A 57,671-nucleotide genomic window follows, 5' to 3' on the forward strand; every position below is an offset into this window, starting at 1 on the left:
GGATCAAATGCAATTTAGAAAAACCGGTGCCAGTTAATGCCTTCTATTTAGATAAAAAGCCTATGTCTCCAGAAGTGCCACTTCTACTGGAGACTAAAACTTAAACCGGACAGTAGTGCGCGCAGGCGGGCAACCATTTCGCATTCGACACTGAAGTAAGTTGAAATAGCTCGCTGACCTGCAATTTTGGTTACACAAGGAAGACTTAGCTGAAAGATTCACCCAAAGGTATTATGTTCATCATTTGGATTATTATGAAATTCACGTTGATGTTTATGAAGCTATAACCAAAGAAAACGTATCAAGAGGTGGAACCGTCAATGGAAAATTAATCTCATTAGGCAAAACAATCCTCAGTGTCTTAACCTTAGTGGAAAATTATAAGGGTCAGGACTTGAATTGTGAATTTATTGATATTCAAAATTCAAGTCCTGACCCCTTCTTGCAAACAGAACCTAGGGATTAAGCCCCCCCTTATGAGTCCTGGCAACAAGCATAGGAAAGAGCCAGCCCAATGAAACGTGAGTTCATGCAAGGGTCTAAACGTCTACCGATAGATCGCTTGAAACAAAGCATTGAATCAAGCATGTCGATAAGTCACTTAAATGAGGCCACTCAACAAAGTTTGATCATGTGAAGAATTTTGACCATACTCAATGGATAAGTCATTGAAAAAACATATTTAATTTCAAATATTCACTTAAATAACTCTTGCCTAATCCGGATTTCAAAAATAAAATAAAAATAGCCTACCGGATAGAAGATCTGGTTTAGAAATTCGCAAACAAGCCAAAAGTCACTTGAAAAAAGCTTCGCTGAAAGCACAATCGGCACTATACCTATAGGTGTTTATTAAACTTCTTTAGAAACTCACTGATGCAACTTAAGGAACAGATGAATGCAACAACACCACAGAATCACGCTAATAAAATTATTTTTGCTGTTATCCTTGCTTACTGAGGCAACAGCACAGGCAGCAGCCCCATTATGGACCTTAACCCCTGCTCCTGGCTCCAATCCTACCCAGGAAGTGCCCCAAAACAGCACCGCCACCGTGAGCTATGTGGTTCAAAACCAATCAAGACAATCCAAGAATGTGATACTTTTACCCATAACAGGGATTCAACAAACCACTCCCTGTCGCATGGCACCAAACGGTCAACCTGGCAGCAGCTGCACGCTCAACCTGCTGATTACCAGCAATGACTTACCGCAAGGCGGAATCCATGGTGGCCCTGTAGTATGTCAGGCAAACGCCGATGGCAGTCCTAATCGCAATCAGTGTTATCAACCCTCAAAACAGGAAGAACAATTAAAGGTAAGTCAATCCACTACCCCTGAACAGGCCGCACTATCCTTTAATCCGACCAATCTCAGTTTTATAGCAACGACAATAAGCAGCGCCATTACCCTTACCAATACCTCCACCTTGGTCACCGCAACAGGCCTTGTTCTTACACCCTCAACTAATTTAATGTTGGTCAATAATGCGTGCGGCAACACTTTATTGCCTCAGGAATCCTGTACTTTTGCATTGACCTCTTCGGTCGCGAGTACCGGCAATACGCTAACCGCCAAGGGAACTAACACACCCAGCATACAGCTCACCGCCTCTGTCACTCCCGTTTTACCCTTAGCCGCAGTGGGATATTATTACAATGGAAGTCAGAATGTTCCCTTAAGTTATACCTCCAATGATAACGGGACAACCTGGAGTCTCTCTGCTACCCTGCCCCCAACACAAGGAAACGGTACTAATCAGCTTAAAGGTATATCCTGCACCAATACAGGCCACTGTATAGCTGTTGGCTATTATCGCAATGGCAGCAATCCTTATTACCCCTTAACTTATACTTCCACTGATAATGGCGCAACCTGGATTCTTTCCGCTACCCTGCCCCCAGTGCAAGGCAGTGGCGATAACGCCCTTTTCAGTGTTTCCTGCGACACTCTCGGTCGCTGTGCCGCTGTAGGAAACTATGTTCTTGCAGGAAAAGCTCTTCCCTTAAGTTATACTTCCACTGATAATGGAAACAATTGGATTCTCTCTGCGACCCTCCCCCCACCCCTGGGAGCCACCAATAATGGTCTTTCTGGAGTGTCCTGCGACCAAGCGGGCCATTGTGCGGCTGTAGGAATTTATTATACCACTCGCTTTGTTCCTATGAGTTTTATCTCCAGTGATCATGGTGCAAACTGGAGCGTGTCCTCTACTCAGCCTCCAGCACAAGGAAGTATCCAGGATGTTCTTAATGGAGTTTCCTGCAACAGCAGCGGGCACTGTGCTGCAGTAGGATTGTATACGATTGGAAGTAAGATTGTTCCCCTTAGTTATACCTCAACTGATCACGGAACAACCTGGAGCGTGTCCACTACTCTGCCCCCGCCACAAGGAAATATAAGCGATTTTCTTACTAGTGTTTCGTGCGACAATGCTGACCATTGCGCTGCCGTAGGAGCATACAATAATGGAAGCCGTAATGTTCCCTTAAGTTATATTTCCAGCGATAACGGCGTAACCTGGCTCCTGTCCTCTACTCTCCCCCCCCCTCAGGGAAGCGGCGCTAATCGACTAGAAAGCGTTGTCTGCGACGACACCGGACATTGTGCGGCTGTTGGATATTATACCAATGGAGGTCAGACAGCTCCTTTAAGTTATACCTCCATTGATCATGGAGCAACCTGGATGCTCTCCACTACCTTGCCCCCGCCCAAGGAAAACCAGAGTTTTCTTTCTGGTGTTAGCGGTAACGGGTTTTAGTGAGAAATGACCTGGTTGTGTGCCAATGCACACAACCAGTAAAAAGCTAGAGAGCTAGAGGGTCAAAAAATTATAAGGGTCAGGACTTGAATTGTGAATATCAATAAATTCACAATTCAAGTCCTGCCCCCTTCTTGCCCCCCCCTTAATTTTCCTTTTATAAAAATAATTTATTATTAGATATTCGTTTCCGCCCCAAAATTCTTGAATAAATGTATATATATTGTATAATTATACGATGTATATACATATTTGGAGTTGCCATGTCTACTGTTACTTTAACGAAATGGGGAAACTCAATCGGAATTCGAATTCCCTCAGTTATCATTAAAGAAGCTCATTTACATCTTGGAGAGGAATTGGAAATTAGAGCCGACGAAAAGGGCGTGCTTACATTAATCCCAATCAAAAATCAGCAGGAAGGATGGTTAGAGCAATTCAATGCTGTTATAGATGATAATAGCAATGAGGCTCATTTAAAACTAAGCAATGATTTCGATATGGATGAATGGACATGGTAAAAATAAAAAGGTTTGATGTTTTTTTAGTAAACCTCGATCCCACAATTGGTTCTGAAATAAAAAAAACACGTCCAGCAGTGATTATATCACCAGACTCAATGAATTTAAGTAGGCTAAAAACAGTTATAATTGCACCGATGACAAGTACAATCAAAGACAATTTTCCAACAAGAATATTGATAGAATTTAAAGATAAAAAGGGGCAGATTGTGCTAGATCAACTAAGATCAATTGATCGAACTCGTATTGTAAAAAAATTAGGCGCAATTGAAAGGGAAGCCCAAATTAAAGTGTTAGATCTTTTATCCATAATATTTCAAAAATAGTTTTCATTTAGGAAAAGGTAGTGCAGTATTTCATGTACCCAACAAGAACACTAAAGTCTGATTAATCCCATGGTCAGGACTAACCTATTGATTTTTAATATTATTTAATTTAATTGCTTTTAAATCAAATTAAAAAATTCTAAACCAACCCAACTTTCATTCAAAGTGAATACATTGAAAAATATTGGTATTGATGACAGAAGCTTAACTACAAACTTTGGTGATATGGATACAAATCATATCGAATTGTATAATACGAATCATTTAAACACCTTAAGGTGGAAAAGCCCATGATGACCAAAACTGAAATACAAGTCGAGCTTAAACGTACCGGTTGGACTTTTATTGGTCAGGGAAGTTGCTGATTATCTGGTCCAAGCCGGTTCAGATCTTGCACTCAAATCGACCAAGGACGCAACCCCACCACGTAAGAATGCCTGGTTGACTGCTTTGTACCATAACGCCACAGAGGTCATACGCTCTTGTCTGGAGCACGCTATTGATCAGTTAAAAAGACTTGACCCTACTGAAGCAATTTGGCAAGCAGCAAGGCATGGTTTGCTGGATTCCGTTAAACGTCTTGTTGCCTCTGAACCCAGGCTGATTAACTGTACTGATCAGCATAACCGCACGCCGCTGTCCTATGCAATTGTCAATGGGCATATTGATATTGTTCAATTTTTGATAGAAAGCGGAGCCCAACTGGATATTTGCCTTGATATTTCTGATGATGAATATATCCCCGAAACACCTTTTAATAAATGTTCATCACTGGAATTAGCACAAAGATTAGGCAATCCCGAAATGATAGCGTTATTGGAGAACGCACAAACCCGACCCCGAAAGACTACAATTTACAGCACCTCATTCAGTCTTTTTTTTGCTGATTCGTCGTTGGCATCCAGCTCAAACGAATCAATGACCCGTGAGGCGTATGGCAAGCGTTGATGCCATACCCTGCATCATGATGCTTTCATGAAAACTCGCTATCCCGGGATTTTATTCCTACCAAGCTATTATATCGCCATTAAAACTGTGTAAAACATCCGCATGACTTTTAGATATATTTTTGTCAACTTGCTCCAGCATACCTGAAACACTTGCTTGCACTTCAACCAAGCCATTAGGCCCACCCATATCAGTTTTAACCCACCCCGGGTGAATCAACATCACATGAACCCCTGTAGATTCAACATCAATAGCAAAGCTACGCATTGCACAATTCAAGGCTGCCTTACTCGAGCGATAAGCATAAGAACTACCTTGTTCATTATCAGAAATGCTACCCATTTTTGAACTAATGACTAATATATTTTTTTGCTCACTACTCTGAATATTAGGTAACAAGGCATCACAAATTGTCACAACACTAATGCAATTGACATTAACTACATTAATGAAATTTTCACGGTTCACGTTCCCAACAGTTACACCTTGCTCACCGCTAGTACCCGCATTATTGACAAGTAAATCAATTGGGCGATTATTAAGTGTCTTTACCATCGAAGTAATATCATTATCATTTGTTACATCTAACTTAATCATCTCATCGGCTATCTGCTTGAGAGTATCAGCCTGTTCGGGATGACGACAGCATCCAATAACATAATAACCTTTGGCTTTAAGTTGACGGCTAAATTCCAGGCCAATCCCTCTGTTAGCACCAGTAATAAGCGCTGTTTTCATATTATTATCCTAAATTTAATGAAATATTAATTATAGACTACTTTGGTTTGTCAAATTTCAAACGATGCTAAATGATTGATGTAGCAGCAAGTATTTTTATGAAAAAATGAATCACTTTTTCTTGTAAGAGCATTAATAATCTTTGCGGTGACTGTTTATCAAGTCCGTTTAGTAGCTCATCTAATATGATAAAATCGGATTGACCGATTAAAGCGGTGCTTAATCTAATCATTCTCAATCTGGAATAATGTTCATTTGTTCTTCGAGATAGACTCTACTTAAAGAGTATCAATTTCCTCGATTACATATCAGAAACCAATTGCACCTCAAAACTAAACTCGCGATAATAGATCAATAATACTCACTGATTGGCAACCAATGCTGAACATCCAGGAAAATATAGATTTAACTCCTTTAAATACATTACATTTAAGATCAACAGCAACTCACTATGTTGTCTTAAATAATATTGAACAACTGGCTGAAATTAGAGAACTTATTTCTAAAGTTCCAAAGTTCTTTGTCTTGGGAGGTGGGAGTAATTTAATTGTACCGGCTCGATATCAAGGTTTAGTTATTCATAATGAGTTGCGTGGCATTACTATTACAGAGGATGGCCAAGAGCGAATTGTTACAGCTATGGCTGGTGAGAACTGGGATGAATTTGTAGCTTATTGTACCAATCATGGTGCCTTTGGATTAGAAAATTTAAGCTTAATCCCAGGCACAGTGGGCGCATCGCCGATTCAAAATATTGGCGCGTATGGAGCCGAAGTTAAAGATTTTATCAAAAATGTATTGGTATATGATCTTCACACCGCTCAATTGGTTTACCTTAGCAACAGTGAATGTCAATTTAGTTATCGGAACAGTATTTTAAAAAATAATTCACGCTTTATCGTTATTAGTGTCACGTTTACTTTATCAGCGGAAGCTCATATTAATGTGAATTACGGTGATGTTGCGCAAAAAATTTCATCTTTAACTCATCCAACACCCCATGATTTGCGTCATATCATTATAAACATTCGTCAAAGTAAATTACCGGACCCCAAAGAGCTAGGTAATGCAGGTAGCTTTTTTCATAATCCCGTTATATCAAAGAAAATGGCGCAAAATTTATCGAATCAACACCCAACTTTACCGATGTACCCTACACTCGATCCCGAGAAGCTTAAAGTATCAGCTGGATGGCTTATTGATAATTTGGGCCTGAAAGGATCCCAAAGAGGCAATGTTGGCATTTACAAGCAGCATGCGTTGATTATGGTAAATTATGGTGGTGCTCATCAAGCTGAATTATTGGAATTCGCTGATTGGATTCAAACACAAATTAAAGAACATTATGATATACAACTAAATATTGAACCAATTATTTTAGACTAAAGGCCTCAATATTTTTGTATTATAAGTAAAGCTAACTCATATACCATATATTATTATGTTGCATGTGTGTAGCTTATTCACGCGAGAACATGCACATTGAAACAGAACAAAAAAACTCAGCAAATTGGTTAACCTGGACAGGATTGGTTTAATGTCCCATTACCAGTATGTTAGCAGCGAGCAGATGATTAATAAGTTCAGCAGAATCAGAAGTTCCATAAGCAGAGACAACATCAACACCACTTAACACGATTGTTTCTGGGGAGGCATTAAACTGTGCATTGCCAGTGAGATCGGTTTTAATTACAGTATCGGTTTGATTCGTTGACTCATTATGTACGGTGCTAATTTGCAACAAAGCATCCAAAGAATCAGAACTCAGAGTGCTATCCTTAAACAGATCGCTTAAGTCCAACGTACTTTTATCTCCACCAACATCCCCGTCTGTACCCAATTTAAAATCCGTAATAGTATCAATTACAGGTTCATCGCCAATATCTGCTTTTTCAAAAACAAAAATATCGTTTCCACCACCTCCAGTCATGTGATCGTTGCCCATAACTCCATAAATCACATCATTTCCTAAACCACCTACTATTGTATCGTCACCTTGTCCACCATAAAGATGGTCATCCCCTTCACCACCAAAAATCAAATCATTGCCTTCTGTACCATAAATTGACTCACTTCCAGATCTGCCGTGCAATTCAACGCCTCCCATTGATGGTGAAGGCGTAGACGTGTTTTCTTGAGTATTCGCATCATAAAAAAGTACGTAATCATCCACTAAACCTAAATCCGATAAAGTATAGATTTGATACTCTTGCGAAGAAGAAACAGTAATATCATGGGTAGTCATGAACGTATTGATTAGAGACTCAGCGTCATGGATAAAATCATAGCTGTAATGGTCCGATGAACCATTTGTGGAACTTCCTGAAGAGTAATTTATCTCGTTATTAACCATAGTATTAAACTGATCATTAAAGTCCTTCAACTCCTCATAAGTAATGATTGAGCTGCTGAATGCATTTATAATAACGCTGATGTCACTTAACAGATAAGCAGGCAGATAGCCGTTCATATAGTGTTGAAGAATCTGAGCATAACTTCCTTGAGTTAAATATTGCACTTCACTGATTGCAGCAAGAGCGCTCTCTCCAGGAACTAATGCATCCATACTGACCTGTAATGCCTGTTGACTCGCAGCCATAAACTCAATAACCTCAGGGCTGACTAAATCACCCAAATCAAGGCGCAAGGCAATATCCTGCAAAAAGGCTTTATCACTAAAATCAGCAATAGCCCCCTCAGGCAGCTCCAACAATGCCTTACTGATAGCGTCAAAAACAGAAAAGGAAACATGCCCTTCATCAGTAGAATAATGAACGGCAGCAAGTTCCGCAAATTGTACAGCAGCAGTCATCACTGAAGCATTTTGAGCTAAAATTTCATTTGAGCCTAGAATCGGGTTAAGATTGATCAACTCTGTACCTTCAGGTAAACCCAAACGAGCTACAATATTGGTATTCGCGGTTTGATAATCAAAACCTGATTCCAACTGAGCCTGCAGCAAACTGGTTAAGGGTGAAATAATCGCTGAGCCAACAGGACCGAACAAATTGATTTCATAACTCAACCCTGTATCTACGTCAAAGCCGCCTGTTTGCACGGCTCGAGCTTCACCCAAAACGTATTGACCATCACCATTTACGTCCAATTTGGCAAGATCCAACACCCACTCAACATGACCGTATTGATCTGTTATACCCAGACGCTCACCCTCATCTTCCTGATTATTTCCATTGATATCCAGATAGAGAATTGCTCCTACAATCGTTCCATCAATTGTTGCCGTTCCACCACTAATAACTACCCCAGTTAATTGATTATCTCCTGAATCATTCAACACAGCGCCATTCGACAAGGTCACTTTGAAGTACTCAGTAGCTGCTCCGCCTGAATAGTTTACGGTAATTGTGTATGTGTTAGACGTTGGAGTAGAAACCGATACTCCAATGATATTCGAACCTTTTATCACTATTGTATCGGTGCTGACTGTAAAATCAGTAATCGTATCAATTGGAGCAGCACCTGCCGTGGCACCGCCTTGGCCTTTCAATAAAACAATTTGATCGCTGCCTGCACCTGTCGTGATGGTATCATTTCCCAATCCACCAATAATAACGTCATTTCCTCCACCGGCACTAAGAACATCATTACCTGAATCACCGTTTATCCATTCACCAGAGGCAGTTCCAGAAATAGTTTCTGCTGGAGTGTTTCCAAGAATTTCAAGAATAACTGGCGTAGTTTGAGTACTTGTGCTGCCACTGGATGTTTCTGTAGCCGTTACAGCAGCAGTAATGGCGTTAATTTGCACCTCAGTCAAAGCTGTTGTTGTCGTTAAGCGAATGTCATTACCTGAGATAACAGTAGCACTGCCACCGGTCACCGTAACTGCTGTATTAGTCACTGTATCAAATAATGTGACACCATCTGGAATAGAGGTCAAAGTGATATTACTGAGCGTTTCACTGCCGTCTGTGTCAGTAAGATAAGCCTCTGTGTGCAAAATGTATTCAAAACCGGAGGCTTGTGAGATAAAAAGATTATCCCATCGCACCTGGCTATCGTTATCAAAAGTATAAAATCCTATTGAATTTAACGCAGGAGCTGTCGATGCCCCGCCACTGATACTGCCATAAACAAATTCAAGGTTTGCAGTAGCACTAGAATTGGTGGCATCAACAGCTGAAACAGATATTCCATTTGCACTGACATTAATAGTAACATTGAACCAATCATCACCATTAAAAGTGGTCCGTGCCAAATCTACAGGAATTCCCGAAACGACCTGAACCAAACTGAGCTCAAGATACTGGCCTGGAAGAAATTGAAATGCACTGCCCCCTGGAGCGTAATCTGTACCTTGATTTTCCCATCTTAGTAAAAAATAATTAGACGTATTTTGATAACCAAAAACAATACCCACTCCATTGGCTTGAGCCGAACTGGCATCCGCATACATATCCGCAGAAATCACATAATTTGTCAGAGCTCGTTCTCCAGCGGTCATCCGATCACTGTTTAACAAAAGAACACCTTGGGCATCATCAACGTTATTATTGTTATAAATTACAGTGCCGCTTGACTTATTCCACCTACTACTAAAAACGCTTTCTTCTGTGGCGTTTGTCCCAGTCTGTCCAGCCCAAGCAATACTGTTGAATAAAGAAGCTTCTGTAGACGATTTTCCGCTGCCCCCCTGTATTTCAGCAAAAGTATTACTGAACAATGCCACACTGGTCCAGTTGATCAAATTATTATCGCCAGTATCATTGCTAAAATTTGCAGCCACAACTGCTGTACCTGCGGTGACTGTTGGTAAACCCAAGTGAGCATAAATAACAGGTGCATCGGCAACTTCAGGCAAATTAAACGTGAATGTATTAGGGGATTGATCCAGATTTACACCTCCATCAGTAGTTCCGCCAGTATCCCTAACCTGGAAAGTAAAACTGGTTGAACCACTAAAATTAGAATCAGGTGTAAATACCAAGAGACCAGCATCAATATCAGAAGGAGCAATATTTTGAGCTACAGTTACAGCAACACCATTTAATGTTAGCGTTCCATTAGTCGGCAAAGTAGTGATTCTCACTCTGAAAAGAGAGTTGGCAGGACTATCATTTACATCAGTCATACTAAAATAGGCTGTAGATAATACGACCGGACTGGTATCACTTAGATTAATCAGGTAATCTGCGCCCTGTGGCGCATCATTGACTGAGTTCACTGTTACGTTCACTGTGGCTGTTTCCGTTACACCACCGGATGTAACCGTGTAAGTAAAGCTGCTATTGCCGTTATAATTTGCTACTGGCGTAAATGTCAAAGTATCATTAGCATTCAAAAGTACGGTTCCGTTAGATACGTTCACAGTGCCGCCAGAAACAATTGCTATACCGTCAATTGCAGTGATAGTTCGTCCGGAATTTTCAAAACTGTCGTTAGCAAAAACATCAATGACTACTGCGTTATCTTCATTAGTTGTGGCAGTGTCATCCATGATGTCAGCTACTGATGTAATAAAAAGGGTCATTAAGTCTGTGTCAGTTGACGTGCCGTCTGTGGTGGTCATCGTAAGTGTGTCTGTAAGATCAAAGTCAGCAGTTGGTCGATACACTAATCCCTCTAAAGCGAGAGTGATTTTATCAGGAGCGCCTACCAGAGTGATACTGCTGGTCCCATTATTCGTAAGAGTAACCCCCTGTTCAATTGCAACAGAACTGGATGCCGTCAAGGTACCGTGCAGTACAGTAAATGTAGTAGTCACAGTTGAGCTATCAACATCTGTTACGGAAAATGCATTATTGTTTGCAATTCTAAATGGTCTTGCAACGTCCTCATTCATTGTTTGACTTACACGAAGACCATTTATCGGAGTGTCATCGACTGGTGTCACATCTATGCTCAAGGTAGAAGTATCAGTGCTGCTACCATCGCTCATGGTGTAGGTGGTCACTGGAGCCGCACCGTTATAATTCGCTGTAGGGATAAAACTGAACGCCCCATTGGCATCAATACGTAACGTACCAATTCCCGCAATAGTCGCCGTGTCGCCTGCATTATAAGTTGCGGGATCGCCTGCTACAGTAAACTGAGTGATACTCACCGCACCGTCCACACTGCTCGTTCCGGCCAGCACATTACCATTTAATGTGGTGTCTTCTGCCGTACTTAAGACTTCATCCGCATCGCTAAAGGCATCATCCACAGGGGTAACGTCCAGACTCAAGGTTGAGGTGTCATTGCTGCTGCCATCGGTCAGGGTGTAGGTCACCACAGGAACCGCACCGTTGTAATTGGCTGTTGGAACAAAGCTAAACGCTCCATTAGCACTAATCTGTAGGGTACCAACTCCGGCAATAGTCGCCGTGTCGCCTGCATTATAAGTAGCCGGATCGCCTGCCACGCTAAACTCCGTGACACTCACCGCACCGTCCACACTAGTCGTTCCAGTCAGCACGTTGCCGTTCAATGTGGTGTCTTCTGCGGTACTTAAGACTTCATCCGCATCGCTAAACGCATCATCGACAGGGGTAACGTCCAGACTCAAAGTCGAGGTATCATTGCTGCTGCCATCGGTCAAGGTGTAGGTCACTACCGGAACCGCACCGTTGTAATTCGCTGCTGGAATAAAACTGAAGGCTCCATTGCCATTAATTTGTAGGGTACCAATTCCGGCAATAGTCGCCGTGTCGCCTGCGTTATAAGTGGCCGGATCACCTGCTATAGTAAACTCCGTGACACTCACCGCACCGTCGACACTGTTCGTTCCGGTCAGCACATTACCATTTAATGTGGTGTCTTCTGCGGTACTTAATACTTCATTGGCATCACTAAAGGCATCATCGACTGGAGTCACGTCGATACTCAAGGTTGAAGTATCAGTACTGCTGCCATCGGTCAGGGTGTAGGTCACCACAGGAACCGCACCGTTGTAATTGGCTGTTGGAACAAAGCTAAACGCACCATTGGCATTAATTTGTAGGGTACCAACTCCGGCAATAGTCGCCGTGTCACCTGCATTATAAGTAGCCGGATCGCCTGCTACGCTAAACTCCGTGACACTCACCGCACCGTCCACACTGCTCGTTCCGGTCAGCACGTTGCCATTTAATGTGGTGTCTTCTGCGGTACTTAATACTTCATTGGCATCACTAAAGGCATCATCGACTGGAGTCACGTCGATACTCAAGGTTGAAGTATCAGTACTGCTGCCATCGGTCAGGGTGTAGGTCACCACAGGAACCGCACCGTTGTAATTGGCTGTTGGAACAAAGCTAAACGCACCATTGGCATTAATTTGTAGGGTACCAACTCCGGCAATAGTCGCCGTGTCACCTGCATTATAAGTAGCCGGATCGCCTGCTACGCTAAACTCCGTGACACTCACCGCACCGTCCACACTGCTCGTTCCGGTCAGCACGTTGCCATTTAATGTGGTGTCTTCTGCCGTACTCAAGACTTCATCCGCATCACTAAAGGCATCATCCACAGGAGTCACGTCGATACTCAAAGTCGAGGTATCAGTACTGCTGCCGTCACTCATGGTGTAAGTCACCACAGGAACCACACCGTTGTAATTGGCTGTTGGAACAAAGCTAAACGCTCCATTAGCACTAATCTGTAGGGTACCAACTCCGGCAATAGTCGCCGTGTCGCCTGCATTATAGGTTGCCGGATCACCTGCTACAGTAAACTCCGTGACACTCACCGCACCGTCCACGCTGCTCGTTCCGGTCAGCACGTTGCCATTCAAGGTAGTGTCTTCTGCAGTACTCGAGACTTCATCCGCATCACTAAAGGCATCATCCACAGGAGTCACGTCGATACTCAAAGTCGAGGTATCAGTACTGCTGCCGTCACTCATGGTGTAAGTCACCACAGGAACCGCACCGTTGTAATTGGCTGTTGGAACAAAACTAAACGCTCCATTGGCATTAATTAGTAGGGTACCAACTCCGGCAATAGTCGCCGTGTCGCCTGCGTTATAAGTGGCCGGATCGCCTGCTACACTAAATTCAGTAACACTCACCGCACCGTCCACACTAGTCGTTCCAGTCAGCACGTTGCCATTTAATGTGGTGTCTTCTGCCGTACTCAAGACTTCATTGGCGTCGCTAAAGGCATCATCCACAGGGGTAACATCGAGGCTTAAAGTCGAGGTGTCATTGCTGCTGCCATCGGTCAGGGTGTAGGTCACTACAGGAACCACACCGTTGTAATTGGCTGTTGGAACAAAACTGAACGCCCCATTAGCATTAATTTGCAGAGTACCAATTCCGGCAATAGTCGCCGTGTCGCCTGCATTATAAGTAGCCGGATCGCCTGCTACGCTAAACTCCGTGACACTCACCGCACCGTCCACACTGCTCGTTCCGGTCAGCACATTACCATTTAGGGTGGTGTCTTCTGCAGTACTTAAGACTTCATCCGCATCACTAAAGACATCATCCACAGGAGTCACGTCGATACTCAAAGTCGAGGTGTCACTGCTGCTGCCGTCACTCATGGTGTAAGTCACCACAGGAACCGCACCGTTGTAATTGGCTGTTGGAACAAAGCTAAACGCCCCATTAGCATTAATCTGTAGGGTACCAATTCCCGCAATGGTTGCCGTGTCGCCTGCATTATAAGTAGCCGGATCGCCTGCCACGCTAAACTCCGTGACACTCACCGCACCGTCCACACTGCTCGTTCCGGTCAGCACATTACCATTTAGGGTGGTGTCTTCTGCAGTACTCAAGACTTCATTGGCATCACTAAAGGCATCATCCACAGGAGTCACGTCGATACTCAAAGTCGAGGTATCAGTACTGCTGCCGTCACTCATGGTGTAAGTCACCACAGGAACCGCACCGTTGTAATTGGCTGTTGGAACAAAGCTAAACGCCCCATTAGCATTAATCTGTAGGGTACCAATTCCCGCAATAGTCGCCGTGTCGCCTGCATTATAAGTGGCCGGATCGCCTGCTATAGTATACTCCGTGACACTCACCGCACCGTCGACACTGCTCGTTCCGGTCAACACGTTGCCATTTAATGTGGTGTCTTCTGCCGTACTTAAGACTTCATCCACATCACTAAAGGCATCATCCACAGGAGTCACGTCGAGGCTCAAGGTTGAGATATCGCTGCTGCTGCCATCGGTCAGGGTGTAGGTCACTACAGGAACCACACCGTTGTAATTGGCTGTTGGAACAAAGCTAAACGCTCCATTAGCATTAATTTGTAGGGTACCAATTCCCGCAATAGTTGCCGTGTCGCCTGCATTATAAGTGGCCGGATCGCCTGCTATAGTATACTCCGTGACACTCACCGCACCGTCGACACTGCTCGTTCCGGTCAACACGTTGCCGACCAGTGTGGTGTCTTCTGCCGTACTTAAGACTTCATCCACATCGCTAAAGGCATCATCGACAGGAGTCACGTCGAGACTCAAAGTCGAGGTATCATTGCTGCTGCCATCGGTCATAGTGTAGGTCACTACAGGAACCGCACCGTTATAATTGGCTGCAGGGATAAAACTGAACGCACCATTGGCATTAATCTGTAGGGTACCAACTCCGGCAATAGTCGCTGTGTCACCTGCATTATAAGTGGCCGGATCGCCTGCTACACTAAATTCAGTAACACTCACCGCACCGTCCACACTGCTCGTTCCGGTCAGCACATTACCATTTAATGTGGTGTCTTCTGCAGTACTTAAGACTTCATTGGCATCACTAAAGGCATCATCCACAGGAGTCACGTCGAGGCTTAAAGTCGAGGTGTCACTGCTGCTGCCATCGGTCAGGGTGTAGGTCACCACGGGAACCACACCGTTGTAATTGGCCACAGGAACAAAACTGAATGCTCCATTGCCATTAATTTGTAGGGTACCAATTCCCGCAATAGTCGCCGTGTCGCCTGCATTATAAGTGGCCGGATCGCCTGCCACACTAAATTCAGTAACACTCACCGCACCGTCCACGCTGCTCGTCCCGGTCAGCACGTTGCCATTTAATGTGGTGTCTTCTGCTGTACTTAAGACTTCATCCGCATCACTAAAGACATCATCCACAGGAGTCACGTCGATACTCAAAGTCGAGGTGTCACTACTGCTGCCGTCACTCATGGTGTAAGTCACCACAGGAACCGCACCGTTGTAATTGGCTGTTGGAACAAAGCTAAACGCTCCATTAGCATTAATTTGTAGGGTACCAATTCCCGCAATGGTTGCCGTGTCGCCTGCATTATAAGTAGCCGGATCCCCAGCTACGCTAAACTCCGTGACACTCACCGCACCGTCCACACTGCTCGTTCCGGTCAGCACATTACCATTTAGGGTGGTGTCTTCTGCAGTACTCAAGACTTCATCCGCATCACTAAAGGCATCATCCACAGGAGTCACGTCGATACTCAAAGTCGAGGTATCAGTACTGCTGCCGTCACTCATGGTGTAAGTCACCACGGGAACCACACCGTTGTAATTGGCTGTTGGAACAAAGCTAAACGCCCCATTGGCATTAATTTGTAGGGTACCAATTCCCGCAATAGTCGCCGTGTCGCCTGCATTATAAGTGGCCGGATCGCCTGCCACACTAAATTCAGTAACACTCACCGCACCGTCCACGCTGCTCGTCCCGGTCAGCACGTTGCCATTTAATGTGGTGTCTTCTGCTGTACTTAAGACTTCATCCGCATCACTAAAGACATCATCCACAGGAGTCACGTCGATACTCAAAGTCGAGGTGTCACTGCTGCTGCCGTCACTCATGGTGTAAGTCACCACAGGAACCGCACCGTTGTAATTGGCTGTTGGAACAAAGCTAAACGCCCCATTAGCATTAATCTGTAGGGTACCAATTCCCGCAATGGTTGCCGTGTCGCCTGCATTATAAGTAGCCGGATCGCCTGCTACGCTAAACTCCGTGACACTCACTGCACCGTCCACACTGCTCGTTCCGGTCAGCACATTACCATTTAATGTGGTGTCTTCTGCAGTACTTAAGACTTCATTGGCATCACTAAAGGCATCATCAACAGGGGTAACATCGAGGCTTAAAGTCGAGGTGTCACTGCTGCTGCCATCGGTCAGGGTGTAGGTCACCACGGGAACCACACCGTTGTAATTGGCCACAGGAACAAAACTGAATGCTCCATTAGCATTAATTTGTAGGGTACCAATTCCCGCAATAGTCGCCGTGTCGCCTGCATTATAAGTAGCCGGATCGCCTGCTACGCTAAACTCCGTGACACTCACCGCACCGTCCACGCTGCTCGTTCCGGTCAGCACGTTTCCATTCAAGGTAGTGTCTTCTGCCGTACTTAAGACTTCATCCACATCACTAAAGGCATCATCCACAGGGGTAACATCGAGGCTCAAGGTTGAGATATCGTTGCTGCTGCCATCGGTCAGGGTGTAGGTCACTACAGGAACCACACCGTTGTAATTGGCTGTTGGAACAAAACTGAACGCCCCATTAGCATTAATCTGTAGGCTACCAATTCCCGCAATGGTTGCCGTGTCGCCTGCATTATAAGTGGCCGGATCGCCTGCTATAGTATACTCCGTGACACTCACCGCACCGTCGACACTGCTCGTTCCGGTCAACACGTTGCCATTCAAAGTCGTGTCTTCTTCAGTACTTAAGACTTCATCCACATCACTAAAGGCATCATCAACAGGGGTAACATCGAGGCTTAAAGTCGAGGTGTCACTGCTGCTGCCATCGGTCAGGGTGTAGGTCACCACGGGAACCACACCGTTGTAATTGGCCACAGGAACAAAACTGAATGCTCCATTGGCATTAATTTGTAGGCTACCAATTCCCGCAATGGTTGCCGTGTCGCCTGCATTATAAGTAGCCGGATCGCCTGCTACGCTAAACTCCGTGACACTCACCGCACCGTCGACACTGCTCGTTCCGGTCAGCACGCTGCCGTTCAATGTGGTGTCTTCTGCCGTACTTAAGACTTCATTGGCATCACTAAAGGCATCATCAACAGGGGTAACATCGAAGCTTAAAGTTGAGGTGTCACTGCTGCTGCCATCGGTCATAGTGTAGGTCACCACAGGAACCGCACCGTTGTAATTGGCTGCAGGAACAAAGCTAAACGCTCCATTAGCATTAATCTGTAGGGTACCAACTCCGGCAATAGTCGCCGTGTCGCCTGCGTTATAGGTTGCCGGATCGCCTGTCACGCTAAACTCCGTGACGCTCACCGCACCGTCCACGCTGCTCGTCCCGGTCAACACGTTGCCGTTCAGTGTGGTGTCTTCTGCCGTACTTAAGACTTCATTGGCATCACTAAAGGCATCATCCACAGGGGTAACATCGAGGCTTAAAGTTGAGGTGTCACTGCTGCTGCCATCAGTCAGGGTGTAGGTCACCACAGGAACCGCACCGTTGTAATTGGCTGTTGGAACAAAGCTAAACGCCCCATTAGCATTAATCTGTAGGGTACCAATTCCCGCAATAGTCGCCGTGTCGCCTGCATTATAAGTGGCCGGATCGCCTGCTATAGTATACTCCGTGACACTCACCGCACCGTCGACACTGCTCGTTCCGGTCAACACGTTGCCATTCAAAGTCGTGTCTTCTGCCGTACTTAAGACTTCATCCACATCACTAAAGGCATCATCAACAGGGGTAACATCGAGGCTTAAAGTTGAGGTGTCGCTGCTGCTGCCATCGGTCAGGGTGTAGGTCACCACGGGAACCACACCGTTGTAATTGGCCACAGGAACAAAACTGAATGCTCCATTGGCATTAATTTGTAGGGTACCAACTCCGGCAATAGTCGCCGTGTCGCCTGCATTATAAGTAGCAGGATCGCCTGTCACGCTAAACTCCGTGACACTCACCGCACCGTCCACACTGCTCGTTCCGGTCAGCACATTACCATTTAGGGTGGTGTCTTCTGCAATACTCAAGACTTCATTGGCATCACTAAAGGCATCATCCACAGGAGTCACGTCGATACTCAAAGTCGAGGTATCAGTACTGCTGCCGTCACTCATGGTGTAAGTCACCACAGGAACCGCACCGTTGTAATTGGCTGTTGGAACAAAACTAAACGCTCCATTGGCATTAATTAGTAGGGTACCAACTCCGGCAATAGTCGCCGTGTCGCCTGCGTTATAGGTTGCCGGATCGCCTGCTACACTAAATTCAGTAACACTCACCGCACCGTCCACACTAGTCGTTCCAGTCAGCACGTTGCCATTTAATGTGGTGTCTTCTGCCGTACTCAAGACTTCATTGGCGTCGCTAAAGGCATCATCCACAGGGGTAACATCGAGGCTTAAAGTCGAGGTGTCATTGCTGCTGCCATCGGTCAGGGTGTAGGTCACTACAGGAACCGCACCGTTGTAATTAGCTGCAGGAACAAAACTGAAAGCACCATTGGCGTCAATGCGCAGAGTGCCTACGCCGTCAATGGTAGCGGTATTGCCAGCGTTATAAACCGTAACATCACCTGCCACAGTAAACTGGGTCACAGTGACCGCACCGTCCACACTGCTCGTTCCGGTCAGCACGTTGCCGTTCAGTGTGGTGTCTTCTGTCGTACTCAAGACTTCATCCGCATCGCTAAACGCATCATCGACTGGAGTGACATCGATGCTCAAGGTCGAGGTGTCATTGCTGCTGCCATCGGTCATGGTGTAAGTCACTACAGGAACCGCACCGTTGTAATTCGCTGCCGGGATAAAACTAAAGTCACCATTCGCATCAATGCGCAAAGTTCCTATTCCGGTGATGCTGGCTGTATCTCCAGCTGTGTAGAGTACCGGATCACCTGCCACACTAAATTGAGTAACACTAATCGGACCATCCACACTACTCGTTCCGGTCAGCACGCTTCCATTTAAAGTGGTGTCTTCGGCCGTACTCAATACCTCATTCGCATCGCTAAAGGCATCATCCACAGGCGTGACGTTTATACTCAAAGTGGAGACATTACCACTGCTGCCATCGCTTAAGGTATATGTAACGACTGGAACCACACCATTGTAATTGGCTGCTGGAATAAAATTAAAATCGCCATTGGCATCAATATGCAAACTACCAATTCCAGCAATAGTGGCCGTGTCTCCAGCGACGTAGGTTGCGAAATCACCCAAAATGGTAAACTCTGTAACAGTCACTGTTCCGCCATCACTGCTCGTACCTATCAATACATTACCATTCAAAATAGTGTCTTCAGCGGTACTCAATACTTCATCTGCATCGCTAAAGGGATCAGCCACTGGAGTGACATCGATGCTCAAGGTCGAGGTATCGCTGCTGCTTCCGTCGCTCAGCATGTAGGTAACTAAAGGAACGACACCATTGTAGTCAGGGGCAGGTATAAAACTGAAATGACCATTGGCATCAATGCGTAAAGTACCTACTCCAGCAATACTAGCCGTATCGCCTGCATTATAGACAGTCAGATCACCTGCCACACTAAATTGAGTCACACTCACCGCACCATCTACACTGCTAGTACCCGTCAGCACATTGCCGTTTAAATTGGTATCTTCAGCGGTACTCAATATTTCATTAGCATCACTAAAGGCATCATCTACAGGAGTGATGTCTATACGCAATGTATTAGAGGTTGGGTCGAGATCAATACCTCCATTTAAAGTTCCGCCGTTATCCTGAACCTGAAATGTAAATTGAACGCTGCCATTGCTATTTGCTAGAGGAACATAAACAAGAGTATTGGCATTTATTGCTGCACTACTGATAATTTGCCCGGGAGTGACCATCACTCCATTCAAATACAGAGCACCTTCAACTGGAAGCGTATTAATTTTAACCGCAAGCAAAGTGTTAGCAGTGGAATCATCCGGATCAGTAAAACCAAAATCAGTTGCATTAATAACAATTGGAGTATCTTCAAGAGTGGATATGTTTTTGTTTGTGCCCTCAGGGGCATCATTAACCAAGCCGACAGATAAAGATAAAATATTATTATTTTCTGTAGTTCCATCTGAAATGGTATAGGTCGTATTTGGAATTGAACCACTGTAATTATGCAGGGGATTAAATATGTAGTTTCCATTAGCAAGAATGGTTAACTGACCTCTGCCAAGAATACTTGCTGTCTGTCCTGCTTGATATAATGTGGAATCACCATCAATTCTAAACTTGGTAACATATAAAACATCCCCTTCTGGGTCCTTATCATTAACTAACACATTGCCCATAAGGACGCTGTCTTCAAGCGCTACGCCATTATCAGGCAGTACGTAAGGAGAGTCATTTGTGCCATGAATATTTACCGTTAGCTTTTGTATAGTGCCATCTTTCGCTACAGCGTCAAAGGTCACAACCCGCACTTCACCTGCTTTAAGCGAATCAACTAAGAGACTGTTATGATTCAATTCATAAGTCCATTTACCAGAAGCATCCAGGGTAAATGTACCCAGCGCCCCTGAAAGATTTCCAGGAATAAAACCATTAATACTAGAAATTTGGGCTTCAAACTTTAGTGTTCCAGGAAGGGAATTATTTACACCACCAGACTCCGTTACATCACCTTTAAAAATTCCACTAATTATCGAATGAGGTATAGAAATGTTGGGTATTACCAAAGCCTTATCTGAATCGTTTATCTCTGATACTGGCTTGAATATTATGGCTTGTGGATTTATTGTTGATTTGAAATCATCAAAATCCTCGAATAACAAAGGTGGAGGGATGAATCCAGAAGATACTAATCTGTTACTGAAGAGCACTTCCAAATAAAAAGGTTCTTTGACCGACTCTGTTTTGTCAAAGTATGCTCCAGAAGCAATCAGTTTATTTACAAAAACAGAGATATGGTTGTATTCACCGAATGAACCTTGAATAACTGATTGGTTCGAATTTAATATACCAGGCTTTAAAGCATGCGAAATTCCATCTAGCGAGAATGGTTTGTTTAAAGCCAATTCTTTGGGTGGATCATGGATGATTTGTATGTATGCCTCACCGCTTAATAAGGTAAGAACATCACCGTGATAAAGAGCAGCACCAGATTTAACGATACGAGCGTCTCCATCTGCGTTGACCTTTTCAAGTACGCCGTTAAGGACTCTTACAACACCAATAGCGACTTGTGATAACATGCCATATCCCTATATAAGCTGGTGTGCTTCCTTTAATAATAGACCAAAAAACAATCAACATGTAAAATTGGAAACACAAGCCACTGATAATTAGTGCGATTTTTGAGCTATTCAGGTTGCCTCAAAAAGTACATCCATCAGCTTCACCTGAGTTCAATCTAAACTATTTGATCATAAGATTAAAAAATCTTGTTATAGCCTCTCAAAGAGGCATTGATTCATTTTGGGAGTAATCATGTGCCCCTTTCATTTATTTAACCGAAGAATAAGCTCTGCTTGAATCAGGCCTGACGTAAGGTTCAGATAAAAACCCGACTCGCTCATCTGGATTAAAAAAACTGGATGAAAACAGAGAAGCAGAAGATGAAGTCTCGTGGAGATGAGGCACCAGTTTCAGGCTTACTATTGCATCCTGTACCTCCTCTGGCAGTTCCTTTGTTAGATAAGCTAATTGATGATTCGCTAACTTCATATCAAAGGAACTGATTTTTTCATCAAGGAAGCCATACCGCAACCCTGTAAAATTAACACCAAGTGCCTTTGCTGCATCGGACATACGCTCTAAATGTCTTTTTTTATCATCTAACATTACAAGATGCGCAGGTTTTTTTGGACATTTTTTCATGAATTCTTGCCAAACTATTCCTTTATTTTTCCCATTACAAAAAATAATTCCTTGCTCATAAGAGTCATCGCTCACATCAATACAGTTTCTGGAGAAATCAATTCCAATAGCCTCCAGTTGAAGAACCGTAGATTGTTTTATCGTGATGTCGCGTGCCGTCAGTGCCAATACAGGTATCCCTATATCTTGAAGCGCCTTAATGATCCGGATCATTCCAGGTTCTACTGCCCTTGTGACAGTGTGAGCTTGAACAGCAGAATATATCAAGAGCGTTAATCGCATAGCTTCTAGTGGTTCAGGAAGAGCCTTAAGGGCATAATCAGCCAAGTGAGTAAACCATTGATCACTTCCTAATTCCAGAGTTGATTCCATAACCGTATTATCCAGGTCAAGGACAAACCAGGTATCATAGCTGATAGTCCTTAAAGCCGATTTAATCGTTTGAACTTCCTGGATATCTTGCTTGTGTTTTTTTGGAGGACTTGAGAAAAAGGGATTCAATCCTCGAGGAAATGCTGATTTTAAAAAATCAGCTCTGATTAATAACTCAACTCGCTCCAGCAGTTCGATATTTTCTTCATAAGCCTCCAACACACCTTTGATTAAATCAGTTTGATGAGAAGAACCTGTGGGATCTGAGGAATAGGTCCTTGCTTCCTTCAATTGATATTTAAAATCAGACAAAGTACCCCAACAGCCTTGTTCATAAAATACACGTCCGAAATTTCGCCTGATTTTATTTTCAACTTTTACTGTATCACTTAAAACAATACCATCAAGAGAGTCTAATGCAGCAACCCAAAAACTTTGCGCGTTCGCGCCTCGTTTTCCTGAGAGACTTTGGACGGGTAATTGTATTAACCGATTTAATAGATGATGATCTCGCCCCTCTTCCTTGCGCAAATCAACACCATGCTCCTCACGTGTTTCATGAAGAGCCGTGACCAAAGGATTTTCAGCATAAACTTCAAATTGGTGTTCAATTAAGCGATTGATGATGTCTTGATAAATTGTGTCTCTAAACAGTTTTCCAACAAATTCTTCTAAAAAGTCATACTCCAAATCAGGGAATGGTTTCCCCACCTCCAAAGAAAAACGTCGATCATCTTTGATGGCATGAATGTCTTGAGTTCCCGCAGGTAATGTAATAGTAACAGGTCCTACACGATTTGATTTGACGCATCCCCAAATAATATCATTCCCTTGGCGTATGTAGGGTAAAATGCCGCAACGCATGGTTGGAACCGGGTATAAACCATGCTCATTTTTTTCCAGGCGAAGAAGTGGATAATGACGGGGATGCTTAAGCTCGATAGTTCTTGGCATTTTGGATCTTCCTATTCTTAATATTAAGTTTTAGAAAGCAACATCCCTATCACCAGCATTCTTTCAATGGTTATTGTTTAGGATAAAACAGTTTCAGACTAAACGCCCCAGGTTCAGGAACACTCCTAAACGCGCCTTCATCATGTTCTTTGTGGATAGGCTATGGGCAGGCAGATTATACCTTCTGCTTTATAATCTGTTAATACATTATTCATGAGGAACCCACTCATGTAATGATAATTCATTAGATACCTAAAGCGAACGAGGCTCGTTGAAGGCGACTACCATTGTCCGTGGTCGTTTGCAATTTAAAGAATTATTTGCTGGCTGAAACAGTCCATAGGAAGATACAGCAGAAGACGACGATGAAGATGAGGAGGAAGATGCTTCTGTCCCTTGCGCGCTAGCTGGTATATCGTGCTTTATTCGTTTAACTGATTCCTGGCTCAATCTGTTGTCAATATAAGAACGCTTGGCACTGCTATTATTCTGAAGTGTTGGATTAGCTTTTTTGAATTTTTTTGCAAACATCATTAGATCTCTAAAAGTTGGACGAGGGGTCAATTCTTTTTCAGCTGCCAAGTGTTGATTTTTTTTAAATGCCGCAGTTAAATCATATGCCGTTTGATTGCCATAACCTTTTTGTTCCAGAATAAATTGAATTTCTTCAGCCGGATAATCAGATAAGGTCAGCGTGATCATTCGTCGGGAAAGAGCATTACCAAGGGTCCTTCGTCCTGCCATAGTATTTGGATTTTGTGTCCCAATAAGCATAAAACCAGGACGTGTTGGACGATTCCCATTTAAATCACTACCCATCAATAATGAATTTAATAATCGTTCCAGCATGGGGGAACTATTGATTTCATCAATTACAACAATCGCACCTTGATTAAATGCTTTGAGAAGCAAAGATTCCTTTTCTGCAACGTCCATGCTGACCGGTATTTTGAAAAAAACAGCTTCTCCTTCTTGGTATTCTATATCCGCCTCTGCTTCTCTAAATCCTTGCTCAATTAATGTTTCAAAAACCAGTTCTGATTTACCAAGACCCGGCTCACCCTCAAAAATTATACCACCCAGTCCCCCATAGCGTTGCTCATCATTTACCGCTTGAGTTTTCCGGAATTCATGCAAAGACAACAAATCAGTCAAAAGTTGATGTGCAGGATATCTGGATGGGGTTATTTGAAATTTGACCTTTCGCGAGCCTCCATCATATTGTTGATGTGATGCCCTAATTATCAAAGGTGTTATCGGCTTAAACCTCTCGTTAAACTCTGCTTGATGCTGTTCAGGAACTAATGGTTCTCCAAGGGTATAAGCATAATGTGCAGCAACTTGTTCCGGATCAACCTCTGGGTTATTCCTGAGATAATTAAACGTGAGTAACGCCATCATTTGCAGCTCGCGAGGAGAAATCAGTATATCGGTGCTGGAGCATTCAACCAGAAATCGATACAGCTCAAGAAATTGTTTGCTCAATTGTTCAATCTGAGGCATTGAATAATGATAAGCTGCAAAAACAGGTTTAAGAATTTTTTCATAGAGTACGGCTGTCGGAAGAGGATCAAAAACCAGTGCATTACCGTGACGCATAAAAAATGCTGGCACTCTCCGCTCACCACCATAGCTCAAAGGATTCGCGGCGCATATCAGTTTATGTCGGGAAGAAAGCACCTTGATTTCGCCATCAATTAACAATGCAGGGGGTTCATTAAACAAGCCCTCAAACACGCTCAATTGACTTCCCTCAAGATTCACTTCATCAAGAAACAAATACCTATAATCATCGGTCTCATTATCATTTATCCAGTTTTTTATTTGATCAAAGCCAACATACAGTTTTTCACCATTTCGAACCAATTCATTCAGAACAAATGTTGTTTTCCCTGCACCAGAAAATCCTGTTAACAGAACATAAGGAAAATGGCATAACAAGGCTCTGATTTTTTGTTGACGTTCATCATCATACCTCATAACCTCTTTGGCTGAGGTTAAGGGATTAAGTTCCTTTAATTTTAAAGACTGTGGTTCCAAATTATTGATACCAGCCCAGGCTTGCTTGCTGTCCATTTCTGGAAATGCAAGCCGATATCGTCTTCTTGCCCGCAAAGTGATGAATGTATCTGAAATGCCATCATGTGGCAGAGAACCAAAGTAGGCTCTTAAATCGTCTACACTGACTTTGTGAGTTGTTCTGGGCATAAATTGAAAAGAGTTCTCATTTTGAGTCAGCAGAATTAATTGTCCAGGAGCTGACTCCAATAATTGGCGCTGCATTAATAATGATGCGAGTTGTTGTTCCAATTCTTGAGAACAGGTTCCTTTTAACAAAATACGTTTGTCGCTTTTTAGTGTATCTTCCAAAAAAGAGGGCTGACGACTGAATTGAAACTCAAGCGTGTCCTTGTTGAGCGAACCACTCAATCTCTCCAATAAATCAACAGAAGTTAATTCAGATACATCAAGTACCAACCAATCAGGTTGAAAACTCAATATCAGTGTCTGAGTATAATCAGGGTCGTTACTGACAATAATCTCGGTATGCACTTCTTGACGCTCAACCCATGGAGTAGTTACTGAACTAAGCGTCTCTACAGACACGTGAAACTCATCAGGAAGAACAACTCCTGGAGAAATACTGACATACAAATGGACTTGATAGCATTCACATTCAGTCAATAATCGAGCCCATTCATCTACAGAAATTGTATGGGTTAAATATATAGACAGCGCTCCACCCTGATTAGTCTCTATCAAACCCGGCTTTAAAACCAGACTCTGGTGTTCATCACTGAACTGATAATGATTGAAATATTTATAGAGATTATATGAGTTCAAAATAGTAAGGTCTGAATGTTCAACTGAAGAATCATCACTCACTTGAGAAGATAAACTGGTGTTTGTAATGGAACATCGATGCATGACCCCGGACAAATCGTATCCATTACTTTCAATCAACTGAAGATTATCAGGAATGGGTAAATTACTTCCTGGAAAGTGAGTTGCCCCAGGATAACAGGCTGCTTGCCAAAACAGTTTAAATTCATCATGATTCCATGGGGCGTTGCGCAATTCAATAATATTTCCCTCAAGATGAGCCAATGCACCCTCTTTAAAGCGCAGACGAGTTCCCTCTAAAACCCATGATCCCAGTAGCAACTGTTTCCAGTCACTACTATTGAATAAATTAATAACATGGGCAGATGCTTGCTGTTCAACAAAATGAATTCGATTTATCGATTCAGCCAGGCTGTCCTCCGACAATGGGTTTTTTTCAACTCGGTTAAATCGTGAATAAAAATCAGAGCCTTGATAACAATCTGGTTTATTGATATTAATAAGACCAAAAATCAATGTTGATTCAGGAACCGCAACTCCATCTGCACATCGTTTTTTATCCAAAAGACCATTAAATCGGACTAAATCTTCAACTGAAAACGTGTCGTAGTTCACAATCAAAATTGAAGGAAGACTGTTGTTATGACTTTTGATCAAAAAGTCGTAAAACGCGCCTCCAGGACCTCTTTGTAATGTACCTTGATGTCCATTGCGTTGAATAAAAGGAGCGGAGCAGATTAAATCCTGTGGAGAATGAGCATAATAAACCGAATAATTCCTGTTTTTTACGAGTAGTTCCAAGGCAAGCCGAAACGCATGAAGCGACTGAGTTGAACCAAATTCAATCAGTGTATTTTTAATCCTGTCTCCTTGAATCAAGTACTCGCAGTAATCCTGTGTTGACTGCATTTGCACAACTGGCCTATACCATGTTTTCAGTTCGTTCTTAAAATAATGTTTATTACCGGCTCCCCTCAAAACATCGTGCAATACATCGTATAAACTGTGTTCAATTCCTCGTACCTGACAACCCAGTACAGGGGGAGAATCAATAGGAGCATTTAAGGCCGCGTTGATTGGCAATTGACTTGTCAGAAGCTGAATGCATTCGCTTTTTTGTTGCGGGGTCAATAACTTCACACTCTTGGTTAATAATCGCCGGTAATCAACAGGATGCTTTTGGATGAATTGTGCCAGTAATTGATATGTTAATGTTGCAGCTCTTGATGAAAATAATCCTTGATACCAGGCTGGAACACCCTTCATAGTTCTCAGTAAAATTCCCTGAAGAGCTACAGGGCTGTATGCTTGGTCGGGGCCTAACAGTTGCAAAATATCTTGATAATTTGATGATTTACATAAACTCAGAAGTCCACCTTTTTGGATAAAAGCATCAGAATTTTCAATTTGGGGCACTAATAGTTCATTGACGGTTTCTATCGACACCAGTGTTCCCAATGACCGTTTAATGTATTTTGCTAAATTATGACGGGGTACTGTTTGAGCACCTTCGATTGAATTGGGATCATAAAATTGCCATTGATCTTTATCGATTCGTTTTATAGCGATAGCATGCCAGGGATTAAAAAGCCTGCATCCTGATTTAAGAAATGAATTAAAAGAATCTATTTTTTTCTTTCGCTCCAGATTCTTGTTGCTGAATAACGAATGACTCACTGCATCTTCTGATCTAAGTGGCTCCAGGATAAAGTCCACCCAGTTATCACCATCCAGTTCATGGGTAGGAACAGAGGGTACACTTTGGTTCTCTATTTGCTCTAAATTAGCTCCAATAAACGTTAAGGGTATGGCAGAACAGATCCCAGACAGATGATCTTTTACCAACTCCCATAGCAATTCAAATTGTTCAATTAAAACTTGATTCAACGAGGATAAAGTACCATCCCATTGCAAGATCCTCGCTTCAAGCTGTTTAAATTCTGAAAAATGTAACTGAGTAAATAACTGGGTTAAGGGCGTACATATTCCATCCATTATTTTAGGAATAAAAACAACATCCTTTTGTTTTAATGTAAGGTATTGCGCTAATTGTTGAACGATCATGGACTGGCTTAATGAACCGTTCGGTTTAGTGTATTGAAAAATATAGTCTTTAGCTGTTGGAGTGTGATTTAAATAGGACCGATAATTATGAAAAGAAATTGACTGTTGATAGAGAGTCCGTTCTGGTTCAGAAGATTGAAACGTTTTCCTTTTACTGGTAAGAAATTTTATAGAAACCCCCATCCTGTTCATTTGCTCAATGTATACCAGAGGGCTGCAAGGATCCTCTTTCAATGTAATGGTCTTTAACTGGCTTAGAAAAGGAACAAGATGAATAAGATTTTTTTCTATTGTCCGTGAAGTTGCTTCGGCGAGCGTGAGCGAATGCAATCGGGAGAGGTTTTTAAATTTGGAGTGATTTTGAAAAAAAAGATTTTGTTTACCATCTGTTATTAAAGAAAGCACTAAATCTTGAATATTAGGAGCGCAAGCAAACACGTTATTCAATTCATCCTCATTCAGAACACAAGATCCCAAATACAACAATTCCAGTTGGCTTAAAACAGGTAGATCGTCCGTACAGCCTGATAATGATAATAACTTAAGAGACATGCTCTTGAGGTTGGGATTGGTTAAAATCAAATGTTTTAATTCATCTGTTTTAAATCGTATATTTCTCAGATGTATCTCATTGAGGTTTGATAGATTCCATTTCTTGATTTCATCATGGCTCCCCTCTGCAGGATTAAAGTAGATAAAGATTTTCATTTCAGGGCAGCAAAGAATAAGCTCATTCAATATGCTCTTGGGCATAGTAACATCCTGTAAACTAAGCAGATTAATGCTCAAATTCTTTGGAGTGGAACCATCAAAAAGAGTACCCCCTTCTATTACTGATGATCTTAACTGGAGTATTTTTAGCTTTGGAAAAGAAACAATGATTTGTTTATATTGCTGGGTAGTGATTCTGGAATTTATGATCTCAATTGAAGTCAGGTTTTTATTAAAGGATTCAAACAGTTCCTCCTGATTTAGATTATCTATTGAAACGTTCTCCAAATTCGGAGCAGCCGCCATTAAATGACTAATGCTCTCGCTACTGGCTATTCTCCTTATTGCAAATACCATTAATTCTGGCATTACGGGAAGAGGAGCAGTTATTGGTTTTATTCTATCATCACAGGCTAAGAAAGTGATAGAAGGTGCCAAACGTTGATAGTCTGGATTATGAAAACTAATACGTATCGGCTTCATGTTAATGCTGAGATCGGGAAACCTCTTGAGAATCTCCTGAACTAGCAGGTCATTTTGCACATTAGGGTTATAAACAATCAATTGTTGTAACAAAGGTTGCGTATTCCTGATAAAAGAAAAGAAGGGGTCGTGCAAGTGTAAAGGAAGACGACGAAAATAATTAATATCTAAACGACGTATCGACGGCACCGCATCCTGCTCAATAAGACACGAAATCCAGTGTTCATCCAGTACAAACAATTCATCGATAGAACACCCCAGAATGATGCTTGATTCATTAAGAATCTTATTTACATGAGTAAAGCTTTGCTTTGTATTGTGTCGTTCATCCAAAAAATGACCAAGATTAGATTGAGTTACTCCTTGTAACGAATCTTTATGCCGAAAATATAAAGTAAATCCTTGGTCGAGGAGCTCATTGAATGCTTCTTTCACGATCCGGGTTTTTCTCTCAGTCCAATATAAAATGGTCCAATCCTGGACAATGAGTTTTTTCTGTTTTTTAACCTGTTTGATTGGCTTTATCCAATAAGCGTCCTGGCATTCAATCAAACGCATAACAGACAAATTTCCAGTAGGTGTTCGTGTATACTCCGGACTTTGCTGGGTTTGAGTATAATAGAACTCATTCGGTATCAATTTCTTAATGTTCAACTCCGCAATACAATATGTGAGCACAATGAGCTCAATTTTATCCGATGCAACAAAACAAGTCAAAACGACATTAATTTAATCATTATTTTGCCCGTCATTGATGCTTGTATGTACCAATAAACGGCTCAATAGCTCTTTTTTTTTTAAAAAAAGCCGCACAACTGATTATATTTTATACAGACAATTGGTATAATAAATCAACTATTCTAATTAACGAGTTAAAAATGCTTTTTATTCAGTACAGCAAAACCAAGGGTAACCTTCAAAACATTAAATCAGGTAAATCCTGATTCATTTGGGCCTTGTTTATAATTGGTCACCAAATGGTTTACACAGGAGTGGGGTTACATTCATGACAAAGTTGGCGGCACAGATAAAGAACTCGAACAAGCCATTGAAGATCGTATGCAATTCCTGACAGAAAATGCGGATCGAATCCATTTGGCGTTTTATGACGAACTTGTTGTTGGCGCATTTCGAATCGAGAATAAAACTGTAATGTACACTCAGATTCAGAGGAATATAAATTAAATGTAATTAAATAGCGTTAATCCTTGAATTCGGACGAAACTTTGTTGTGCAATCTGTAAATTCAGGACTTGAATGTTAAATTGTGTTGCTACTTCTATAGGATCGATTTCCCGAAGCAATTTTAAAGCCGCTTCACTGGTATCGAGCAAGGTTTTATTCGCATTATCAGCACTGTCTAATTGATTAAGACGAGCACCCAAGTCGGCTTGAATTTCAGAAATATTAGAGAATGCTGCATCTAACTGAGCCAATAATTGATTGTTTTCAGTTTTAGTCGCTGCTTTTTCAACCGGTGTTTTATAGGGTTGATTTAAATTCGCTATCATCCGTTGAACGGTGGAAAACATGGATTCATTCTGGGACGGAGCAATTTCGAAAGCATCACCAGCCTGTGGAGTACCGGTTACCGTCATATCCATACCATTAAAGGAAATTACAGATCCCTCCTTATATAAAGGAGCATCATCAGGTAACCCTGTTGGCGGAATGACATCCCCGCTTGCAGTACCACTAACCATAACGACTAAATTACCTTGAGTGTTAAGAGCAAAACTCATGGTATAAGTATCGGGTACGTAAGCAAGCGGATCAACGACTGAACCTGTGCTGACTACCCCCGTGCCCGTATTGGGAGTAGCAGTCTGTTTTACTGTAAACGTTCCATTACCATTGGGTATACGCATAAACACATTATCACCAGTGTCGTTCATGGCTACTTGCAGGCTATGAGTCACTGCCTGAAATCGCTGAGTACTGTCGCCATTGTATACAAACTGTCCTGAGGAGTTTATAGAAATGGGCTGGACAAACGACTTTCCTCCACTGAACATGTAATTACCATTAGAATCCTTTGTATTGGCATAATCCTGGAGCTGACCCAAAAGGTTTTTTGTTTCAACTGATAGTGCTTTTCTATCCTCTTCAGACAGTGCATCATTACCTGCCTGAATTTGAATTTCTCTCAAACGATTCAAGGAATGAATGGCATCAGTTAATATTCCTTCTTCCAAGCTAAGAGCACTTTCCGCAGACTGCCTATTTTTTTGCAATAATTCTGTAGCGCCTATACGATGATTCATTAATTCAATTTGAGATGAAGCTACAGGATCATCAGATGGTGATTGAACTTTTAGGCCACTGGATTGCTGGCCTTGCAATTTCATGACTCTTGATTGCAAATCCAATAAATTATTTAACCCGGTTTGATACATTTGATTGGTAGAAATTCTCATTTATCACCTCACCATATCGAACAACATGCTCATCATTTGATTGGATATTTCCAAAAGCTTCCCAGCTGCTTCATAGGCCTGTTTAAATTTAAGGAGATTCACTCCTTCCTCATCCTGATTCACGCCGCTTTTGCTTTGCCAAAAATCCAGCGCTTGTTTATGTAATACATCGGCCGATTCTGAACTTAGTTGAGCTTGTTTGGTTTGTCCGCCAACTTCTGCCAATAAATTGGCATATCGGTCAAAAAGACTTTCAGTCCCATTGGATAAAAATTTGTCCTGCTGGATACTCGATAAACTTAAACCGTTGCGGTTATCACCCACTGCGCCTGAATTATAATCAGCAGTAAATTGATCGCCTGATTTAGGAATACCCGATACCACCACAGAATAGGATGGAGTCACACTATCAGGTATCTGAATCGTATTATTAGTATTCGGTACAAAAGCAACAGGGCCTGTTGTGATACTGTCTGTTACATTGACCAGGTTGTATTGTGTGTCCGATATAAATTCAATTCGGTACTGTTTATTAACTGCCGTAGTATTGTATATCGTTCCCAAAGCAATTTGTCCCTGTCCTGTATTATTCAGTGAAGCTTGGGTACTAACGGTTGAAGCCATGGCAATTTCACGTGGATCATTAATTTGTAATGACAAATCTCGCCCAGCTCCACGGGTAGGAATTAACGTAAAGCGATCGTTATCAGCAAGGTTTGTCGTATCATCAACTGTAATCGTCATGCCCTCAAAAACCAGTTGACCTGCTGGTGGAGCAGGGGGTGTATTTGTCCAGTTTAAGAGCGTTGAACTTCCATCGGATTTACGAGTTACTCGTACCTCATTCGTAAAGGCATCGGTGACAACCAAATCGTAATCACTCAGTTTTGTTTGTGAAATATCCGATATGGCTACTGATAAGATTCCCGTGCCCGTATTTGTAGCTGGAGCGACAACCCTGTTTTTTTGTTGTGCAGAACTATTGTAATCGGTAAAAAAATCTTTACCGATTAGATTATTCAAATCCATGCCCAATTTATGTTGAGCATTAAACGTTTGAGCCAATCCTATAGCCATTTGTCCAATCATTTGACTGGCTTGGCCAACCACTTCACTCTCATAATCCATTAATCCGCCAAGCATACCTGAAGTTAATCTGGAAGTAATATCAATTTGACCGGTTCCATTATCCAAATAAACCTTTGTTCCCGAAACAGTTGAATTCCCCGCTCCGACAACCAAATCCCTTTGTTCTGTCCCTGAAACCAACATATCACCAGTTGCAATTCCCACACTGATTGTGCCATCACCTTGATCAAAAATAGACAAATTTGTGTATTGAGACAGTTCTTTAAGTAATTCATCCCTTCTATCAAGTAACTCTGGTGTATCAGGGGTGCTCATCAACTGTTTATTGATAGCGGCTATGTCTCTCGTCAGTTGATTGATTTGCCGAACTGCACCTGAAATTTGAGCTGTTGAATTCTGTTGATATTCATCCAGTTTGTTTTGCATGGAATTAAACTGTTGCACTAATAATTGGCTTTGTTTTATTGCCACACTTCTTGAGGAAATACTGTCAGGAGCGCTGTTTAGTTGGCCTAAAGCATCAAAAAACGACTGTAAGGACGTAGAAATGCTCGTCCCATCCTGAGACAATAATTTATCTATTTGAATAGCTTGATTATAGAATGTGTCAAATTGCGATTTAAGGCTTAAGGTAGTTCTGACCTGCGAATTAGTAAATTGATCAACATTTCGGTCGATTGACGCAACAAACACCCCGCTACCGATGTATGAACCAGCAAATCGTTGGGAAGGCCCAGGAGTAAATTGAATAGTCTGTCGAGTATAACCCTTAGTAGTCGCATTGGTTATATTATTTCCAGCGACCTGGAATGCACGTTGGAATGCACTTAAGCCAGTATAAGCAATATTCAGTATGGACATCTTCGTTCACTCCCTAGACTTATGCATACAATTGTTCCAAGCGTTACACCTGATCTGCGAATCCACATCGCTGTATTGCCTGATTCAATTCGTCGCCATGATAAATAGACAATATTTTACTTCCATAATTTGGATCCGTTGCATATCCGGCCTTATGAAGCTCCTGGACATAGGCCTCTGGATCTCCTGCATTTGCCAGTGCATTCTGGTATCGCTCACTGCCTTTTATTAATGAAACATAATCATTAAAACTCTGTTCAACAGAAGGATATTTGCGAAACGACGCACTCATATTAATAGGTGTATCGGCAATATACTCCGTTGTTTTAATTTTAACCGATTCAAAACCTTTACTCGATCCGGTTTTTACATTAAATAAATTATTACTGCTGGAGCCGTCTGCATCCTTTGCAACAAATTTTCCCCAACCAGTTTCAAGAGCAGCTTGAGCGATCAACACTTTAGGATCCAGTCCCATTAACGAGGCTGCCTGCTTGGCCATTGGCCAAATCGATTTAACAAAGTCATCAATGACGGGGGTTTCTGTGCCCTTCTGTACTTTAGAATCTAACACTCCGCTCAGTGGACGTAACGAATCAGTACTTCCTGTTTTCATGGTATCGGCTTGATTTCTGCCAACCGTACCTTCTAATTGTCTGGACAGCATGGCGGCTAAACCTACTCCCCCTGAATCTGCTATATTTTTAGCATATTGCCCATCCAGCATCTCCTGAAAGGTAGCTTCATTCTTGCCGCTAAAAGGACTGGACTCATCAAGAAAATGTTGTCCCATACGCATACTTTTCAGCATGGATTGCAAAAATATGCCCTCAAATTGCCTGGCAACTTCAGGTAATGCCTTTTTTTCATCCTGATTAGCCTGGACTTTCAATTCATTTAAACTTTGAAAATCACTGACAGCTATTCGATCTATTTTCATTTCCATCACCTGTTCTATACATCTTTAAATTACGATTAATGTTGCATTCAATGCGCCAGCTTGCTGTAAGGCTTCAAGAATGGCGATAACGTCCGCCGGGGTTGCTCCTACAGCATTGATTCCTCGAACAATATCCTTCAATGTCGTTCCTTTAGGAAGAACGAAGGCACGATTACTCTTTTGCTGTATATTGACCTGAGATTGTTGTGTTGAAACCGTTCTTCCCCCAGCAAAGGCATTGGGCTGGCTTATAACTGGGGTCTCGGTGATACTGACCACGAGATTTCCATGAGATACAGCCGCCGATTTAACAATCACGTTACTGGAAATAACAACCGTACCGGTCCTTGAGTTAATAATAATTTTCGCAACGGGTTCTCCCGGAGTGAACTCTATATTCTCCAAAACAGAAACATAGTCTACCCGTTGTGATAGTTTTTTCGGGGCAGTTACTGTAACCGAAGTAGCATCAAGAGGCCTTGCAGTTCCTGGCCCCATCATTTCATTGATGGCGTCACTCATTCGTTTTGCAGTAGTAAAATCAGGGGCATGCAAATTATAGGTTAAGGTTTTTGAGAAATAAAAAGGATTAGGAATGTCTGCTTCAACGGTAGCACCATTCGGAATTCGTCCTCCGCTGGGAACGTTTACGGTGACACTGGAGCCATCAGAACCCGCGGCGCTTACCCCAGAAACGATAACGTTACCCTGTGACATAGCATATACACGTCCATCCGCTCCTTTTAATGGGGTAAGTAATAATGTTCCCCCAAGCAGACTTTTAGAATCACCTATGGATGAGATATTCACATCCAGTGTTTGCCCCTTTTTCATAAACGTAGAAAGACTGGCCGTAACCATCACCGCAGCAATGTTTTTAGAATTAAGTCTGATGCCAGGAGGAACATTAATACCCAACTGTGTTAACATATTGGCGAACGTGTCTTCGGTATATTTAGTTCCTGTTTTATCACCAGTACCATTTAAACCCACAACCAATCCATAGCCAACCAACTGGTTGGTTCGGACTCCAGACAAAGTGGCAATGTCTTTGATCCGTTCGGCAAAAGCTGAACTCATGATCAAATTCATTGCTATAAACCATGTAATAACCAGCAGTCGCCGCATTACAGTTCCTTGTTAATTGCCTCTAAAAATTAAGTTGGGAATAACGGACTCCATAGGAATCGAGCAAACCAACCCTGGGCATTCGCATTATTAACTTGTCCAGTTCCCCCATAAGATATCCGGGCATTCGCTACTCTATCTGAAGTAATCGAATTGTCCGCTTTGATATCTTGAGGACGAACTATACCAGAAAGTTGCACGTATTCATTACCTTGGTTAATTTTAACCCATTTTTCACCTTGTACTACCATATTTCCATTAGCCAGGACTTTGGCGACCGTAACCGAAATACTACCAGCCAAACGATTGTTTTGAATAGACTGCCCCTCTCCTGTAAATTTCCGTTGGTTACTCAGATCAAAGTCCATACTGTATCCACTGCCCAATGAAATGGGTCTTCCCATAAACACATTATTAACTACTTGTTCTTCATCATTTTTCTTTTGTCTGGTCGATGCATTTTTTTGAGCATCAGTTCGTTCAACCAGGAAAATAGTCAATATATCACCAGGATGCCTTGCTCTTGGTGTTTCAAAAAGGGGTAAAGCAGTTTCACTACTGTAGATTGCTCCATTCGCTTTACGCAGTTCTTTGGGATCCGGGCCTGTCGGATATGTTGGAGCGTACTCAGGATTTGTTCCCGGAGCCGGTGGATTAATTGCTTCACACCCGCTCAACAGAAGCACCGAAAAACAAGTCACAGCTAAGTTTAGAGTTTTCATGACACTAATCCGCTTATAGAGTTTGCGTTAAATACTGCAACATACTGTCGACAGTCTGTATGCTCTTTGCGGTAATTTCATAACTTCGTTGGGCCTGAATCATATTGACCAACTCTTCAACCACATTCACGTTAGATGCCTCAAGAGAACCTTGAAGCAAAGTTCCTAATCCGGAGTTACCCGGGTTATCGGTTTGAGGGGTTCCACTGGCAGCTGTTTCAGTAAATAAATTTTGTCCTATAGGTTGAAGACCTGCGTTATTAATAAAGTTAGTTAACTGGATGGTTCCAATAACTGACGGGGTGTTATTCCCAGCAACAGTGGCACTTACCGTTCCATCTGTTCCAATTGTAATGCCTATTGTTTGAGCAGGAACGGTAATGGCAGGTTGAATTGGGTATCCATTACTGTTAACAATCTGTCCTGTATTGTCTGTCTTTAAACTTCCATCTCGTGTATAAGCTTGAGTACCATCCGGCATCAGAACAGTTAAAAATCCTTGACCTTCAATCGCAACATCGAGAGGATTTTGAGTATTTTGCAGCCCACCCTGAGCAAACATTTTTTCTGTGGCAACCAGGTGAACACCAGTTCCCATATTGATACCAGTCGGGATTTGAGAATTCTGCGTTGATTGAGCTCCCGCCTGACGCAGGTTTTGATAAATTAAGTCTTCGAATAAGGCTCTACCCTTTTTAAATCCTGTGGTATTAACGTTTGCAAGGTTATTCGCGATGGTAGCAATATTTTTATCCTGGGCTTCCAAGCCAGATTTACTGACCCATAGTGCTGGTTCCATGACTGTCTCCCGCAATTATTCTTATTATTTTAAGACTAGTCTTGCAATAGTTGTGCCAATTTTTGTCCATTATCATCGACTGTTGAAAGTATTTTCATTTGAGCATCGAATTCACGGCCGGCACTGATCATACCCACCATTTGATCAATCGCCTTAACATTCGATCCCTCAATTGCACCATTAATCACTCTTACAGTCGAGTCAGCTTTGGCTATACCCCCTTCCTTAAGCTGCATTAGTCCTTCATCGTTTTTAACAATATTGGTTCTATCCAGTTTAACCAGTTTAATTCTGTCCAATATAGCAAGGCTTTTGACATCCCCTTCTAATGGAATGATCGTTATGGTCCCATCATTACCAATTTCTATAGACTTTGCAGGTGGGATGGAAATTGGACCGCCATCCCCCAGAACTACTTTCCCCGAGGCTGTAATTAATTGTCTGTTAACATCCAATCGTAGGCTTCCTCCACGGGTATAAGCTTCATTTCCCTGACCGTCTTTCACTGCCATCCATCCGTCACCATCTATAGCAACATCAAGATCACGGCCAGTTGTAATAATTTCACCAGGTGTCAAATCTATGCCATTGGGTGCCTGAACAACAAACGATTGTCCACTTTTATCGTTGACTCCATTAGCGTCACTCATATACATGGTTTGGGCCTGATAAAGATCTGCTTTAAAACCTGGGGTGTTTATATTCGCCAAATTATTGGCGATTAACTCCTGTCTTTTAAAATCAGAACGCCCACCATTTACTGCATTATACAAAATAGGCTCCATGGCTTATCTCCTACCTAATATTAATGATGGTTTGAGTAATGGCATCCCCTGTTCGTATGGTTTGTGCATTTGCCTGGAAATTACGCTGGGCGCCAATCAATTTGACCAACTCACTGGTTAAATCCACATTAGACTCTTCCAGACGGCCTGAATTAATCAATCCCAATCCACCAGTTCCTGCGCCACTCACTAATGGTTGACCTGATGAAAAGGTCTCAGCCCAACTCGTATTTCCTAAATTTTGCAAGCTTTCTGGATCAGAAAAGTTGGCCAGCTGCACTTGCCCCATAGTCAGAGTACGACCATTAGTATAGCGTCCCAGAATCACTCCAGAGTCATCAATGTCCAAACCCGCAAGGCTGCCTGTTGTGTATCCGTCATTTTGGGTTGACTGAACAGCAAAAGGACTACCGAATTGTGTGCTGTCAGATAAGTCAATATTTAAACTCAATGGATTCGAGCCATTGTTTAAATTAAGTGATAAGGGAATATAATTATTAGGCAATGCAGCGTCTGCTGTATCAGTTACCCCTGCAAAAGACCCATCAGCATTAAAGTTTGCCCGGAATAAATTATCCGTATTATTGGGTCCAACGTTAGCCGGTACGTTTTGATTATCGATTTGAAAGGCAACATACCATTGATTCAACGTTCCAGGAGGTGACGCGGCATTGGGATCTCCTGCAACAGCAGCGGAATCTGCTCGAATAAAATACATGCTTAACACATGAGAATTTCCAAGACTGTCGTATATAGTTGATGAACTGACGTTATTATAAGTATCAGTAGCCGGCGTTGCACCACCGGTCCAATCTACCCCAGGCGCTGTACTCTGAGAATATAGATTAACTCCTGCATTGACCATACCACTCGCCTTGGGACTGATATTGGCAGTATTGATTTGCAAGTCTCCTGAAGCTCCAGTAATGACACCACTTTTATCTGCAAGCAATCCAGTCAAGCGTTGATTGTTTGCATTAACAATGTGATTTTCATTATCCAGTTTAAACTGGCCTGCGCGGGTGTATACTTTTGCCCCCTGGTCACTCAAAATAAAAAATCCTGATCCATTAACGGCAAGATCCAATGTATTATTCGTAGGGCTTAACGTTCCGGTTGCAAATGATTGATGCACTCGAGACAATTTAACCCCGCTTCCAACGGATGTACTACCTGTTCCATAGGCACTATAGGTGTAGATGTCAGCAAACTCCGCGCGCGATCCCTTAAATCCTACTGTTGCTGAGTTAGCGATATTATTGCCTATGACATCCAGGTCTTTGGTCGATGCCTGTATTCCACTTAATGCTGTATTAAAAACCATAATAGCCTCCTGCTTATAATTTTTAGCACTCACCCAGATACATGCAGAGATTGCAGATCATTTATACGGTTATTTGCCTTACCTGGTCTAAAGATATTGAACCGATTCCAGCAACATTGAGTTTTAAACCTTCTCCGTTTTGACCCAAGCTAACGCTGTCGACATTTGCTGAAGTCATGGTTTTTAGAGCAACTTCCTGTCCACCATAAGTTCCATTGACTTTAATTTTATAATTTCCAGCAGCTACGCGTTGATTATTTTGATCGGTTCCATCCCAGTTAAATTGAAAAAAACCAGGCGTAGGTTGCCCCAAAGAAAAAGTTTTAATAAGTTCGCCAGATGCTGAATAAACAGATGCCGTTGGATTGGCAAGTCCTGCGGGCATGTCAATGGCTGCCTTGGCATCGCCATCAGTTCCCAGGCTCAGACCGTCGCTGTGAACCAAAACTTTACGTCCGACCAGCGCAGAAGCTTGAAGGGCCTGATTGGATTGTAAAGAAGTAGCCATTTGCTGTAATGAATCTTGCATACGGGTGATACCGTCATTAGTACTAAACTGTGCCAACTGTGATAGGAATTCACCATTAGGTTGTGGCTGCATGGGATCCTGATTTTGTACTTGAGCAACCATAAGCCTTAAAAAATCCTGCTGCCCTAAACTTGTTCTGGCAGAAGAATCCGCCTGACTCAGTCCTAAAGTGCTTGCTGAGTTAGCTCCATTTACTGAATTAGTCATCCTGTTCCCCTTATTCACCTTATTCACCCAACTGCAGTGTTCTTTGCATTAGTTGCTTGGTAGTATTGAGTAATTCTATGTTCATTTGATACGATCTGGACGCAGAAATCACATTAGCCATTTCCTCTACGTAATTGATATTTGGGGTATAAACAAACCCATTCTCATCAGCCAGAGGACTGTTAGGATTATAGCGTCTTGAAGGCTCCGCATTACTCTCATAAATGCCCTTCAATTGCACACCCGCCCTGATATTATCTCCCATCCATTGATTTGCTTTCTCCTGAACAGCCTGAAAAACTGGATATTTGGCTTGATACACTTCGTCAGGACTACTGGCCTCGACGTTCGCATTACTCATATTTCCAGCGCTTGTAGTCAATCGAGCAGTTTCTGCCGTCATAGCTGATCCGGCAATGTCAAAAATAGCATTTAATGACATGATTATTCTCCTTTTAACGCAACGATCATGGATTTAATTTTACCGTCAAGAAAACTAAGACTTGCTTGATAATTGAGCGCATTCTTCGTAAATTCTGCGGTTTCAATGTCTTTATCGACCGTGTTCCCGTCCATCGATTTATGATTTGTGATGCGATACTTCATTTGAGCAGAAATATCCGCATTGCTGCTGATATGATTCGCTGAAGTAGTTTGTAATTGCTGAGAACTTCCTGCCATGGAAGCAGCGAGAACCTCATTAAAGTCCATATCTCTGGCCTTATAATTTGGAGTATTCACGTTGGCCAGGTTATTCGCTAATTGGGATGCTCGCTGGTCTCGGACAAGAAGCGCTTTGGCATGAATCCCAAAGTAAGAATCAAGATTAAGAGGCATATTCACTCCTTTTTATTATTGATATTAATAAAGCAAACATTGTGCCAATACAGAAAGAGTGAGAAAATAAAGCAATTTAACTTGTCTGGAGTACTCTATATGTCAGACTGTAAGACAATTCCTCCAAACGCCATCCAACTTATTAAATCTTATCTGCTGCAGTTGCAAAATTCAATTTGCTCGTCTCTTGAGGAACTTGACGGTTCAGCTCAATTTAAAGAAGAGTCCTGGGAACGCCCAGGTGGTGGAGGCGGGATCACACGAGTACTGTCCAATGGTGGAGTATTTGCCAAGGCTGGAGTCAATTTTTCCCATGTTTCGGGAGAACAATTACCTGGTTCAGCTACTGCACACCGCCCCGAACTGGCAGGTAGGCATTTCAGTGCATTAGGAGTGTCACTGGTCATTCATCCTGAAAATCCCTATGTTCCTACGTCACATGCAAATGTACGATTTTTTATTGCTGAAAAAGACGGAGCGGAACCCGTGTGGTGGTTTGGTGGTGGATTTGATCTGACCCCCTACTACGGTTTTGTCGAAGATTGCAAACACTGGCATCAAAAAGCATATGAAGCCTGCCAACCCTTTGGCTCGTCAATCTATCCTGAGTTTAAAAAATGGTGTGATGAATATTTCTTTATCAAACATCGAAACGAAGCACGCGGGATCGGCGGATTATTTTTCGATGATTACAATAAAATCAGTTTTGAACACAGTTTTGCATTAATGCAAAGTATAGGAAACCATTTTATTCCAGCGTACGCCCCAATAGTTTCGCGTCGAAAAGATCATCCTTATGGATCTGAAGAAAAAGCATTTCAAAATTACAGACGTGGACGATATGTCGAGTTTAATTTAGTCTATGATCGAGGTACCTTATTTGGTTTACAATCTGGCGGCAGAACCGAATCCATATTGATGTCACTCCCACCAGAAGTACATTGGAATTACAATTGGCATCCAGAGGAAGGCAGCAAGGAAAGTATCTTGTATACCGACTTCCTTCCAGCAAAAGATTGGATTAATACTGATCATTAGAGCATTTGTGGTCAACAGGTTGTATTTTAATAAATGAAATTACATCCTGCTGACCGGTTTTTCAATCTGATTACATGGTTAAATCAACCCAATATCGCTTTTGTTCTGCTGTCTCAAACAGACCCATAGCCCTAATGCTGCAATACTGTTCATCACAGCAAGTAAGAGAAACACTTGAGGTATTGCCACATTAAAATGCAATAAGAGCATAACTAAAATAGTACCAAACACCATGAATAATGCATTATATATATTATTGGCTGCAATTGTTCGTGCGCGTGCTTCAGGGTGACTGGCAACCTGTAAATAAGTATATAATGGCACAACAAATAAACCGGCACAGAATGCCAGCATAAATAAATCAAAAGCGATTCGCCAATGGTTCAGATAAGTAAAAAAGACCAGCAGTGGTGTCAACTGTTCCGTCATTTGATTCTCTGAAGGTGACGCCCAATAAAGATCAAAAGTAAAACAGGTTAGTGCCAACATAGCAATTGGGACTATGGACAGGGAAATAGTCCCTTGCAGTATCCGATTAATCATTAATGAACCTAAAGCGATGCCAATAGAAAAAATCGCTAAAAACACAGCAAACACGTTAGTATTTGCTCCTAACACATAATGAGAATAATCAGGTAACTTGGTCAACAATACTGCGCCAATTAACCAGAACCAGGAAATCGTTAATGTGGATAATAAAATCTTTTTATCCTTTTTGGCTTGTTTTAGCATCATTAAGGTGGAGCGCCAGATATGGAAATCCACATGCAAGGTCTGGAGAGATGATGGTGCACTTGGAATAAACAGACTGGAAATTAGTCCGGAAAATGCCGCGCCAAGCGTCATGAGCATCGCAAAGGAAGGTGTTGCCCGATCTGAACCAATTGCTAATGTTCCCAGGGTTGTTCCTAACAAGATGGCTACAAAAGTACTGGCCTCGATTAAACCCGTAGCACGCAGTAAATCCTGTTTTGGCAGGAGATCTGGCAAGATCGCGTATTTTATCGGTCCAAAAAATGACGAGTGAATTCCCAAGCCAGTCAGGGTAAACATCATCAAAAAGATATTTCCTCTGTACAAGGCGAAACTGCCTAGTAGCATCAAAATAACTTCGAATACTTTTACCAAACGTGCTAACAGTGCTTTATCAAATTTATCAGCTAATTGCCCGGATAGGGCTGAAAAAATAAAGAATGGAGAGATATACAATGCACCAGCCAACGCTTGATAATATTCAGATTGAGATTGAACATGGCTTAGATGGTAGCTAATCATCGTTAACATTGCCAATTTATAAGCATTATCATTAAAGGCACCGAAAAACTGAGTAAGAAAGATCGGTAGAAATTTTCTCTGCTTTAAAAGGTTAATATACCCTGAACTCACCATATCCCCATCAATACTGTAATAAATGAATATCAGCAAGGATATTGGGGTCCCGGTAGAAAGTAAATGAAAAATATCAATTAACTGATTAAATTCTCTCTCAAATTTAACGTAACAAAGACACATACCGCTTTTGAAAGCGTACCTTCATCTGATTGCTGTAAATAAAAAAACGAATTATTGATATACTGCCTTGCATTGAAAAAACATGTACAAATAATTGGTTTCAAGCACCACCTATCGGCCTCGTGAATCACTTAGACCAATTCATCAAGCAATTGCGCTATTTTTTTGGTTTCACCCCGGTAAAACAGAGTGTCTACAGGGCATACAACAAATTGACCGGGTAAGCTTTCCTTTTGGATTGCTTGAAATCCGTGACGCTCATAAAACTTTTGTGCCGCTTGCAACTGCTCTACTGTGCCAAGAAACAATTCTTTAAAACCATGCTTTAATGAATTCTTAATCAGCGTCCTTAGTAATAAAGACGCAATACCCAACCCTCGATATTCAGGAGTTAGAAAAAATTTTTTCAGTTCTCCCTGTTCATTATTTATTTTCTTTAACCCGATACTCCCAATAATTGTGCCTTGAGCATCAACGGCATACCAAAAATTACAGGAATTATTAAAATAGTAGTTATCTTCCGCCTTAAGAATTGATATGTTGATATCAGCGGTTACAGGGATATTAAATTCATCAACCTGAATTCGCTCAATCATGGTCATTATTTGTTTTCTCAAGGTTCTTGAAGTTGAAAGTCTTAATAGTTTAACCTGATCTCGTGCAATACGGCTTTGTTCAAGAGCTAAAGCGTATTTGCCAATGGCACTAATAACCTGCTCTTTATCTTCCTGTGTCAAAAAATGAAATGCCCGCTTGATTTTGCTGTTAGAATACTCGTCAATATAATGAATTTTTTCTTTGCCCTTATCGGTGATTCTGAGAAAACGTTCTCGCTTATCTATCCCTTCCGTCGCAGAAACCAAACCCTCTTTAATTAAGGATGTAACAATTCGAGATAATGTAGGCATCGAAATTAACAGTAATTGACTCAATTTGGCACTGGTAACATTGGGTTCTTTATTAATCTCTATCAAAGCATGCCAATATGAAGGTTGTTCTTTGGCATCGATCTTGTTTAATTGCAGCATCCCTAACTCGCGAATCAATTTTCTGGAGTGATGTCTTAATGTATCAATTGAATCATTCATCAGCAGAATCCTCGTTACATTATAAAAATGGTTTCAATTCATATTTATTTTACTTAAAAAATATAAATCGGACAGCATAAAAACACATTAAATGATTATATATATTCTCTGTACATGACAAAAAAACCTGCCTTGCCCGCCCGAGCGCATTAGGGTCCGGGGAAAATGAGCGCGCTTTTGCACGCAAGTATTTTACCCCCCTAAACCCTCTCCCCCACGCTACGCGCGGTAGAGAGGGGATTTGATCGTAAGAAGCTCATTTTCCCCGCACACTAGCACGCCTGCGCGGCTAAGACAGTTTTTTTGTCATGCACAGATATATATATTGCATAACACATGCTTTTTTAATATTATAGTTTCATATTTTTATTAATTTTATAAATTAATGGCTCTTGAACAACAGAGTGGGTCATTTGAACAGTGTTCAATACATTCCGACTAAACTATTTAATAATCTGTATGGAGTCTCTATGGAGCATCTAAATCAATTAACAACCCTTATGCCTCTTATCGCACTGGTTTTTATCTCCTTAATAAGCCCCGGACCGGACTTTGCAATTACCGTAAAAAACAGCCTAGTCTATTCAAGACGCAGTGGTTTACTCACAGCCCTGGGTATTGCGTTAGGAAGTTTAATCCATATTAGTTATACCTTGCTTGGCCTAGGTCTGTTAATTACAGAAATTCCTGTTTTGATGCAAGTTATCCAATACATTGGTGCGTCATATCTCTTTTACATTGGTTATAAAAATTTGAGAGCCAAAGCAACCGGAGATAGAATCGATGGATATGACAACATAGAGGATCTGAACCCTTGGCAGGCTTTTTCAGTAGGTTTTATAACCAATCTTTTTAATCCTAAAGCGATGTTATTTTTTATCAGTCTATTTTCCGTACTTATGCCCAGAGACATTTCAGACCCCAATAAAATAGTTCTAGCCATCGTACTCTTTTTAGAGACATTAGTCTGGTTTTCATTCGTAGCATTTAGCCTTTCAGGAAAGAAGACAAGAGCCAAATTTCAGAGCATCAGCCACTGGATTGAACGAGTAACCGGGGCCATTTTGATTGTTCTGGCAGTAAAATTATTCTTTAGTCAATTAGCGATTTAGCACCGTCTAATTTCATCGGTGAACTACACAATTACATCTCCGTTATAATCAACCCGGCATGAGGTTATTCCATTACCGTAAGATAGAGAAATCTCCCAGTATTACGACTTTGTCTAATACAGGCTACTTAGAATAGACCTTGAGCTCATCCTGTGAAAGAAACAGGATCAAATACAAGATAGATGTTGCAATATGTTTGATTTTGACACAAAACAGCAATTTGATGCATTAGTAGTCGCATTGCATCCCAAAATATAAATTAAAACATGCTTTAAAAACATTAAACAATGTGGTTGAATGTACAACAAAACCATGAATATGTATTCATACATACCTTTTAGTACCGTTTTGGAGTTGCAATTTTGATTTATGAGATATATTCCTTCGATTTTGATGGATGCCTGGCGAATCTTTTTTATTTATCCAGCGAGGATAAAAACATTATTCTGGCCAATAAAGGCTTGCTTGATGCACTCAAATCATCACCAAATCCCAAAATTATTCTGGTAGGTTCAAACCGACAGGGGTTAATGGATGACTATAACAACGCTCTAGCTGACAAACGAGGCTCCTGTTTTCCTGCAGTAAAATTGATTACCAGGGAATTGAACACTCACGAAGCCCCTGCCATTCTCGATGAGTTGCTACTGAGTGATGTCTATAACGACCTGGCTGATGGTACTTCGTTTAAAATGGCACTTAGATGCATAGATAAAAACAAAAGAGATTATATTCCAGGAAAATTAAAGAAAGCTGAGCACCATCCAAACTGGATGCATGATGAGAGCAAATTAACAGTGCTTTATGCCCAGATTCACAAAATAGCAAAAGACCACCCACGTGACGATCTTCAATTCAATTTCATTGATGATCGAGAGGATATTTTAGATAACTTACATAACTATTTCCTAAAATATCCGGAACTCATTCCCCATAATGTCACTTTGCATTTAAAAAAATATATTGGGCCTTACGATAAGGACAATAATCCAATTGATCCCATTATGACAGACTATGCTCCTCTAAAAGGAACCCGAGCCGAAGCTGATGCGGACTACAAGCATACGGTCAAAATAATGGCCGCAGTAACTATAGAACAGATGAATGCTAAAGATTATTTTCTGACTGCAACCCTTTCTCGAAAGTCTATCTCAAGCTACGAAGAAGCAAAACGCTACCATTTTAATACATCGACAATTAAAGTTTCTGCTTACTATGAGCCTGGTATGCTGCCCTATAAGCCTCCAGAATATTTTACTCCTAAAAAAAGTCGATTAGCTCGATTTGGATCATCATTCTTTTCCAGTAAAAATTTATTGGCCGACACTTATGGTACCAGTTCCTCCTCCCCACGATCTGCGTCTATGACGAGTAGCAGTTCAGATCCAAGACCAGGCTTTAGTTATGCCTCGAGTTCAACTTCAAATACACCTTATGACGATGCTCCTGATCCTGATTATGTACCTCAAAGCCGCGCTGATTTTGATTTATCATTGCCCCCTCTTCAATTATATTCATCTGAAGAAATGAGCCATGAAATTTCTGATTCAGAATCCCGATTACCTCATACAGAACAACAAACACAAGGCGCAGTAAAACCATCCAGGATGTTGTCGGTTCATCGGTTAATGCCTCCAAGAGAGGATCTGCATAGGGATCAAATTGATTCAGAGACAGCTACAGAGTCTTCTACCGATACATTACCGAGTTATACTACCGGGTTTTAATTAAGCTGAAGCAAGAACGCATCAACAGCATATGCCAGGAATGTATTGGCAATTAGCTTATTCAGTTGCTCTATAGCCCCTGTTGTTCAAAAAATATAGTGCTATTTTATATTGAAAAGAAGTTAATGAAGTACTAATGGATTAATTTTTGAGGATCAAGCCAGACTAAATTATCTGGCTTGGATGTCTTATCTTTATTCGCTTGCTTCGGTAGCTAAAACAACCTCTTGAGCTTTAAGGCCTTTTGGTCCTTTATCAAGCACAAAAGTTACAGGATCGTTTTCATGGAGGGTTTTAAAACCTACACCTTGAATGTCTTTGTAATGTACAAAAATATCATCGCCCTGCTGATTAATAATAAATCCAAATCCCTTTTTTTCATTAAACCATTTAACATGGCCTGTCTCTCTTTGCGACATTAGCTATCCCCTTTGTCTTAAACTTTTTACATCGTGTTCGTTATTTAAATTATATTAATGTTTATTTCAGATAGTCTTTTATAAATGTCTAAATTTAAGTCACTCATAAAGTTGTTATCTACGCTATAATAAACAGTTTCTCATGCACGAAGAATCACGCACACTCTGATTAGCATAACAGTTTTTTATTGATTGTTAAGGATTTTTTTCAAAAATTGTATTTGTTTTCAATAATTTTTTGTTTTAGGAATGAATAATGAATCATACCAAATCATCTTTTATAAAATTAGCTCTAGATTGCCAGGTTTTAAAATTTGGTGAGTTTACTTTAAAATCCGGACGACTCAGCCCCTACTTTTTTAATGCAGGATTATTTTATCAAGGAAGCGCATTGCGTAAGCTTGGCCAGTTTTATGCCCAAACTCTAATAGAACACCAGGTTGAATTCGAACATCTATTTGGCCCAGCCTACAAAGGACTTCCTCTTGCAACAACCACAGCAGTAGCGCTAGATGAATTAGGAAAAGACTGTACTGTCACCTTTAACCGAAAAGAAGTAAAAGATCATGGTGAAGGAGGGCAATTAATTGGCGCTCCATTAACTGGAAAAACCATTATAGTTGATGATGTGATTACTGCTGGAACTGCTTTTCGTGAGGCTCAATCACTGATTAAAGATCATGGAGGAATTCTAAGCGGGGTTATTATTGCATTGGATCGATGTGAAAAGGGACTGACGGAGAAATCAACTTTGTCTGAAATAAAGGCTCAAGGTATTGCTGTTTATTCAATTATCGATTTATTTGATTTAATTGAGTATCTGCACAATGAAAATGAACTAGCTCAGGTGAAAAAACTGGAGGCATATCAAGATCTGTATGGCTGTGAACGTTGAGAACACATTAGAGACTCAAAATCAGCTTCTCCTGACTAATTAAGATTAGCCGGGTTACAACAACACGATAACCCGGCTAAACTGGCCCTACTCTTTTGCGTCTTCTTCTCTTAGTTCAAGCCACATTGCATTCAATACTGCAAAAAAACAAGCCAAACCAGTACCTAAAACCCAGGAAAAATACCACATACTTCTCTCCTCAATAAGCTGAATCCTGATTATCCAGGACAGTCTTCTCAGTTACTTTGCCTCGCAATACTCTATAAACCCATGCAGTGTATGCCAGAACAATAGGTAAAAATACTATTGTTACTACTAACATAATAAACAAAGTCAATTGGCTGGAAGAACTATCCCAAACCATTAAACTTTGCTGTGGATAGGTAGACGAAGGAAGAATAAAAGGAAACATACTCACGCCAACAGTTCCAATCAAAGTGCCAACACTCAATCCGCTTAAAACAAACGCTAATACTGCTCGTTTTGCCAATATCATCGCAAGCAATGCTGCAACAAGACTGATTACAGGCACAAGCATTGTGATAGGATAGGCACGATAATTATTGAACCATGCACCAGCTTGGATTGAAGCTTCCTTATATAACGGATTTGATGGTCCATCATGAGGCATAACGCCATTAAGAACATAACCATTAATACCATAAAAAGTCCAAATACCCAGTACGCTAAACAGTAAAATTACACCTAAAGCGCACCATCTCGCGCTGATACGCGCTCTTTCCTGCAGAACACCTTCAGTTTTTACCTGAATAAAAAAAGCACCATGCATTGCGAGCATTAATACCGATAAAATACCGCATGCCAGGGCATAAGGATTAAGCAACTCAATGAAAGAACCCGTATAAAACACTCTTAAACTGTCATCAAAATAAAATGGTACACCTTGCAGCACATTTCCCAACGCGACTCCAAAAATCAGCGAGGGTACGAATCCGCCAATAAATAAAGCCCAGTCCCATGTGGTTCGCCAGGCAGGATTTTTCAATTTAGAACGGTATTTAAATCCAACTGGTCGAAGGATTAATGCTAAAAGAACAACCAGCATCGCCAGATAAAACCCGGAAAACGACAGTGCGTATAATGCAGGCCAGGCAGCAAAGATAGCGCCGCCACCCAGAATAAACCAGACCTGATTACCCTCCCAGGTCGGCCCAATGCTGTTAATGAGCACACGTCGCTCAATATCGGTTTTTCCGAGCCAGGGAAGCCACATGGCCACACCCAGATCGAATCCATCCATAATTGCAAAGCCGATTAATAAAATACCTATTAATAACCACCATATTACTCGTAATGTTTCATAATCTAAAGGCATTGGTATCTCCTAAAATTAGTGCTGCATGCCATCTGGACCAAGGCGAATGTATTTCACCATCAAATAAAGCTCTACAACGGCCAGAACGGTATAAAATAATACGAAACCGGCTATTGATGTCATCACTTGGCCTGGAGTTAATGCGGAAGCGCCCATAAACGTAGGCAATATTCCCTGAACAACCCAGGGTTGACGACCGTATTCAGCAACCACCCAGCCTAATTCAGCAGCAACCCAGGGTAGAGGTAAAGAATAAAAAGCCATTCGATGATACCACCGGGTTTTTTCCAATCGATGACGCACTGATAAATAGAAACCGATCGCAAAGAGCAGAATAAAATAAAGACCGCAGGCAACCATTATTCGGAACGAGAAAAACATGGGCAGAACCTTGGGTTTCAAGTCTTGAGCCGCCATGTTAATCTGCTCATCAGTAGCATCAGTCACATTCTCAGTGTATTTTTTTAACAGTAATGCATAGCCAAGGCTGTTGCTGTGTTCACTAAATACTTTTTTAGCCTCTTCGTTATTAGGATCTTTTTGTAACGTTTTCAAGGCGTTATAAGCAATCATACCGTCTTTGATTTTTAATTTTCCTTCATCAATCAACTCAATAATTCCCTGTAATGGGGTATTTAATGAACGAGTAGCAATAATTCCCAATGCAAAGGGTATATCAATGGCGTACTTGGTACTCAGCGTTTTTTCATCAGGGATACCAAAAACAGTTAATGCAGCAGGTGCTTTCTCGGTATGCCACATGGCCTCCATTGCAGCCAATTTCATTTTTTGGTTTGAATTGGCAACGTATCCGCTCTCATCACCCAATACTACTACAGATAACGCTGAAGCCAGACCAAAAGACACTGCTACCGTCATGGAGCGTTTGGCAAAAGCCTTATTCCGATCACGCAACAAAAAATAGGCGCTAATCGATAAAACAAACATGGCGCCAGTAACATAGCCAGCACTGATGGTATGCACAAACTTGGCTTGGGCAACTGGATTAAATAACATGTCGTAGAAGCTGCTGACTTCCATACGCATGGTTTGATAATCAAAATAAGAGCCCACGGGATTTTGCATCCAGCCATTAGCAATCAAAATCCATAATGCCGACAGGTTAGTGCCTAAAGCTAACAACCAGGTACAAATCATGTGCTGGAATTTCGACAGTTTATCCCAACCAAAAAAGAATAACCCTACAAAAGTAGCTTCTAAAAAGAATGCCATCATCCCTTCGATAGCGAGGGGCGCACCAAACACATCACCGACATAATGAGAATAATAGGCCCAGTTAGTTCCAAACTGAAACTCCATGGTTAGGCCGGTTGCGACACCCAAAACGAAGTTAATACCAAACAAAACACCCCAGTATTTGACCATTTGCCGCCAGATTTCCCGCCCTGTCATAACATAAACCGTTTCCATAATGGCAAGCATAACCGAAAAACCCAAGGTCAGCGGAACGAATAAAAAGTGGTACAGTGCGGTCAAAGCGAACTGTAGCCGGGAAAGATCTACTACCTCACTAACAGGAATCATTAATTCACCTCTTATTAATTTGGGACGATGCGGGTTGAGTTGTTTTTCCTAACATCCATTCCTCGCCGCTTGGCAGGACAGGATGCATTCCTCTGACACAGACATACCATAATAGAAAAAGCAATATCATTTTAACCGTGATCGTTAAAGTTATATCTCGTGTAAATGGTTTCATAGCAGTTATCCAGATTTGGAACGTTAATACTATATCTCAAGTAAAATTAATTTTCACTAAGTTCTTGACAATGCTAAAGATAATCATTATCATTAAATCTTGTTTTAACGAACTAATACATTAATATGAAACTACATACTTATACTAAAAATTCTGCGCTTCCTGAATTAATGCATGCAATCAGTTTATTAAATAATAAAGAAGAAGCGCTTCAATTTTTTACGGATTTATGCACTCCGGCTGAATTGGAATCAATGGCTGACCGTTGGCAAGTAGTTCCCCTGCTCCGTCAAGGTGTCCCCTATCGCACAATTCATGACCAAACCGCCGTTAGTGTTACAACCATCACACGGGTAGCCCGTTGTTTAAGCTTTGGAACGGGTGGTTATAAGCTCATTGCAGAACGAATGGAGAATTTATGAAAAATCGTTTACGACTGGCCATACAAAAAAAGGGGCGATTATCTGATGAATCCATCAGTCTGTTACAACGCTGCGGTTTAAAATTTCGCATTAAACCCAACGCCCTTCTCACTCATGTAGATAACTTCCCTATCGATTTGCTTTTTGTTCGCGATGATGACATTCCCACTTTAGTGTTTGACAATTTATGCGATGGCGGAATTGTTGGTGAAAATGTTTTATTGGAAGCCTCTCTGGCAAAACCCGGTAAATTATATAAACAATTATTAGCTTTAGGCAGCTGCACCTGTCGTCTCTCCATCGCAGTTCCCGAATCCTTTGATTACCAGGGTCCTGGAAGTCTGGATGGTAAGCGCATTTCAACCAGTTACCCGTATTTACTTAATCAATATCTGGAAGAACGCTCCATTTGTGCTGAAAGTCTGATCCTATCAGGATCCGTAGAAGTAGCGCCTCGTATGGGGATGGCTGATGCCATTTGTGATCTGGTATCCAGCGGACAGACATTGGAAGAAAATAAACTCTATGAAGTAGATACCGTACTGCAAAGCCAGGCTGTATTCATCCAGACTCAAAAGCAATTTTCCCCCGAAGCCCAAGAGCTGTTTGACATGCTTGCGCGACGTATTCAGGCTGTTCAGCAGGCACAGGAACGAAAATACATTGTTTTTCATGCCCCAAAATCAGCACTGGAGCGTATTTCGGAACAATTGCCCGGAGCAGAAGCACCAACCATTCTCCCCCTACCCGATAATATGGATAAAGTGGCAGTGCATGTAGTTTCCAGTGAGCGCGTCTTCTGGAAAACGCTGGAAACAATCCAGGATTTAGGAGCAAGTTCTATTTTAGTGTTACCCATTGAAAAAATGTTGGAGTAAGTGCGATGTTATCCATAAAAAACTGGCAATTATTATCACCTTCAGAACGAGCGCTGTGCTTATCTCGCCCTGTAGAGACAAATTCAGTCACCAATCAAGTACGGGAAATTATTCAACAGGTACGAGCAAAGGGGGATCAGGCTTTGTTCGAATTAACCCAACAATTTGATGGAGCGTGTCTGAAACAATTCAAAGTTCCTCAGCAAAAAATCCAGAATGCAACAACCGATCCGCACCTACTTTCTGCCATGAATCAGGCCATACAGACCATAACTAACTACCACCAATCTTTAGTACCCGAAGATCAGAGCATCTGTACCGCCTTTGGGGTTCGTATACTGACTACCTACAGACCGATACAAAAGGTAGGTTTATATGTACCTGGTGGGAATAAAACTCCGTTAGTATCGTCACTTTTGATGCAAGCCATACCAGCCCGGATCGCAGGATGTCCAATCAAAGTACTGTGCACTCCACCAGACGCAAACGGTGAAATCAACCCTCATTTGCTGGTAGCTGCCCGATTATGTGGAATAGAAACTATCTACACTCTGGGTGGCGCCCAGGCAATTGCAGCCATGGCCTATGGTACTGAAAGCATTACCAAGGTGGACAAATTATTTGGACCGGGTAATCGTTTCGTTACAGAGGCTAAAAATCTGGTTTCCATCGATCCCTGCGGTGCAGCAATAGATATGCCAGCGGGACCTTCTGAAGTCATGATCATCGCCGACAACCAAGCCAACGCATCCTTCGTTGCAGCAGATTTATTAGCTCAGGCAGAACATGGTGCGGACTCTCAGGTGTTTTTAATTTGCGAAGAGTTGGATTTTGCCAACGCAGTCAATGAGGAAATAAAACGGCAATTAACTCATTTATCGCGTGCTTCTATTATGAATCAATCACTGGCAAAAAGCAGAATCATTCTCTGTTCCGACAGAAAGGAGCAACTGGCAATAATCAACAACTATGCACCCGAACATTTAATCATCAACCGGGAAGATGCAGATTCATGGGTGAGTCACATAAATTCTGCTGGTACCGTGTTCCTCGGTTCATGGGCTGCGGAAACAATGGGAGACTACGTCAGCGGCAGCAACCACGTTCTGCCTACGAACGGTTATGCAAAAAATCACAATGGTTTGAGTACTCTTGATTTCTTGACCCGTTTTAATGTGCAATCAATTAACCAGGAAGGTATCAAAAACTTAGGTCCGGCTGCTGTTTCTTTGGCTCAAATCGAAGGTTTGGATGCCCATGCAAACGCAATACAAATCAGACTCAATATCTTGGAGGATTAGATGTCCATACTTAACTTAATAAGACCCGAGTTGTTAAACAGCCAAAATTATGTACCTGGTGGAGAGCAGTGCACATTGAGACTACATGCCAATGAATTGCCCTGGTGTCCAGTTAATTCAAGTATTGCTAAATCGCTTAACTATTACCCGGATACACGTTTGCAAAATCAATTACAGGCCAGGCTAGCTGCTCGCTATCAAATAGATCCCGATCAGATTGTATTAACCAGGGGCAGTGATGATGGCATCGATTTGGTTACACGTTTATTTTTAACAGCAGGTCAGGATGCATTCATGCAATTTCCTCCGACCTTCCCAATGTATGCCTTTTACGTTCGTTTACAACAGGCGGAACTCATTCAATGCCCCCTTAATCATCAGGATGATTTCAGTCTCTCTTTAGAGCAGATTAAAAACAGTTGGCAATCCAACTGCAAAATCATCATGTTGTGTAGTCCCAACAACCCGACAGGAAATTTAATCGACCTGGATTTGATTGCCGCCGCTTGTGAGTATTTTGCGAATCGATCGATCATTGTCGTAGACGAAGCGTATATAGAGTTTGCGAGAACAAAAAGTGCCGTTTCTTTGCTAAATCGCTATGAAAATCTGGTGATATTAAGAACGTTATCCAAGGCAAGTGGCTTGGCTGGACTGCGTCTAGGCAGCATTATCGCTCAAGCGCATGTTATAGAAGCATTCAATAAAATTATTGCGCCTTATATTATTCCAGGCAGCACTATTGAATTAGCCACCCAGGCATTTGAGAACACGAACTGGTTTCCAACAGTTATTGAGCGTATCCGCAGTTCGAAGCAAAAACTTATTGACGTATTAAAAAACACTCCGGTAATTGAAAAAATATACCCCTCTGAAACCAATTTTGTGCTCGTAAAATCCCGCTTTGCCAAGGAGCTAACTGCCTGGTTCGCAGAACACAACATCGCAGTAAGAGATTTTCCCCCATCTTCCTTATTACACGATCATATACGTATCACAGTGGGGGACCCGGAGCAAAATCGATTACTTATCGACTCCTTATCCAGTTTTATCAATAATGTTTCAGGATTAAATTATGCAAAAGATCTTATTTATTGACCGTGACGGTACCTTAATTGAAGAGCCCTTTGACAACCAGGTCGATTCATTAGAAAAAATCAAGTTAACGCAGGGAGTAATCCCTGCCCTGCTCCAACTCAAAAAGGCAGGATTCAAGTTCATTATGGTGTCCAATCAAAACGGTGTGGGGACCTCAAATTTTCCTGAAGAAGATTTTGCCATTTGCCATGAATTTACCCTCGATCTTTTTTCTTCTCAAGGCATCTTTTTTGATGAAATTTATATTTGCCCTCATATGCCTGAAGATCAGTGCTGCTGCCGAAAACCCAAAACCGGTTTACTGGATCGGTTTATGCGAGAAACCTCTGTTGATGTATCCAACTCATGGGTCATTGGTGATAGAGACACAGATAGAGAATTAGCAGATAATTTAGGAGTTAAATTTCTTCCCATATCAAAAGAGCACTCCTGGGATGATGTAGTTGTCGCATTAATGAATAATCGCCGTAGTGCCATTATCAACAGAACAACAAATGAAACAGAAATTAAGCTGAAGCTAACCTTGGATAGTGACCAACCCAGCTCCATTAATACGTCTATTCCATTTTTTAATCACATGCTGGAGCAGGTCGCAAAACACGGTGGGTTCGTTCTGGATCTAGAGGCATCAGGAGATTTGGAGGTCGATGATCATCATTTGGTTGAGGACACTGCAATTGCTTTGGGTGAAGCGATTAAAGCAGCGCTTGGAGACAAATGGGGTATAAATCGCTACGGCTTTACTCTGCCTATGGATGAAGCCCTTGCCTCTATCGCTATTGATATTAGCGGCAGAAGCTTTTGTCAATTCAATGGTCAATTCAGCCGCGAGTTTGTTGGAGGTATGGCAACGGAGATGATCCCTCATTTCTTTCAATCCTTATCCAGCGCTCTAGGTGCAACCATTCACCTTAATGTAACCGGCTCCAATCACCACCACATGATTGAGGCATGTTTTAAATCTTTGGGAAGAGCATTGAGGCAGGCTTGTGCCAGAACCAGTGAATCACTCCCCTCAACCAAGGGGTTGTTATGATTGCGGTAATCGATGTCTGTGGTAATAACCTGACGTCCCTGGTAAATGCGTTAAAACGTTTGGGAGTCAATTATCAATTAACCCATGATAGCAAGGAAATACAACAGGCTTCTCATGTGATTTTACCCGGCGTAGGCACAGCAACTTATGGGATGAACGCCTTGCGTGACTCTAATCTTGTCGAGATCATAACTCACTTGAAACAACCCCTATTGGGGATTTGTCTAGGTATGCAGTTATTACTTGAATGCAGTGAAGAAGGAATGATTGACTGCTTAGGCTTAATTCCAGGACGGGCTGAATTATTGACGAGAACTAATGACTGTCCTGTTCCGCACATGGGATGGAATCGATTGCAATGGTGTACTGATTCACCTCTGCAACAGGGATTAAGCCAGAGTGATTACGTCTACTTTGTCCATAGTTACGCATTAAAAGATCATGTTCATGCAGTGGCTCGATGCAATTACAGCGAACCATTCACGGCTATTGTTAACAAAAATAACGTCTATGGAATGCAGTTCCACCCGGAAAAATCAGCCAGTGTCGGTCTGACATTACTCAAAAATTTCTTGTCTCTGGAGGCGGTATGTTAGTAGTTCCAGCAATTGATTTACAAGCAGGACGTTGTGTCCGACTAAAACAAGGTCAATTTGATCAGGTAACCCAATTTGATGTTCCGCCAGTTGAACGTGCTTTATATTTCAAACAATCAGGGGCGCAACGTTTGCATATTGTGGATTTGGATGGGGCTCGTATGGGAGTCATGCAACAATTACCTTTAATTAACGCCATGTTAAGCTGTGGGATCACGGTTCAAGCCGGAGGCGGAATTCGAACCCTTGAGCAGGCAAAACGCTGCATTGATTCAGGTATTTCTCATCTGGTCATTGGCAGCATCGCCATTTCCAATCCAGAAGTGACTTCGAACATCATTCAGGAAATCAAACCAGAACATATTATTATCGCGCTTGATGTACGTATTGATCACGAGATCCCGGTTCCGGCGATAAATGGTTGGCAACTGAACAGCCAAAGTAATCTTTGGGAAGTGGTTGGCTA

At 41.9% G+C, this 57,671-nt stretch carries 39 protein-coding genes (1 of these 39 running past the window's edge); 17 read left to right on the forward strand and 22 right to left on the reverse strand.

Features of this window, described 5'->3' with window-relative positions:
* Positions 1–898 precede the first annotated feature (898 nt).
* The 4 genes from ELY21_RS06795 to ELY21_RS06810 all read left to right on the forward strand — a co-directional run bounded on the left by ELY21_RS06795 (position 899) and on the right by ELY21_RS06810 (position 4,556).
* Positions 899–2,761, forward strand: a complete 1,863-nt coding sequence (locus tag ELY21_RS06795) for a sialidase family protein (RefSeq protein ID WP_127108087.1) — start codon at positions 899–901, stop codon at positions 2,759–2,761.
* 263 nt (positions 2,762–3,024) lie between these two features.
* Positions 3,025–3,282: an AbrB/MazE/SpoVT family DNA-binding domain-containing protein gene (locus tag ELY21_RS06800; RefSeq protein WP_127108089.1), complete on the forward strand. Its 258-nt coding sequence runs from the start codon at positions 3,025–3,027 to the stop codon at positions 3,280–3,282.
* Positions 3,276–3,608 carry a type II toxin-antitoxin system PemK/MazF family toxin gene (locus ELY21_RS06805; protein WP_199741662.1) on the forward strand — a complete coding sequence of 111 codons (333 nt, stop codon included), beginning with the start codon at positions 3,276–3,278 and terminating at the stop codon, positions 3,606–3,608. Before ELY21_RS06800 ends, ELY21_RS06805 begins: the two co-directional genes overlap by 7 nt.
* Before the next feature lie 345 nt (positions 3,609–3,953).
* A complete protein-coding gene (locus tag ELY21_RS06810; RefSeq protein ID WP_158618527.1) occupies positions 3,954–4,556 on the forward strand; it encodes an ankyrin repeat domain-containing protein in 603 nt (200 codons plus the stop codon).
* A gap of 57 nt (positions 4,557–4,613) precedes the next feature.
* Here the strand turns inward: ELY21_RS06810 and ELY21_RS06815 are convergent, their stop codons facing one another.
* Positions 4,614–5,294, reverse strand: a complete 681-nt coding sequence (locus ELY21_RS06815; protein WP_127108095.1) for an SDR family oxidoreductase — start codon at positions 5,292–5,294, stop codon at positions 4,614–4,616.
* Between the two features lie 378 nt (positions 5,295–5,672).
* Between ELY21_RS06815 and murB the strand changes: the two genes are divergently transcribed.
* Entirely contained in the window at positions 5,673–6,680 is a 1,008-nt protein-coding gene (gene murB / locus ELY21_RS06825) for a UDP-N-acetylmuramate dehydrogenase (protein ID WP_127108097.1), read from the forward strand.
* 148 nt (positions 6,681–6,828) lie between these two features.
* Here the strand turns inward: murB and ELY21_RS06830 are convergent, their stop codons facing one another.
* The 3 genes from ELY21_RS06830 to ELY21_RS06840 form a co-directional block, all read right to left on the reverse strand.
* Positions 6,829–21,336, reverse strand: a complete 14,508-nt coding sequence (locus ELY21_RS06830) for an Ig-like domain-containing protein (RefSeq protein ID WP_127108099.1) — start codon at positions 21,334–21,336, stop codon at positions 6,829–6,831.
* Between the two features lie 250 nt (positions 21,337–21,586).
* Positions 21,587–23,287, reverse strand: coding sequence for a DUF2608 domain-containing protein (locus tag ELY21_RS06835; protein WP_127108101.1), 1,701 nt, complete (start codon positions 23,285–23,287; stop codon positions 21,587–21,589).
* A gap of 252 nt (positions 23,288–23,539) precedes the next feature.
* Complete coding sequence (locus ELY21_RS06840; protein ID WP_127108103.1) at positions 23,540–30,067, reverse strand: hypothetical protein; 6,528 nt, start codon at positions 30,065–30,067, stop codon at positions 23,540–23,542.
* 288 nt (positions 30,068–30,355) lie between these two features.
* Here ELY21_RS06840 and ELY21_RS06845 point away from each other — a divergent pair, with 288 nt between their 5' ends.
* Complete coding sequence (locus tag ELY21_RS06845) at positions 30,356–30,574, forward strand: hypothetical protein (protein ID WP_127108105.1); 219 nt, start codon at positions 30,356–30,358, stop codon at positions 30,572–30,574.
* Here the strand turns inward: ELY21_RS06845 and flgL are convergent.
* From flgL to flgB, 11 genes are all read right to left on the reverse strand, one after another.
* On the reverse strand, positions 30,571–31,806 hold the full coding sequence (gene flgL / locus ELY21_RS06850) for a flagellar hook-associated protein FlgL (RefSeq protein WP_127108107.1): 1,236 nt from the start codon (positions 31,804–31,806) through the stop codon (positions 30,571–30,573). The genes ELY21_RS06845 and flgL overlap by 4 nt on opposite strands.
* A gap of 3 nt (positions 31,807–31,809) precedes the next feature.
* Positions 31,810–33,756 (reverse strand): flagellar hook-associated protein FlgK, encoded by a 1,947-nt coding sequence (gene flgK / locus ELY21_RS06855; RefSeq protein WP_127108109.1) that lies wholly within the window; start codon positions 33,754–33,756, stop codon positions 31,810–31,812.
* A 43-nt stretch (positions 33,757–33,799) separates the two neighbouring features.
* A complete protein-coding gene (locus ELY21_RS06860; protein ID WP_127108111.1) occupies positions 33,800–34,696 on the reverse strand; it encodes a glucosaminidase domain-containing protein in 897 nt (298 codons plus the stop codon).
* Positions 34,697–34,720: 24 nt separating this feature from the next.
* A complete protein-coding gene (locus ELY21_RS06865) occupies positions 34,721–35,824 on the reverse strand; it encodes a flagellar basal body P-ring protein FlgI (protein WP_127108113.1) in 1,104 nt (367 codons plus the stop codon).
* A 29-nt stretch (positions 35,825–35,853) separates the two neighbouring features.
* Positions 35,854–36,546 (reverse strand): flagellar basal body L-ring protein FlgH, encoded by a 693-nt coding sequence (gene flgH, locus ELY21_RS06870; protein WP_127108115.1) that lies wholly within the window; start codon positions 36,544–36,546, stop codon positions 35,854–35,856.
* Between the two features lie 13 nt (positions 36,547–36,559).
* Positions 36,560–37,345, reverse strand: coding sequence for a flagellar basal-body rod protein FlgG (flgG, locus tag ELY21_RS06875; protein ID WP_028384120.1), 786 nt, complete (start codon positions 37,343–37,345; stop codon positions 36,560–36,562).
* Positions 37,346–37,380: 35 nt separating this feature from the next.
* Positions 37,381–38,130 (reverse strand): flagellar basal-body rod protein FlgF, encoded by a 750-nt coding sequence (flgF, locus tag ELY21_RS06880; protein WP_127108117.1) that lies wholly within the window; start codon positions 38,128–38,130, stop codon positions 37,381–37,383.
* Positions 38,131–38,140: 10 nt separating this feature from the next.
* Positions 38,141–39,454, reverse strand: coding sequence for a flagellar hook protein FlgE (gene flgE, locus ELY21_RS06885; protein ID WP_127108119.1), 1,314 nt, complete (start codon positions 39,452–39,454; stop codon positions 38,141–38,143).
* A gap of 61 nt (positions 39,455–39,515) precedes the next feature.
* Positions 39,516–40,190, reverse strand: a complete 675-nt coding sequence (locus ELY21_RS06890) for a flagellar hook assembly protein FlgD (RefSeq protein WP_127108121.1) — start codon at positions 40,188–40,190, stop codon at positions 39,516–39,518.
* Positions 40,191–40,209: 19 nt separating this feature from the next.
* Positions 40,210–40,632 carry a flagellar basal body rod protein FlgC gene (gene flgC, locus ELY21_RS06895; protein WP_127108123.1) on the reverse strand — a complete coding sequence of 141 codons (423 nt, stop codon included), beginning with the start codon at positions 40,630–40,632 and terminating at the stop codon, positions 40,210–40,212.
* Between the two features lie 2 nt (positions 40,633–40,634).
* A complete protein-coding gene (flgB, locus tag ELY21_RS06900) occupies positions 40,635–41,027 on the reverse strand; it encodes a flagellar basal body rod protein FlgB (protein WP_028384125.1) in 393 nt (130 codons plus the stop codon).
* Between the two features lie 99 nt (positions 41,028–41,126).
* Between flgB and hemF the strand changes: the two genes are divergently transcribed.
* Positions 41,127–42,065, forward strand: a complete 939-nt coding sequence (hemF, locus tag ELY21_RS06905) for an oxygen-dependent coproporphyrinogen oxidase (RefSeq protein ID WP_127108125.1) — start codon at positions 41,127–41,129, stop codon at positions 42,063–42,065.
* A gap of 78 nt (positions 42,066–42,143) precedes the next feature.
* Here hemF and ELY21_RS06910 read toward each other — a convergent pair whose 3' ends face one another.
* Entirely contained in the window at positions 42,144–43,451 is a 1,308-nt protein-coding gene (locus tag ELY21_RS06910; RefSeq protein ID WP_127108246.1) for an MFS transporter, read from the reverse strand.
* A gap of 257 nt (positions 43,452–43,708) precedes the next feature.
* On the reverse strand, positions 43,709–44,665 hold the full coding sequence (locus tag ELY21_RS06915; RefSeq protein WP_127108127.1) for a bifunctional helix-turn-helix transcriptional regulator/GNAT family N-acetyltransferase: 957 nt from the start codon (positions 44,663–44,665) through the stop codon (positions 43,709–43,711).
* 470 nt (positions 44,666–45,135) lie between these two features.
* Here ELY21_RS06915 and ELY21_RS06920 point away from each other — a divergent pair, with 470 nt between their 5' ends.
* Both ELY21_RS06920 and ELY21_RS06925 read left to right on the forward strand, forming a co-directional pair.
* Positions 45,136–45,777 (forward strand): LysE family translocator, encoded by a 642-nt coding sequence (locus ELY21_RS06920; protein ID WP_127108129.1) that lies wholly within the window; start codon positions 45,136–45,138, stop codon positions 45,775–45,777.
* A gap of 362 nt (positions 45,778–46,139) precedes the next feature.
* Positions 46,140–47,504 carry a hypothetical protein gene (locus ELY21_RS06925; RefSeq protein WP_127108131.1) on the forward strand — a complete coding sequence of 455 codons (1,365 nt, stop codon included), beginning with the start codon at positions 46,140–46,142 and terminating at the stop codon, positions 47,502–47,504.
* Between the two features lie 194 nt (positions 47,505–47,698).
* On the opposite strand, the gene ELY21_RS06930 is transcribed toward ELY21_RS06925, so the two are convergent.
* Complete coding sequence (locus ELY21_RS06930; protein ID WP_028384131.1) at positions 47,699–47,923, reverse strand: cold-shock protein; 225 nt, start codon at positions 47,921–47,923, stop codon at positions 47,699–47,701.
* 256 nt (positions 47,924–48,179) lie between these two features.
* Between ELY21_RS06930 and pyrE the strand changes: the two genes are divergently transcribed.
* Positions 48,180–48,818, forward strand: a complete 639-nt coding sequence (gene pyrE / locus ELY21_RS06935; RefSeq protein WP_127108133.1) for an orotate phosphoribosyltransferase — start codon at positions 48,180–48,182, stop codon at positions 48,816–48,818.
* 87 nt (positions 48,819–48,905) lie between these two features.
* Here the strand turns inward: pyrE and cydX are convergent, their stop codons facing one another.
* From cydX to cydP, 4 genes are read right to left on the reverse strand one after another with little or no spacing between them, the layout of a single operon-like run.
* Positions 48,906–49,007, reverse strand: coding sequence for a cytochrome bd-I oxidase subunit CydX (gene cydX / locus ELY21_RS06940; protein ID WP_127108135.1), 102 nt, complete (start codon positions 49,005–49,007; stop codon positions 48,906–48,908).
* 10 nt (positions 49,008–49,017) lie between these two features.
* Positions 49,018–50,154 (reverse strand): cytochrome d ubiquinol oxidase subunit II, encoded by a 1,137-nt coding sequence (gene cydB / locus ELY21_RS06945; protein WP_127108137.1) that lies wholly within the window; start codon positions 50,152–50,154, stop codon positions 49,018–49,020.
* A 15-nt stretch (positions 50,155–50,169) separates the two neighbouring features.
* Positions 50,170–51,699 carry a cytochrome ubiquinol oxidase subunit I gene (locus ELY21_RS06950; RefSeq protein ID WP_127108139.1) on the reverse strand — a complete coding sequence of 510 codons (1,530 nt, stop codon included), beginning with the start codon at positions 51,697–51,699 and terminating at the stop codon, positions 50,170–50,172.
* A gap of 4 nt (positions 51,700–51,703) precedes the next feature.
* Positions 51,704–51,874 (reverse strand): cytochrome oxidase putative small subunit CydP, encoded by a 171-nt coding sequence (gene cydP / locus ELY21_RS16030; RefSeq protein WP_370272538.1) that lies wholly within the window; start codon positions 51,872–51,874, stop codon positions 51,704–51,706.
* 125 nt (positions 51,875–51,999) lie between these two features.
* On the opposite strand from cydP, the gene ELY21_RS06955 reads away from it, so the two are divergent.
* The 7 genes in view from ELY21_RS06955 to ELY21_RS06985 are tightly spaced (at most 5 nt apart) and all read left to right on the forward strand, a layout consistent with a single transcriptional unit that may run on beyond the window.
* Positions 52,000–52,296, forward strand: a complete 297-nt coding sequence (locus ELY21_RS06955; protein WP_127108141.1) for a YerC/YecD family TrpR-related protein — start codon at positions 52,000–52,002, stop codon at positions 52,294–52,296.
* The gene (hisG, locus tag ELY21_RS06960; RefSeq protein ID WP_127108143.1) at positions 52,293–53,174 is read left to right on the forward strand and encodes an ATP phosphoribosyltransferase; all 882 of its coding nucleotides are present in this window, start codon (positions 52,293–52,295) and stop codon (positions 53,172–53,174) included. The genes ELY21_RS06955 and hisG overlap by 4 nt, the downstream gene beginning before the upstream one ends.
* A gap of 5 nt (positions 53,175–53,179) precedes the next feature.
* Positions 53,180–54,475 (forward strand): histidinol dehydrogenase, encoded by a 1,296-nt coding sequence (hisD, locus tag ELY21_RS06965; RefSeq protein WP_127108145.1) that lies wholly within the window; start codon positions 53,180–53,182, stop codon positions 54,473–54,475.
* Positions 54,476–55,573, forward strand: a complete 1,098-nt coding sequence (gene hisC, locus ELY21_RS06970) for a histidinol-phosphate transaminase (RefSeq protein ID WP_127108147.1) — start codon at positions 54,476–54,478, stop codon at positions 55,571–55,573.
* Complete coding sequence (gene hisB, locus ELY21_RS06975) at positions 55,551–56,609, forward strand: bifunctional histidinol-phosphatase/imidazoleglycerol-phosphate dehydratase HisB (protein WP_127108149.1); 1,059 nt, start codon at positions 55,551–55,553, stop codon at positions 56,607–56,609. Before hisC ends, hisB begins: the two co-directional genes overlap by 23 nt.
* Positions 56,606–57,205, forward strand: coding sequence for an imidazole glycerol phosphate synthase subunit HisH (gene hisH, locus ELY21_RS06980; protein WP_127108151.1), 600 nt, complete (start codon positions 56,606–56,608; stop codon positions 57,203–57,205). The genes hisB and hisH overlap by 4 nt, the downstream gene beginning before the upstream one ends.
* Positions 57,199–57,671, forward strand: partial view of a HisA/HisF-related TIM barrel protein gene (locus tag ELY21_RS06985; RefSeq protein ID WP_127108153.1) — the 5' portion only. The gene runs 253 nt beyond the window's last position; the window shows 473 of its 726 coding nt (coding positions 1–473); its start codon is at positions 57,199–57,201; the stop codon falls past the right edge of the window. Before hisH ends, ELY21_RS06985 begins: the two co-directional genes overlap by 7 nt.

Origin of the sequence: Legionella sp. km535, from assembly GCF_003990085.1 — a bacterium.
Classification (GTDB): Bacteria; Pseudomonadota; Gammaproteobacteria; order Legionellales; family Legionellaceae; genus Legionella; species Legionella moravica.

Excerpts from the sequence above, each read along its gene's own strand:
- ELY21_RS06830 (WP_127108099.1), bottom strand. The coding sequence starts at position 21,336 with ATGTTATCACAAGTCGCTATTGGTGTTGTAAGAGTCCTTAACGGCGTA.
- pyrE (WP_127108133.1), top strand. The coding sequence starts at position 48,180 with ATGAATCATACCAAATCATCTTTTATAAAATTAGCTCTAGATTGCCAG.
- hisB (WP_127108149.1), top strand. The coding sequence starts at position 55,551 with ATGCAAAAGATCTTATTTATTGACCGTGACGGTACCTTAATTGAAGAG.
- cydB (WP_127108137.1), bottom strand. The coding sequence starts at position 50,154 with ATGCCTTTAGATTATGAAACATTACGAGTAATATGGTGGTTATTAATA.
- flgC (WP_127108123.1), bottom strand. The coding sequence starts at position 40,632 with ATGTCATTAAATGCTATTTTTGACATTGCCGGATCAGCTATGACGGCA.
- ELY21_RS06860 (WP_127108111.1), bottom strand. The coding sequence starts at position 34,696 with ATGAAAATAGATCGAATAGCTGTCAGTGATTTTCAAAGTTTAAATGAA.
- cydX (WP_127108135.1), bottom strand. The coding sequence starts at position 49,007 with ATGTGGTATTTTTCCTGGGTTTTAGGTACTGGTTTGGCTTGTTTTTTT.
- flgF (WP_127108117.1), bottom strand. The coding sequence starts at position 38,130 with ATGGAGCCTATTTTGTATAATGCAGTAAATGGTGGGCGTTCTGATTTT.
- murB (WP_127108097.1), top strand. The coding sequence starts at position 5,673 with ATGCTGAACATCCAGGAAAATATAGATTTAACTCCTTTAAATACATTA.
- flgH (WP_127108115.1), bottom strand. The coding sequence starts at position 36,546 with ATGAAAACTCTAAACTTAGCTGTGACTTGTTTTTCGGTGCTTCTGTTG.
- flgL (WP_127108107.1), bottom strand. The coding sequence starts at position 31,806 with ATGAGAATTTCTACCAATCAAATGTATCAAACCGGGTTAAATAATTTA.
- ELY21_RS06920 (WP_127108129.1), top strand. The coding sequence starts at position 45,136 with ATGGAGCATCTAAATCAATTAACAACCCTTATGCCTCTTATCGCACTG.
- ELY21_RS06795 (WP_127108087.1), top strand. The coding sequence starts at position 899 with ATGCAACAACACCACAGAATCACGCTAATAAAATTATTTTTGCTGTTA.
- ELY21_RS06800 (WP_127108089.1), top strand. The coding sequence starts at position 3,025 with ATGTCTACTGTTACTTTAACGAAATGGGGAAACTCAATCGGAATTCGA.
- ELY21_RS06865 (WP_127108113.1), bottom strand. The coding sequence starts at position 35,824 with ATGCGGCGACTGCTGGTTATTACATGGTTTATAGCAATGAATTTGATC.
- ELY21_RS06915 (WP_127108127.1), bottom strand. The coding sequence starts at position 44,665 with ATGAATGATTCAATTGATACATTAAGACATCACTCCAGAAAATTGATT.
- ELY21_RS06805 (WP_199741662.1), top strand. The coding sequence starts at position 3,276 with ATGGTAAAAATAAAAAGGTTTGATGTTTTTTTAGTAAACCTCGATCCC.
- hisG (WP_127108143.1), top strand. The coding sequence starts at position 52,293 with ATGAAAAATCGTTTACGACTGGCCATACAAAAAAAGGGGCGATTATCT.
- ELY21_RS06890 (WP_127108121.1), bottom strand. The coding sequence starts at position 40,190 with ATGACTAATTCAGTAAATGGAGCTAACTCAGCAAGCACTTTAGGACTG.
- flgG (WP_028384120.1), bottom strand. The coding sequence starts at position 37,345 with ATGGAACCAGCACTATGGGTCAGTAAATCTGGCTTGGAAGCCCAGGAT.
- ELY21_RS06955 (WP_127108141.1), top strand. The coding sequence starts at position 52,000 with ATGAAACTACATACTTATACTAAAAATTCTGCGCTTCCTGAATTAATG.
- flgK (WP_127108109.1), bottom strand. The coding sequence starts at position 33,756 with ATGTCCATACTGAATATTGCTTATACTGGCTTAAGTGCATTCCAACGT.
- ELY21_RS06815 (WP_127108095.1), bottom strand. The coding sequence starts at position 5,294 with ATGAAAACAGCGCTTATTACTGGTGCTAACAGAGGGATTGGCCTGGAA.
- hisD (WP_127108145.1), top strand. The coding sequence starts at position 53,180 with ATGTTATCCATAAAAAACTGGCAATTATTATCACCTTCAGAACGAGCG.
- cydP (WP_370272538.1), bottom strand. The coding sequence starts at position 51,874 with ATGAAACCATTTACACGAGATATAACTTTAACGATCACGGTTAAAATG.
- hisH (WP_127108151.1), top strand. The coding sequence starts at position 56,606 with ATGATTGCGGTAATCGATGTCTGTGGTAATAACCTGACGTCCCTGGTA.
- flgE (WP_127108119.1), bottom strand. The coding sequence starts at position 39,454 with ATGGTTTTTAATACAGCATTAAGTGGAATACAGGCATCGACCAAAGAC.
- ELY21_RS06835 (WP_127108101.1), bottom strand. The coding sequence starts at position 23,287 with ATGCCAAGAACTATCGAGCTTAAGCATCCCCGTCATTATCCACTTCTT.
- ELY21_RS06930 (WP_028384131.1), bottom strand. The coding sequence starts at position 47,923 with ATGTCGCAAAGAGAGACAGGCCATGTTAAATGGTTTAATGAAAAAAAG.
- flgB (WP_028384125.1), bottom strand. The coding sequence starts at position 41,027 with ATGCCTCTTAATCTTGATTCTTACTTTGGGATTCATGCCAAAGCGCTT.
- hisC (WP_127108147.1), top strand. The coding sequence starts at position 54,476 with ATGTCCATACTTAACTTAATAAGACCCGAGTTGTTAAACAGCCAAAAT.
- hemF (WP_127108125.1), top strand. The coding sequence starts at position 41,127 with ATGTCAGACTGTAAGACAATTCCTCCAAACGCCATCCAACTTATTAAA.
- ELY21_RS06950 (WP_127108139.1), bottom strand. The coding sequence starts at position 51,699 with ATGATTCCTGTTAGTGAGGTAGTAGATCTTTCCCGGCTACAGTTCGCT.